General features: G+C 30.1%; 51 protein-coding genes and 1 pseudogene (1 of these 52 running past the window's edge). 19 read left to right on the top strand and 33 right to left on the bottom strand.

Translation table 11 applies throughout. The features are described 5' to 3' along the window. Positions 1 to 247: 247 nt before the first annotated feature. Positions 248 to 2,236 (bottom strand): DHA2 family efflux MFS transporter permease subunit, encoded by a 1,989-nt coding sequence (locus Q4528_RS00005; protein WP_303519977.1) that lies wholly within the window; start codon positions 2,234 to 2,236, stop codon positions 248 to 250. Positions 2,237 to 2,248: 12 nt separating this feature from the next. Continuing rightward, entirely contained in the window at positions 2,249 to 2,896 is a 648-nt protein-coding gene (locus tag Q4528_RS00010) for an HlyD family secretion protein (protein ID WP_046467098.1), read from the bottom strand. A 118-nt stretch (positions 2,897 to 3,014) separates the two neighbouring features. Between Q4528_RS00010 and Q4528_RS00015 the strand changes: the two genes are divergently transcribed. After that, complete coding sequence (locus Q4528_RS00015) at positions 3,015 to 3,566, top strand: TetR/AcrR family transcriptional regulator (RefSeq protein WP_046467097.1); 552 nt, start codon at positions 3,015 to 3,017, stop codon at positions 3,564 to 3,566. 58 nt (positions 3,567 to 3,624) lie between these two features. On the opposite strand, the gene tcaB is transcribed toward Q4528_RS00015, so the two are convergent. From tcaB to tcaR, 3 genes and pseudogenes are all read right to left on the bottom strand, one after another. After that, positions 3,625 to 4,827: a putative multidrug effflux MFS transporter TcaB gene (gene tcaB, locus Q4528_RS00020; RefSeq protein ID WP_046467096.1), complete on the bottom strand. Its 1,203-nt coding sequence runs from the start codon at positions 4,825 to 4,827 to the stop codon at positions 3,625 to 3,627. 155 nt (positions 4,828 to 4,982) lie between these two features. Further along, on the bottom strand, positions 4,983 to 6,395 hold the full coding sequence (tcaA, locus tag Q4528_RS00025; RefSeq protein WP_046467095.1) for a membrane-associated protein TcaA: 1,413 nt from the start codon (positions 6,393 to 6,395) through the stop codon (positions 4,983 to 4,985). A 251-nt stretch (positions 6,396 to 6,646) separates the two neighbouring features. Next, positions 6,647 to 7,105: pseudogene (gene tcaR, locus Q4528_RS00030) on the bottom strand (MarR family transcriptional regulator TcaR). A gap of 182 nt (positions 7,106 to 7,287) precedes the next feature. On the opposite strand from tcaR, the gene Q4528_RS00035 reads away from it, so the two are divergent. Continuing rightward, on the top strand, positions 7,288 to 8,250 hold the full coding sequence (locus tag Q4528_RS00035) for a YdcF family protein (RefSeq protein ID WP_046467094.1): 963 nt from the start codon (positions 7,288 to 7,290) through the stop codon (positions 8,248 to 8,250). Positions 8,251 to 8,301: 51 nt separating this feature from the next. Here Q4528_RS00035 and Q4528_RS00040 read toward each other — a convergent pair whose 3' ends face one another. Together Q4528_RS00040 and Q4528_RS00045 are read right to left on the bottom strand one after the other, a co-directional pair. After that, positions 8,302 to 8,967 carry an ABC transporter ATP-binding protein gene (locus Q4528_RS00040; protein ID WP_046467093.1) on the bottom strand — a complete coding sequence of 222 codons (666 nt, stop codon included), beginning with the start codon at positions 8,965 to 8,967 and terminating at the stop codon, positions 8,302 to 8,304. Further along, on the bottom strand, positions 8,967 to 10,025 hold the full coding sequence (locus Q4528_RS00045) for an ABC transporter permease (protein WP_303519988.1): 1,059 nt from the start codon (positions 10,023 to 10,025) through the stop codon (positions 8,967 to 8,969). Before Q4528_RS00045 ends, Q4528_RS00040 begins: the two co-directional genes overlap by 1 nt. Before the next feature lie 136 nt (positions 10,026 to 10,161). Here Q4528_RS00045 and Q4528_RS00050 point away from each other — a divergent pair, with 136 nt between their 5' ends. Then, positions 10,162 to 10,836: a response regulator transcription factor gene (locus Q4528_RS00050; RefSeq protein WP_046467091.1), complete on the top strand. Its 675-nt coding sequence runs from the start codon at positions 10,162 to 10,164 to the stop codon at positions 10,834 to 10,836. Continuing rightward, positions 10,829 to 12,196, top strand: a complete 1,368-nt coding sequence (locus Q4528_RS00055; RefSeq protein WP_046467090.1) for a sensor histidine kinase — start codon at positions 10,829 to 10,831, stop codon at positions 12,194 to 12,196. Before Q4528_RS00050 ends, Q4528_RS00055 begins: the two co-directional genes overlap by 8 nt. A gap of 432 nt (positions 12,197 to 12,628) precedes the next feature. Here the strand turns inward: Q4528_RS00055 and mqo are convergent, their stop codons facing one another. After that, a complete protein-coding gene (mqo, locus tag Q4528_RS00060; protein ID WP_029055785.1) occupies positions 12,629 to 14,107 on the bottom strand; it encodes a malate dehydrogenase (quinone) in 1,479 nt (492 codons plus the stop codon). 405 nt (positions 14,108 to 14,512) lie between these two features. On the opposite strand from mqo, the gene Q4528_RS00065 reads away from it, so the two are divergent. Continuing rightward, positions 14,513 to 15,658, top strand: a complete 1,146-nt coding sequence (locus tag Q4528_RS00065) for a glycosyltransferase family 4 protein (RefSeq protein WP_046467089.1) — start codon at positions 14,513 to 14,515, stop codon at positions 15,656 to 15,658. A gap of 144 nt (positions 15,659 to 15,802) precedes the next feature. On the opposite strand, the gene Q4528_RS00070 is transcribed toward Q4528_RS00065, so the two are convergent. Beyond that, complete coding sequence (locus Q4528_RS00070) at positions 15,803 to 17,404, bottom strand: L-lactate permease (RefSeq protein ID WP_029055783.1); 1,602 nt, start codon at positions 17,402 to 17,404, stop codon at positions 15,803 to 15,805. A 339-nt stretch (positions 17,405 to 17,743) separates the two neighbouring features. Between Q4528_RS00070 and Q4528_RS00075 the strand changes: the two genes are divergently transcribed. Further along, the gene (locus Q4528_RS00075) at positions 17,744 to 19,426 is read left to right on the top strand and encodes a CDP-glycerol glycerophosphotransferase family protein (RefSeq protein ID WP_046467088.1); all 1,683 of its coding nucleotides are present in this window, start codon (positions 17,744 to 17,746) and stop codon (positions 19,424 to 19,426) included. A gap of 94 nt (positions 19,427 to 19,520) precedes the next feature. Here Q4528_RS00075 and Q4528_RS00080 read toward each other — a convergent pair whose 3' ends face one another. The 3 genes from Q4528_RS00080 to Q4528_RS00090 all read right to left on the bottom strand — a co-directional run bounded on the left by Q4528_RS00080 (position 19,521) and on the right by Q4528_RS00090 (position 23,330). Further along, on the bottom strand, positions 19,521 to 20,282 hold the full coding sequence (locus tag Q4528_RS00080; RefSeq protein ID WP_046467087.1) for a hypothetical protein: 762 nt from the start codon (positions 20,280 to 20,282) through the stop codon (positions 19,521 to 19,523). 220 nt (positions 20,283 to 20,502) lie between these two features. Beyond that, a complete protein-coding gene (locus Q4528_RS00085; protein WP_237450909.1) occupies positions 20,503 to 22,665 on the bottom strand; it encodes a bifunctional glycosyltransferase/CDP-glycerol:glycerophosphate glycerophosphotransferase in 2,163 nt (720 codons plus the stop codon). A gap of 152 nt (positions 22,666 to 22,817) precedes the next feature. Continuing rightward, positions 22,818 to 23,330, bottom strand: coding sequence for a GNAT family N-acetyltransferase (locus tag Q4528_RS00090; RefSeq protein WP_046467086.1), 513 nt, complete (start codon positions 23,328 to 23,330; stop codon positions 22,818 to 22,820). Positions 23,331 to 23,571: 241 nt separating this feature from the next. On the opposite strand from Q4528_RS00090, the gene tatA reads away from it, so the two are divergent. Then, positions 23,572 to 23,790 (top strand): twin-arginine translocase TatA/TatE family subunit, encoded by a 219-nt coding sequence (gene tatA / locus Q4528_RS00095; RefSeq protein WP_017636815.1) that lies wholly within the window; start codon positions 23,572 to 23,574, stop codon positions 23,788 to 23,790. Further along, positions 23,774 to 24,508 carry a twin-arginine translocase subunit TatC gene (gene tatC, locus Q4528_RS00100; RefSeq protein ID WP_046467085.1) on the top strand — a complete coding sequence of 245 codons (735 nt, stop codon included), beginning with the start codon at positions 23,774 to 23,776 and terminating at the stop codon, positions 24,506 to 24,508. The genes tatA and tatC overlap by 17 nt, the downstream gene beginning before the upstream one ends. Positions 24,509 to 24,538: 30 nt before the next feature. Here tatC and Q4528_RS00105 read toward each other — a convergent pair whose 3' ends face one another. The 3 genes from Q4528_RS00105 to efeO are packed head-to-tail and all read right to left on the bottom strand — an operon-like array spanning position 24,539 to position 28,306. Further along, positions 24,539 to 26,248 (bottom strand): FTR1 family protein, encoded by a 1,710-nt coding sequence (locus Q4528_RS00105; RefSeq protein WP_303520014.1) that lies wholly within the window; start codon positions 26,246 to 26,248, stop codon positions 24,539 to 24,541. Beyond that, complete coding sequence (efeB, locus tag Q4528_RS00110) at positions 26,229 to 27,455, bottom strand: iron uptake transporter deferrochelatase/peroxidase subunit (RefSeq protein ID WP_017636818.1); 1,227 nt, start codon at positions 27,453 to 27,455, stop codon at positions 26,229 to 26,231. The genes Q4528_RS00105 and efeB overlap by 20 nt, the downstream gene beginning before the upstream one ends. Further along, a complete protein-coding gene (efeO, locus tag Q4528_RS00115) occupies positions 27,452 to 28,306 on the bottom strand; it encodes an iron uptake system protein EfeO (RefSeq protein WP_046467084.1) in 855 nt (284 codons plus the stop codon). Before efeO ends, efeB begins: the two co-directional genes overlap by 4 nt. A gap of 297 nt (positions 28,307 to 28,603) precedes the next feature. On the opposite strand from efeO, the gene Q4528_RS00120 reads away from it, so the two are divergent. Further along, positions 28,604 to 29,599, top strand: coding sequence for an acrylyl-CoA reductase family protein (locus Q4528_RS00120; RefSeq protein WP_046467083.1), 996 nt, complete (start codon positions 28,604 to 28,606; stop codon positions 29,597 to 29,599). A gap of 115 nt (positions 29,600 to 29,714) precedes the next feature. Here Q4528_RS00120 and Q4528_RS00125 read toward each other — a convergent pair whose 3' ends face one another. The 10 genes from Q4528_RS00125 to Q4528_RS00170 all read right to left on the bottom strand — a co-directional run bounded on the left by Q4528_RS00125 (position 29,715) and on the right by Q4528_RS00170 (position 38,521). Continuing rightward, positions 29,715 to 30,116 (bottom strand): GNAT family N-acetyltransferase, encoded by a 402-nt coding sequence (locus Q4528_RS00125; protein WP_017636821.1) that lies wholly within the window; start codon positions 30,114 to 30,116, stop codon positions 29,715 to 29,717. A gap of 19 nt (positions 30,117 to 30,135) precedes the next feature. Next, positions 30,136 to 31,170, bottom strand: a complete 1,035-nt coding sequence (locus tag Q4528_RS00130; RefSeq protein ID WP_017636822.1) for an NAD(P)/FAD-dependent oxidoreductase — start codon at positions 31,168 to 31,170, stop codon at positions 30,136 to 30,138. A 161-nt stretch (positions 31,171 to 31,331) separates the two neighbouring features. Next, complete coding sequence (locus tag Q4528_RS00135) at positions 31,332 to 31,745, bottom strand: DUF2871 domain-containing protein (RefSeq protein WP_017636823.1); 414 nt, start codon at positions 31,743 to 31,745, stop codon at positions 31,332 to 31,334. A 122-nt stretch (positions 31,746 to 31,867) separates the two neighbouring features. After that, positions 31,868 to 32,455 (bottom strand): YcnI family protein, encoded by a 588-nt coding sequence (locus Q4528_RS00140; RefSeq protein WP_017636824.1) that lies wholly within the window; start codon positions 32,453 to 32,455, stop codon positions 31,868 to 31,870. 11 nt (positions 32,456 to 32,466) lie between these two features. Next, entirely contained in the window at positions 32,467 to 33,720 is a 1,254-nt protein-coding gene (locus Q4528_RS00145; RefSeq protein ID WP_037555564.1) for a copper resistance CopC/CopD family protein, read from the bottom strand. A gap of 159 nt (positions 33,721 to 33,879) precedes the next feature. Beyond that, a complete protein-coding gene (locus Q4528_RS00150; RefSeq protein ID WP_108000387.1) occupies positions 33,880 to 35,235 on the bottom strand; it encodes an MATE family efflux transporter in 1,356 nt (451 codons plus the stop codon). A 95-nt stretch (positions 35,236 to 35,330) separates the two neighbouring features. Continuing rightward, positions 35,331 to 35,750 (bottom strand): MarR family winged helix-turn-helix transcriptional regulator, encoded by a 420-nt coding sequence (locus Q4528_RS00155; protein ID WP_017636827.1) that lies wholly within the window; start codon positions 35,748 to 35,750, stop codon positions 35,331 to 35,333. Positions 35,751 to 35,961: 211 nt separating this feature from the next. Then, entirely contained in the window at positions 35,962 to 36,387 is a 426-nt protein-coding gene (locus Q4528_RS00160) for a lipocalin-like domain-containing protein (RefSeq protein ID WP_017636828.1), read from the bottom strand. A 37-nt stretch (positions 36,388 to 36,424) separates the two neighbouring features. Beyond that, positions 36,425 to 37,180 (bottom strand): SDR family NAD(P)-dependent oxidoreductase, encoded by a 756-nt coding sequence (locus tag Q4528_RS00165; protein WP_017636829.1) that lies wholly within the window; start codon positions 37,178 to 37,180, stop codon positions 36,425 to 36,427. A gap of 21 nt (positions 37,181 to 37,201) precedes the next feature. Then, a complete protein-coding gene (locus tag Q4528_RS00170; RefSeq protein ID WP_017636830.1) occupies positions 37,202 to 38,521 on the bottom strand; it encodes a GntP family permease in 1,320 nt (439 codons plus the stop codon). A gap of 149 nt (positions 38,522 to 38,670) precedes the next feature. On the opposite strand from Q4528_RS00170, the gene Q4528_RS00175 reads away from it, so the two are divergent. Next, positions 38,671 to 39,597 carry a LysR family transcriptional regulator gene (locus Q4528_RS00175; protein WP_017636831.1) on the top strand — a complete coding sequence of 309 codons (927 nt, stop codon included), beginning with the start codon at positions 38,671 to 38,673 and terminating at the stop codon, positions 39,595 to 39,597. A 272-nt stretch (positions 39,598 to 39,869) separates the two neighbouring features. Continuing rightward, positions 39,870 to 40,649 (top strand): SDR family NAD(P)-dependent oxidoreductase, encoded by a 780-nt coding sequence (locus Q4528_RS00180; protein WP_017636832.1) that lies wholly within the window; start codon positions 39,870 to 39,872, stop codon positions 40,647 to 40,649. Positions 40,650 to 40,863: 214 nt separating this feature from the next. Here the strand turns inward: Q4528_RS00180 and Q4528_RS00185 are convergent, their stop codons facing one another. After that, positions 40,864 to 42,141 (bottom strand): YhgE/Pip domain-containing protein, encoded by a 1,278-nt coding sequence (locus Q4528_RS00185; RefSeq protein ID WP_046467079.1) that lies wholly within the window; start codon positions 42,139 to 42,141, stop codon positions 40,864 to 40,866. A gap of 165 nt (positions 42,142 to 42,306) precedes the next feature. Here Q4528_RS00185 and Q4528_RS00190 point away from each other — a divergent pair, with 165 nt between their 5' ends. Both Q4528_RS00190 and Q4528_RS00195 read left to right on the top strand, forming a co-directional pair. Beyond that, positions 42,307 to 42,915: a TetR/AcrR family transcriptional regulator gene (locus Q4528_RS00190; protein ID WP_029055770.1), complete on the top strand. Its 609-nt coding sequence runs from the start codon at positions 42,307 to 42,309 to the stop codon at positions 42,913 to 42,915. A gap of 65 nt (positions 42,916 to 42,980) precedes the next feature. Next, positions 42,981 to 43,928, top strand: coding sequence for a magnesium transporter CorA family protein (locus Q4528_RS00195; protein ID WP_017636835.1), 948 nt, complete (start codon positions 42,981 to 42,983; stop codon positions 43,926 to 43,928). A gap of 398 nt (positions 43,929 to 44,326) precedes the next feature. Here the strand turns inward: Q4528_RS00195 and Q4528_RS00200 are convergent, their stop codons facing one another. Continuing rightward, on the bottom strand, positions 44,327 to 45,766 hold the full coding sequence (locus Q4528_RS00200; RefSeq protein ID WP_046467078.1) for a sucrose-specific PTS transporter subunit IIBC: 1,440 nt from the start codon (positions 45,764 to 45,766) through the stop codon (positions 44,327 to 44,329). A gap of 199 nt (positions 45,767 to 45,965) precedes the next feature. Between Q4528_RS00200 and Q4528_RS00205 the strand changes: the two genes are divergently transcribed. The 4 genes from Q4528_RS00205 (at position 45,966) to Q4528_RS00220 (ending at position 50,418) form a co-directional block, all read left to right on the top strand. Beyond that, positions 45,966 to 46,337 (top strand): YbgA family protein, encoded by a 372-nt coding sequence (locus Q4528_RS00205; RefSeq protein ID WP_303520054.1) that lies wholly within the window; start codon positions 45,966 to 45,968, stop codon positions 46,335 to 46,337. A gap of 944 nt (positions 46,338 to 47,281) precedes the next feature. Beyond that, complete coding sequence (gene rsp, locus Q4528_RS00210; RefSeq protein WP_046467076.1) at positions 47,282 to 49,387, top strand: AraC family transcriptional regulator Rsp; 2,106 nt, start codon at positions 47,282 to 47,284, stop codon at positions 49,385 to 49,387. Positions 49,388 to 49,459: 72 nt separating this feature from the next. Beyond that, positions 49,460 to 49,891, top strand: a complete 432-nt coding sequence (locus Q4528_RS00215; protein WP_390321212.1) for a pyridoxamine 5'-phosphate oxidase family protein — start codon at positions 49,460 to 49,462, stop codon at positions 49,889 to 49,891. 182 nt (positions 49,892 to 50,073) lie between these two features. Beyond that, positions 50,074 to 50,418 carry a DUF4889 domain-containing protein gene (locus Q4528_RS00220; protein ID WP_017637748.1) on the top strand — a complete coding sequence of 115 codons (345 nt, stop codon included), beginning with the start codon at positions 50,074 to 50,076 and terminating at the stop codon, positions 50,416 to 50,418. A gap of 286 nt (positions 50,419 to 50,704) precedes the next feature. Here the strand turns inward: Q4528_RS00220 and Q4528_RS00225 are convergent, their stop codons facing one another. From Q4528_RS00225 to Q4528_RS00235, 3 genes are all read right to left on the bottom strand, one after another. Further along, complete coding sequence (locus Q4528_RS00225; RefSeq protein WP_017637747.1) at positions 50,705 to 51,982, bottom strand: dicarboxylate/amino acid:cation symporter; 1,278 nt, start codon at positions 51,980 to 51,982, stop codon at positions 50,705 to 50,707. 250 nt (positions 51,983 to 52,232) lie between these two features. Beyond that, the gene (locus Q4528_RS00230) at positions 52,233 to 52,598 is read right to left on the bottom strand and encodes a DUF3139 domain-containing protein (protein WP_017637746.1); all 366 of its coding nucleotides are present in this window, start codon (positions 52,596 to 52,598) and stop codon (positions 52,233 to 52,235) included. A 129-nt stretch (positions 52,599 to 52,727) separates the two neighbouring features. Beyond that, positions 52,728 to 53,357, bottom strand: coding sequence for a nitroreductase family protein (locus Q4528_RS00235; protein WP_046467073.1), 630 nt, complete (start codon positions 53,355 to 53,357; stop codon positions 52,728 to 52,730). Positions 53,358 to 53,523: 166 nt separating this feature from the next. On the opposite strand from Q4528_RS00235, the gene Q4528_RS00240 reads away from it, so the two are divergent. Both Q4528_RS00240 and Q4528_RS00245 read left to right on the top strand, forming a co-directional pair. Then, complete coding sequence (locus Q4528_RS00240) at positions 53,524 to 53,970, top strand: MarR family winged helix-turn-helix transcriptional regulator (RefSeq protein WP_017637744.1); 447 nt, start codon at positions 53,524 to 53,526, stop codon at positions 53,968 to 53,970. Positions 53,971 to 54,186: 216 nt separating this feature from the next. Continuing rightward, the gene (locus Q4528_RS00245) at positions 54,187 to 54,603 is read left to right on the top strand and encodes an Hsp20/alpha crystallin family protein (RefSeq protein WP_046467072.1); all 417 of its coding nucleotides are present in this window, start codon (positions 54,187 to 54,189) and stop codon (positions 54,601 to 54,603) included. 50 nt (positions 54,604 to 54,653) lie between these two features. On the opposite strand, the gene Q4528_RS00250 is transcribed toward Q4528_RS00245, so the two are convergent. From Q4528_RS00250 to nreB, 3 genes are all read right to left on the bottom strand, one after another. After that, complete coding sequence (locus Q4528_RS00250; protein ID WP_046467071.1) at positions 54,654 to 55,817, bottom strand: nitrate/nitrite transporter; 1,164 nt, start codon at positions 55,815 to 55,817, stop codon at positions 54,654 to 54,656. 675 nt (positions 55,818 to 56,492) lie between these two features. Then, a complete protein-coding gene (gene nreC / locus Q4528_RS00255) occupies positions 56,493 to 57,146 on the bottom strand; it encodes a nitrate respiration regulation response regulator NreC (RefSeq protein ID WP_029055762.1) in 654 nt (217 codons plus the stop codon). Positions 57,147 to 57,166: 20 nt separating this feature from the next. Next, a protein-coding gene (gene nreB / locus Q4528_RS00260) for a nitrate respiration regulation sensor histidine kinase NreB (protein ID WP_017637740.1) crosses the window boundary here: on the bottom strand, positions 57,167 to 57,671 show its 3' end. The gene runs 527 nt beyond the window's last position; 505 of the gene's 1,032 nt are visible here — the last part of the coding sequence; its start codon lies beyond the right edge, outside the window; the stop codon is at positions 57,167 to 57,169.

Below are 57,671 nucleotides of genomic sequence, written 5' to 3' on the forward strand. Positions count from 1 at the left end.
CTAACTCATTTCATTCGTTCTTTTCGGTTCGCCTTAGCTTCGCTAATGCATAAGTGGCTCTAACTCATTTCATTCGTTCTTTTCGGTTCGCCTTAGCTTCGCTAATGCATAAGTGGCTCTAACTCATTTCATTCGTAAGAGCCACTAAAAAAAGGGATCGATATCAAAATTGATACCGATCCCTTAAAAATCATGCCCCCACAACACAATTTTTTTTAATTAAACTTTATTTAATGTCTATCAACAATTAATCTTCTGCTCTTGATTTTGCAGCTGATGCATCAGCTTTCTTCTTACTTTGTAAGAAGAAACTTAAAATAAGTGCTAGTATACTTAGCATAGTTGCAATAACGAAAGCGTCATTTATGCCTTCAACAGAAGCTAATTTATTTATAAATTGCAATACTACTTTCATTGCACCTTGTTCTCCACCATACTGTTGAGCCAATTCACGCATATGGTCTTGAACAATTGGATTTGTTTTATCTAATTCTGTGCCAAATGCGGCAACATGATTAGTTGTTTGTGTTGTCATTACTGTAACAAGAATCGCAGTACCGATAGAACCTGCTAATTGTCTCATAGTATTTACAAAGGCATTACCATGAGAAATTAATCGACCTGGTAAAGCGTTCAAACCTGCAGTCATGATAGGCATCATAATAAATGCCATACCAAATGAACGCAACACATAAATACCCATGATTGAGAAATATGGTGTATCCATATTTAACTTAGTTAATTCCCAAGTTGCATAAGACATTATAGCAATACCAAAAATAGCTAATGGTTTAATACCAATAGTATCTAGTAATTTACCTGCAACAGGACCAAGTACACCCATTACTAAGGCACCCGGAAGCATTAATAGGCCTGAATCTAACGCGGAGAATCCACGTAAATTTTGTAAGTAGATAGGTAATAAAATCATACCACCATATAAACTCATCATAACAATCATATTAATAACTGTTGTTAAAGTATATGTTGGGTATTTCAATACTGTTAAGTTTAACATTGGTGCTTTCATTCTTAATTCTTTAATAACGAATAAAATAATGAATATAACACCAATCACAAACATTGTAACGATTTCAGTTGAACCCCAACCTTTATTACCAGCTTCAGAGAAACCGTATAATAAAGCACCGAAACCAATAGTACTGTAAATAATTCCTGGTACATCGGCTTTAGGGTTTGTGGTTCTTTGATAAAGTCTAAACCAGAAATAACCTACTATGATAGCTATTAATCCGATAAAGAACATACCATAGAACATTATATTCCAATGATAATTTTGAACAATATAACCTGATAACGTTGGGCCAATAGCTGGAGCTAATATCATAGCCACACCCATAATACCCATTGCCGTACCACGTTTTTCTGGTGGGAAGATTGTAACAATAACATTAGAACCTAAAGGCATTAAAATACCGGCACCAATGGCTTGTAATACACGTCCTACCATCATAATAGGGAAATTCATTGAAATAGCACAAATCAATGATCCGATAGTAAATAATACAAGACCTATAAGGAATAACTTTCTATAAGAATATTTATTAAATAGAAAAGCACTTATCGGTATTAAAATACCATTTACTAACATAAATCCTGTCATTAACCATTGTCCAGTTGATGCAGAGATATTAAATTCAGTATTGATTTTAGGTAGTGCAACGTTTAATAATGTTTGATTTAAAATAGCAATAAACATACCAAATAACATTGCAGCTAAGATTTTACCTCTAGTGATACCTTTACCAAAGATAAAATCACTATGTTGTTTCTTGATTTTTTCATTAACTCTGCCCTCTTCTGAGTCAGGGTTAATTGGGTTATGCACTTCGTCATTAACATTTTCAGTTTCTTCTCTATCAGTATGTTTACGAGAAGAATCTTCTGAACGACGTAGTCTATCTTGCTCATGTACATTTTTGTTGTCATCTTCCGATTCGTTTATTGATTCGAAATGATGTTTTCTTTTATCATCTTCTACATGATTTGAAGTCGAACTATAATCATTAGGAGATGTTGTACGTGACTCAGATTGTTTGTCTAAATCACTTGCTTTAAATTTAGATTGATATGATTGACTCTCAGAACCTTTTGTTGAGCGTTGTTCCACTTTTTGGTTTTTAGACTTTTTCTTACTTTTTGAAATAAAGAAATTAATCAAACCAAGAAGTATGAGCGCGATTATAATATAAACAATAATGAAGGTCGCTGTCATTTAATGACCCCCTTAATTTTTATGAATTTTGACTTCAGCGTTCATACCTGGAACAACATTTTTAGATGGTTCAGAATCTAGAGAAATTTTAACTGGTACAACTTGTGATACTTTAGTGTAATTACCATCACTATTTGATGAAGGCATTAATGAGAAGCTATTTGCTGTAGCATCACCAATTTGTTCTACTTTACCACTTACAGTTGCTTTTTGACCGTCGATATCAATATCTACGTCATTTCCTTTTTCAATATCAGCAACATCTTTTTCATCAACGTTGGCAGTAACATATAAATCATCTAAATTATACGCATAAGCGATTGGGTTCCCAGCTTGAGCCATTGAACCTTCCATACCATCTGTTTTTACGATTGTGCCGTCTTTAGGCATTTTGATGCTCATTGTTTTAGATTGTCCGTCTTGACCTTGTCCAACTACTTCGGCTACTTTATCACCTTTTTTAAGTTTTTCGCCTTGTTTAGCATCAAATGACTTAATTTCACCTGCTGTTGGGCTTGCTATTTTCATTTGATCGCCATCTACTTTGGCGTTATCAGTACTAACATAGCTTGTTGCATTGTTCCAGAAGTAAAAACCTAATACTCCGATAACAATTAATACTATGATAGTAATGATATTAATTAATACCATTTTCTTCATATATACTTCCTCCTATTTGCTTTTAAAATTCACTTTATCTATTATAGTTACATAAACATAAAAAAAACACCGACACTTTAAAAAAATGTGTCGGTTATATGAACAAAGGTGAATACTAATGAAAAGAAAAGCAAAATTTAAAATTATACAAAGCATGATTAATCTATTAGACGAGTACCCCTTTGAAGATATTACTATTAAAATGATTTGCGCTTATAGCGGAGTTAATAGATCAACTTTTTACGATAATTATAAAGATAAATATGATTTACTGGAAAAAATTCAAAACTATCATCTATCTAAATATACAAAATTACTTACAGCTTTATATAATAATTTTGAAAGTGTAAGAGTAGATACAAGTAAATTATATAAATTTTTCTTAATCGTAGCGAAATATATAAAACGTAAAGAAGCGTTTTATCGTGCTGTTTTCATTACTTATCCAAATAAAGGACTAGCACTTGAGTATTTTCAAGCTACAAAAGAAACGTATGAACATGTTATTAATGATTATCCAAATTCAATTCGCAATAAGTCATTATTTATCACTTACTCAATTGGTGGAGAAATTGGTGTCATATTCTATTGGCTACGTAACGGGTGCCAAGAATCACCAGAAGAAATTGCTGAAAATTTACTAGCAAACACAGTTAAACTACAGCGATAATTATATTTTGTAAATGATGAAAAGCAACCAAAGTGATTGTATTAATCACTTTGGTTGCTTAATTGTAACGATGTATTTTTGAATTAAGTAATTGTAATATAATCAAAATAACAGCCGTTGAACTAATAATCGTTACATATGGTATTACATTATGCTCACCCATAACATTAACTAATGAAGACATAACGCCGCCTAATAAAAATTGAACTAATCCTAATAAACTCGATGCACTACCCCTACCTCGTGTACTTTCATCCATAGCAATTGAAAAACCTAAACTTGCCACTGCTGTTACAGGAGAAACTAGTATAATAAATCCAATCACTAAAATCCAAAAACTCATATGATTTAACAAAGTAAAGATAACTAAAACTACACCAAATATTTGGATAAAGGTCACTATTTTTAATAAACGTTGTCTATCCACATAGTCTACAAGAAAGCCTACTAACTGACTTGAAATAATTAATGTAATACCTATACCGGCAAACATAATACTGAATTGTAAAGCTGACATGTGATAGATTTTTTGAACTATAAATGGCGAAGCTGAAATATAGGTAAATAACATAATAAAAGAAAAACCTTGAATTGCCATTGGTAGTACAAACTTAGGTGTAAATAATAAATGCTTAAAGTTTTTAAACATTTCTCTAATACCATTACTATCTTTTTCATCTTCTTGTAAAGACTCTGGCACTTTCGTTAATGTACCGATGACCATTAATACACCAAATACAGTTAAAATAATAAATACCATTCTCCATACCGCAAAGCTTAATATAACGCCACCAATAGCAGGCGCAATAACTGGTGCAACACCATTAACTAACATAAGTAAAGATAAAAATTTAGTTAATTCTTTACCTTTATACATATCACTAGCAATCGCTCTCGAAATAACAGATGCCGCTCCACCAGTTAGTCCTTGTATAAACCGTAAAGCTATCATCACTTGTATATTCGTAACGAAGACAATACCTAAACTTGCAATAGTATAAATAAGCATTGATATCCATAATGGTTTCCTTCTACCAATAGAATCTGATATAGGCCCAGCAAACAAATTACCTAATGCTAATCCAATCATGAATAGAGATAATGTTAATTGAGCATTTGAAGTTGTTGTATGAAAGTCATTTTGTATATCTGGCAACCCAGGTAAAAACATATCTATAGATAATGCGCCTATTGCAGTAAGTGCTCCTAAGATGATTACAAATATAAGAGATTGTGATTTTGCTCGTTCTTTACTATTCATTTTTTGAAACCACCTTATTTTTATTTTTAATAATAAAAGTTCTAATATTATATGATATAGAAATATTTAACATATGAGATTTTGATAATTAAAAAATGAGACGTAGGACAATGTCCATAAATGTAAATGAACTTCATTGTACTACGTCTATTTCTCTAATCTGTTTCTTTAATTAAGTTAAAGTCATTCCCACTAGAAGCTTGCTCTAACTCATACTCTTTATTAACATACTGACCATTTTCATCGATATGTTGTACAGTTGTTAATATTTTATCTCCACTTTTGCTAGCACTCAATACTTGTGGTGATTGTAATGATACAAGTTGTTGATTACTAATACTATTTTTCATTTTGTCATACATTGAAGAATTCTTTTTAAAATAACTTGATATTAAATCAAAGTTACTTTGATTTTTGGCTGAAGTTAAAGCCATAGAATAACCACTAAAGAATTGTGTGAGTTTGTTCTTCAAACTATTTTCTTCTTTTTCTTTTTTAGTCACATATTTACTTATTTCATCACTATCAAAATCTAAAGTAACTGACGTATTATCTTTTAAGTTAGACGCTTTAATTGTCTTAGTTTCAGATTCAAATGTTTTACCTTTCGCCTTACCTTGAGCTGAAATTGTTATATCTTTATTTTTAGGATAAGGACCGAATTCTTTAGAATTTGAATATGACATTGTACGATCATTAATGATTACTTTTTTCGATTTACTTGTCAGTTTCGTTGCACCTTTTAATTTGATATTTAAATGTGCTTCTTCAAAGTTTTCGTTAACATCTACAGTTTCACTATTACTATTCTTGAAATTAAAATCAAGTGTACCTGTAAATACGCCATTTTTTGTTTCTTTAGTTGCGTCTATGTGATAATTACCAGGAATAAAATAACCTAATGGTGTTGTTTTATTTGCATCTGCAATGACTGTTTTACGTTTACCACCTGATTTAAATTCATATTTAGTATCCACTTTAGGTTTAACGATAGGTTGTTTTGTAGGTGCATTAAAACTCATATTATCAAAAATAAAATATCGTCTTCCGTTTTTACTTACACGTAAAATATCTTGCCCATCTTTAGTTTGGATATACGATGCAACACTTGAATCGCTTTTGTTTAATTTATCAACCGTATTTCTAACATCTTTAACAAAATGCTTCATGCCCACTTCTTTTTTAATATATTTGATGTACGCAGCCGCTTCATCAGGATCTACCTTTTTGTCTTTCGTACCTAGTAAAGTTGCTACCTTTTGATTATCATCGTTATCAATTGCATTCACTAAAATTTTAGCTTGAGCATTGGGTGAGTTATAATTTTTTAGAAGGAAAAATAAAATGACTAATAATATGATGATAAAAAATATAATTGCCACTGGCACAATTTTACGAAGTTTAATATTCGATGATTGAGCAGTTGATTTGTTAGTTCTATCTTTTCGTTTAATATTGTTATTTTTACTACTTTTCTGATTTATTTCTTTTTTTAATGACTGGCCGCAATTATGACAAGTGTGCTCATCATTCCCAACAGAGACGCCACACTGAGGGCACTGTTTCATCGTATCACCTCTATTCACTTTCCAAACTTACTACCGTTTATAAATAGTTATATCACTATATTTATATCAAGGGGTTTAATTACTTATGCATTATTTTTAATATTTTAAATAAATAAATCTTTAATTTTACAGATAGATTCATTATATGACTAAATGAATAACAGTAACATACGTATTTAGTCTTATGTCCAATGTATATACAAATTATATTCCTAATTCTTCTATTGTGTATAGTCTTTATTTAATAATTTTTAAGATAGTTTAGAACTATAATTCGTCATTCTATGATTAATAATATCTAAAACATGTCTTACTTGTTCTAAATCTTCAGTAGAAAAATCGTTTGTAAAGTCATGAGCAATACTATTAATCAAAGCTTTACGCTCTTTTATATATGATTTTCCGTTATCGGATAACGTAATAAATTTGAGTCTTTGATCTATATTAGCGTTAGGTTTTTCTAAAATAACTAAACCTGCATCTAGCAATTTACTAATTCTTCTACTCACTGCTGCTTTATTAACGCCTTGCTTCTCCGTAATTTGACTAATAGTCATGGATTCGTTACTAAGCATCGTTAATACATTAGATTGTTCTAAAGAAATGCCATATTCATTTTACAAATCTTTCAATAATTTAGCCGTTAAAGTATTTACATTATTGATAAATGTTTCTAAAAATGCAATATGATCTTCTAATTGTCTAATCATATGTATCTCCTCAAACACGCGTAGATTTATATAAAATATTTATTTTTCATCTTATAAATGATATCAAGAAAAATTATAAAATGAAACCTTAAAAACAGTTTTAACTCAATATCTTTTAAGTTGCTTATTTAACCCTTATCAACTACATTTATATATACATATATGATAGAGGTGGCCCTTTCATGATTTCATTGCTTTTCGCTTTATTAATTTTAATAATATTAATTTCTTTATTTTTTAACCAATTTATAACTTTAAGTATAACTGGATTTATTTCTACTATTATATTAGGTTTTATAACTCTAATTTACCATCTGATTAGTTATTCAATACCTTATGAACTAATAGCAATAATGATAATGATATTTATGTATATCATATTAAAGCATGTCTCTATCTTTCGTAATAAACAAGGGCGTCGTTTTATTAAGCAAATGACTTTAAGTGTAGTTCGTTTAATCCTATTTATAATCGCATGTTTCTACATTAGCACTTGTCCTATTCTAATATTGAATGGCATTACACTATGGCTTAGTTTCATTGGTTTGTCTACTTTATTTGCTTTCTTTTGCTATGTCTTTTGGTCTTCTGCATATGGTTCAACTCATTTTCAAAAACCAATCGATTTAATCATTATTTTAGGGGCAGGTATTTTTACTGAAGAAGTTACACCTATGCTTAAAGAACGTTTAGATCGAGCATATGATATTTACCGACAGTTCGTTAATTCTCCTATGATTTTAGTTTCTGGTGGCCAAGGTCCAGATGAGCCTATTACAGAAGCTTTAGCGATGCAGCGCTATTTAATTCATCGAGGTGTACCAAAAGAACATATATTATTGGAACAACAATCAACAAATACAAACACTAACTTTATATATTCGAAAGAAATAATTAGAAAACATTTCAATATTGAACCCAAAATACTATGTGTAACTAGTCAATTTCATATTTTAAGAGCACTTAAATTAGCTAAAAATCATGATATTCATGCCTATGGTATTGGCAGTCATACACCATACCATTTTTTCCATATTGCGTTAATCAGAGACTTTTTAGGTGTAATGTACCAGTATCGTCTTTTACTAACCGTATACTTTGCACTATCTTTTTGGTTAAGTATTATCATTTTATGGCTTAAATAAAAAGAGGCAGCATACATTCTATGTGAATGCGTTACTGCCTCTATTTTTATATTAATTTTTTATTAGACCATCTTCTAAGTAAATAACTTTATCTGCATATTCAAACAATCGTTGATCATGTGTCACCATAATCCCACACATTTGATTGTTTGAAATTTCATTTTTTATCATTTTTACAACAGATAGCGCTCTTTTAGCATCTAAACTTGCTGTTGGTTCATCAGCTAATAACACTTTAGGATTATTCATTAGTGCTCTCATAATAGCTACTCTTTGTTTTTCTCCACCTGATAACATATGTGGATAAGCATTCATTCTTTCATACAATCCTATATCACTTAATAATTTTTCTGCACGATGATATGCAAATTTTTTAGACATTCCCGCTTCACGTCCTACAATTACCAATTGATCAATGACGCTTAAATAAGGTACTAAATGAGATGATTGAAAGATAAAGCCTATCTCTGATAATCGACGTTCACTATTTTGTTTAGACGTTGAAAATAAAGGTTGTTGTCCATAGTTTATATCCCCATCAGTAGAAGAAAGCAGACCTCCTAATATAGATAACAGTGTTGATTTACCTGAACCTGATGCACCTGAAAGAATTACAAATTCACCAGGTTCTATTGTTAAATCGATACCCTTTAATACTTCTGTCTTGGTACTACCTTCTCCAAAGGTTTTAACTAAATGTTTAACTTGCAATGTCACTATTCTCCACCTCCAATAGCATCTAATGGATCGATTTTAACGACTTTAATAAATGATAGTAATGAGCCTATGCATGCTACAAGAATGAAAATGATAATAACTAAAATATAATTAGCATAGGCTAAATGAAATGGCATTGTAACTGGTATTATGAATGAAACACTTATAATCATAGCGACCGTTATTAAAACTGATAATAATGTAATCATTAAAATTTGTGAGGTTAAGGATTTAAGCAAGTGTCTTGTCTTTATACCAATCGCTTTTAAAATACCTATTTCTGATACTTTTTGGATTGTCATGACATAAAAGAAGGCACTAAGAACAATAGCAGAAATAACGAATAAACTCACTATCATCATGGTTAGTGGTGCTTGTTCAGCTTTATAACTAGCAATATTATCTTTTAATTCATTTTCATCCGTAACTTGGATACCTGTAATACCCTTTAACTGTTGTTGTTCATGCTTCGATAGTTTATTGATAGGATAAAATGTAGCATACTGTCCTTTAATATTACTGAATCCTTGTTGATTCATCATTACGATAGAACTATGTGAATACATTGCATCTTTAAGAAATCCTGTTACTTTATACGCTTTCTCTTGATTTTTAAATTGGACTTTATCTCCAATACTTATCCCTTTTCCTGTTAATTTTTCATTCACAACAATTTGATTATAGTTTTTCGGATAATGGCCCTTTGCCAATTTAAACTTATGTTGTAATGAAGAATCGATTGCTAATACATCTTCATTATTTTCTCCTTTAACATTTAAAGTTTGTTGTTTCATTTTCAAGGGCTTAGTGTTAATGACATTTTCAACCTTAGATTGTTGTTTTTTCGTTAATTGAGATTTTTCAATTTGAGGTGCTTTCATATCTTGGATAATATAATGTTCTGATTTAAGCTGACTAAATAATGAAACATTTTCTCTGCCAAGCCCTTGTGCTAAACCACTAATAAATAACACCATCATACTTAATAAGACAATAATTAGCATAATCAATATATATCTTAGCTTATAAAATTTTATTTCATTCCATGCTAATTTCATTCATATTCACTCCTATTCGATATTTTCACTAGTTGTATATTAATTACTTTTTATGAACTGAATATGAACAATTTCACATATTGTTTTATAAATTTTGCTCATAGTATAATTAAGTAAAAAAGATAGGAGTGTGTATATGAATCACTGTCTTATCGTCGATGATGATTTAAAAATATTAAATTATGTCTCGACACATTTAGAAAAAGAACACTTTCAAACTTATACTCATATGAATGCTAAAGATGCACTTGAATGTTTAAATCATAATCAAATAGATATTGCTATTGTCGATATTATGATGGAAGGTATGGACGGGTTTGAATTATGTCAAATTATCAAAGAAGATTTTGAGTTACCTGTCATTATGTTGACTGCAAGAGATGCACTAAGTGATAAAGAACGAGCATTTCTAAGTGGTACGGATGACTACTTAACGAAGCCATTTGAAGTCAAAGAACTCATATTTCGTATTAAAGCTGTTTTACGTAGATATGATATACATGCAGAAGAACAATTAGTAATAGGTGATTTAACACTCCAACAAGCGTATATGGAAGTTATAGTAAACGATAAAACGATGATGTTACCGAATAAGGAATTTCAACTTCTTTTTCTATTAGCCACTAATAAGAAGCAAATACTTACAAGAGAGCATCTTATTGAAAAAATATGGGGGTTTGATTATGAAGGTGATGAAAGAACAGTTGATGTCCATATTAAGCGTTTACGACAACGTTTAGCTCAATTACATTCTAATGTCACAATTAAAACAGTTCGTGGACAAGGATATAAGGTGGAAGTAAATGTTTAAATCTTTATATATTCGAATTGCTGTATATACAATCGTCGTCATTTTATTTAGTGCGTTTATCAGTTTTATTTTCACAAACATTTATTATCATTTTAATCTAAAACCCTCTAATGATGCGAAAATTATGAAGACATTAAAAGGAGCTAAGGAATTTGAAGATAAACAATCATTTGAACATATTAATACATATTTTAAACACTTGGGAGATATGAATTATCAAATTATGACTGTTGATCAACATGGTAACAAACACTTTTATGGCGCTCCTTTTAGAAAGGATAGCTTACCCAAACATGATATCCAAAAAGTTTTACACGGCGATACTTATCATGGGATAAAAGAGAAGCCTTTTAAACTTTTTGTAACTGGTTTCTTTGATAATGAAACTGATAATACTGTAGGTCTTCAATTTAAAAATAATCATCAAGCTATTGCAGTATTTATGCGTCCTGATATAGGGGAAACATTTAGCGAATTCAGAATATTTTTAGCAGTGCTATTAGCATTATTGTTGATAATTTCAATCTCGTTAGTTATAGCTTCTACCTATTCTATAGTAAGACCTGTAAAACAATTGAAACGTGGTACAGAAAGATTAATGAATGGAGATTTTAACACGCCGATTAAACAAACACGAAAAGACGAAATCGGCACATTACAATATCGTTTTGACACAATGAGACAATCTTTAAAGCAAGTTGATGAAATGCGACAACACTTTGTACAGAATGTTTCTCACGAGATCAAAACGCCCCTAACTCATATTAAACAATTATTAGTGGATTTAGAACAAACCGATAATGAAAATAAACGACAAAATAAAATAGAAGAAATCAATCAAATTACAACTCAACTTAGTGATTTAACAAGAGAATTGTTATTATTATCGGAACTTGATAATGCACAACATCTTACATTTTCAGACAATATACAACTTAATATATTGATCAAAGACATTATTCGACATGAACATTTCGCACTAGATAATAAGTCATTAATGATAATGTCTAACTTGGAATCTATTTATTTCCTTGGAAACGAAAGACTATTACATCAAGCCATAAATAATCTTATTATCAACGCCATTAAGTATGCTTATCACGATTCAGTTATTAACATTGCATTAACGCAAACATCACAACATATTTTAATTCAAGTTACTAATCATGGTGATGTTATAACCGAAACACAACAATCACGAATGTTTGAACGCTTTTATAAACTTAGCCATGATAACAATAGTAATGGCTTAGGTTTGGCAATTACAGAATCAATTATTAAACTTCATCACGGTAAAATTTACGTCTCAAGCACTCAACAAGAAGGAACTACATTTACGATTCAATTACCTCAAAACTAAATATAACCAACAACTTAAAAACTCGCATTCCAAATAAACAAGGATCTGGGACATAAAGTTCTTGGACAAATGAAAAAAGGTAATTTCTATTTTATTTTAATAGAAATTACCTTTTTATTACTTCTTTAATTTTTTAATATGAAATCACATATAAATACGTAGTATTTATGGCAAGACTCCTGAGGGAACAGTACTAGTTGAAGACCTTAGAAATTCTCACAAATTTATCTGTGTAGTATTTCTGGCTGAAACTGTACCATAGGAAGGGACCCAACACAGAGAAACTGATTAAATCAGTTTCTACAAGCAAAGCAAGTTGGGCATAGCGTAGCCATACAATACGAAGTATTGGCATAAAGAAAGTACTAAGATTATTAACATAAATCACCTTAGTGCTATTATTTTGGATTTATGTCCCAGCCTCTTTACTATTTATTTAACTTTCAAATATTTAACTATTTCTTTATTAACAGCATGATAAACATCTTCATGTTCAGTTAATTTTAATCCGAATGAAGGAACCATTTCTTTTATAGCAGATTCCCAACTGTCAAAGTCATCTTTATAACATTTTTGAAGTACATCGAACATAATATCTACAGCAGTAGATGCACCTGGTGATGCACCAAGTAAAGCAGCTAACGTACCGTCTTCTGATGTAATTACTTCAGTACCAAATTGTAAATTACCTTTTGAATCTTTAGTATCTTTAATCACTTGAACACGTTGTCCTGCAGTAATAACTTCCCAATCTTCATCTTTAGCATTTGGTAAGAATACACGTAAGTCATCTATTCTTTCCTCATTAGAAAGCATTAATTGTGATACTAAATATTTTGTTAAGTCAAATTCTTTAACACCTGCAGTTAACATCGTAACGATATTATTAGGTTTCACTGATTTAATTAAATCTAAATATGATCCAGTTTTTAAGAATTTTGGTGAGAAACCTGCAAATGGTCCAAATAGTAATGAACGTTCACCATTTACAAATCGTGTATCTAAATGCGGTACTGACATAGGTGGCGCACCCACCTCAGCTTTACCATAAACTTTTGCATGATGACGTTTAATAACATCCGGATTTTTACATCTTAAGAATAAGCCACTAACTGGGAAGCCACCGATATGTTTAGATTCTTTAATTCCAGTTTTTTGTAGTAATGGTAGGCTTGCACCTCCAGCACCAATAAATACGAAATCAGTTTCATAAGTTGTAACTTGATTATTAGCTAAGTTTTTAACCTCAACTAACCAAGTTCCATCATTTTGTTTAGTTACATCTAAAACTTCATGTTTATAATTAATATCTACATTTTTTTGTTGTAAATTACTAAATAACTTTTTAGTTAGAGCTCCAAAGTTAACATCTGTACCAGTTTCATCATAAGTGATAGCAATTGGTTCTTCGTCTGTTCTACCTTCCATCATGAGAGGTACCCATTCAGCAATTTTATTTTTATCTTCAGAAATTTCCATTTTACTAAATAAAACATTCTTTTGAAGACTTTCAACACGTCTTTTTAAGAAATCAACATTATTCGCACCTTTAACGAAGCTCATATGAGGTACTGTTTTAATAAAGTTTTCTGGATTTTCTAATTGTCCTGTTCTAACTAAATAAGCCCAAAACTGTTTAGAAATTTGAAACTGCTCGTTGATTTTAATCGCTTTAGTAATATCTACAGATCCATCTTTACCTTCTTTAGTATAATTCAACTCACATAATGCTGAATGCCCTGTACCAGCATTATTCCAAACATTTGAACTTTCTTCACCGGGTTGATTCAACTTTTCAAATATTTTAATTTCTTTATCAGGTGATAATTCTTTCAATAATGTTCCTAACGTTGCACTCATGATACCGCCACCGATTAAGATGACATCTGTTTTGCTATGTTGTGTACTCATAACAAATACAGTCCCCCTTTTTTTAGTTGATTAATAAAACTATCAAATGACCTAGATTTATATTAAAGCGCTTTCTAAATAGGTAAAAAAATAAAATCAACGATTTCCATTAATTCTAAACAACTTTTATTTTAGATTTATAATTAATGTAATCTAGTCATAATTACTCAATACATTACCTAAAATATGACACTTAAAACATTTAATATTGTACCATATAATCAATACTTAAATGAAATAAACACCTATTTGAAAATGTCAATTTCTTAGTAACATCACACATAGATCAAAATGATATATCTCATTTATTGTTAATACTTATATTTTAACATATTCATTTAACTCATTTGTGAACTATGTCATGATATAATCAATATAAATTCATAAAAATTAAGAGGTGTTCAAATGAAGTCGTTCACATTTTTCATGCATAACATCTATGCAATGGGCGGAACGGTTAAATCTATTTCACAACTTGCTAATGCATTAGCTGAAAAAGGTCATCCAGTTACTATTATTTCTGTCTTCAGAGGTGCCGACAAACCCTATTTCAAATTGCATAAAGATATCAATATTAAAGTATTAATTGATTACCGTATGAAACCATCTAATATTAATGCTATTATTGCGAATCGTATTAAAAAATATACACCATTCTTAAAACCTAAACAATTATCACAGTATGAACCTGGACTTAATCAATTTTCGAGTTATGTTGAGAAGAAAATGATAAAAGCTATTAAACATGTTTCTACGGATGTTCTCATAGGTACAAGAGCAAGTTTTAATATTTTAATCGCTAAATATCAAAATAAAAAAGTTACAACTATCGCTATGGAACATATGAATTTCAATGCACATGATACAAAGTATCAAAATCAAATCATTAATGCATATCGAGAAATCAATAAAGTCACAACTTTAACTTCAGCAGATCGCGATATTTATCAATCAAAACTAAAAACACCTGTTTATGTTATACCTAATATCATTGATAACAAGAGAATTGCTTCTCAAAAGAAAAATATTATTATTGCTGCAGGAAGATTAGAATATGAAAAAGGATTCGATCTTTTATTAGAAAGCATTAGATTAATTCAAGACGATTTGAGACATTTAAACTATGTATTGCACTTATATGGCGATGGACAAGAAAAAGATTCATTAATTCAATTTATAAATCAATATCATTTACAAGATATTGTCGAACTTTATCCATCAACACCTAAACTTGATCAAAAGCTTGCTCAAAGTAAAATTACTGTCGTCCCATCAAGAAATGAAGGCTTTGGTATGGTCTTACTTGAAGCGATGGCTCAAGACAACATTGTCATTAGCTTTGGTGGTAATACTGGTCCTGATTCTATTATTAAAAATGGTAAAAATGGTTATTTAGTAGAACATGATGATACATCTCAATTGGCTAAACGAATTGATTTAACGATGCATAATGATAGTGAACTCCAATATATCATCAATGAGGGTAGACATACGCTAGAAAATTATACTGCCGAAGCTGTTTATAAAGACTTCATGAAAATGTTCAGCTAAAGTACATTATTAATTAATATTAGCTTTAAAATTTTCAATAGTATATACATCAAGACACCTTAATAAAACATATTAATAATATAAAAAACTGATTTCTCTTATATCGAGAAATCAGTTTTTTAAGTTTAACTACTAAATTTAATTTTATAATAATACTGATAAGATGAATGTCCAAATACAGATGAATATTAGTAAGCCAATACTATATCTCAAAGTCATTTTTAGTAATTCAGATTCTTTACCTACTTCTTTAACAGCTGCAGTTGCAATAGCAATAGATTGTGGTGAAATTAATTTAGCTGCAACCCCACCAACTGTATTAGAAGCAACAAGTAATGAACCACTCGTACCAATTTGTTGTGCTACAGATGCTTGGATAGGCGCAAATAATGAGTTGTTATTAACTACTGATCCAGTCATGAACACGCCAATCCAACCTAATATTGGAGAAAGTAATGGGAATACGTTTCCAGCTTTAGCAATACCTTGACCCATTGCACTACTTAATCCACCATAAGTAGTTATTTTAGAAATAGCTAATATGAAGCAAATTGTTAAAATAGGTAACCATAATTCTTTGAAAGTTACACCGAATAAACGTCCCGCATCACCAAAGCCAACTTTTTTAGACATTAATACTGTAATAATAATAGTGATTAAAATCGCAGTACCAGTTTGACCTATAAGATTTAATGATAATGTAATTGGTTTATGTGCAACTTCACTAAATGTTCCCGGTAAATTAAAGTTAAATACTAATCCAGAAAGTTTACCATTAGGTAAGAATAAATTCTTAAATGATGGTGCGCTCCAAATCATAACGATAACTGTTAAGATAACAAATGGGCTCCATGCATAGAAAATTGATTTTGCGCTATGATGTTTAACTGGTTCAGGTTCAACATCTTTTTGTATTCTAAATGTATGTTTCGGTTGGAATTTTCTTGAGAATAAAGCTAAAGCTAACATTGATGCTAATGGAGGAATAATATCTGCTAATTCTGGTCCATTAAATACAGTTAGTAAAGCTTGTAATACAGTATACGTAATAGAAACGACTAATATTGAAGGTAATGTTTCTTTAATTCCTTTAAAACCATCAATTATAAAGATTAATAAAAATGGTATGAAGAAGTTAATAATAACTAAAGTAAATACTGATGTTTGGGATACTCCCATTGCTGTTACACCACCAGGTAAATGAAGTGTATCAACAATCCCCACTGGAATACCAATGGCACCAAATGCACCTGAAGCTGCGTTAGCTACTAAACACAACATAGCAGCTTGTAAAGGTTTAAAGCCCAATTGCGCTAATAATAAAGCACAAATTGCAATCGGAACACCAAATCCTGCTGCCCCTTCTAAAAAGGCATTAAATGAAAAACCTATCAATAATAACTGGATACGTTGGTCTTGAGAAATACTTGTAATACTATCTTGAATCGTAGAAAATTGTCCAGATTCTAATGTGATTTTATATAGTAATACAGCCATCATTACAATATAACCAATTGGAATAATACCTTGGAAGAAACCTTCCACTACCGCACCTGAAGCAATTCCTACAGGTAATTTAAAGAATGGAATTGCAATCAATAAAGTAACGACTAATGTTGTTATAGCAGCATAAATCCCTTTCATTTTGAAAACAGTTAAACATAATAAAAATAAGATAATTGGTACTGCAGCAATAATACTTGATAACACTAAATTATCAAATGGATTGAATGAATTTACTAACATAGTATGACTCTTCCTTTACTTTAAATTTGTTTGTCTCTAGCTAGAGTTATATCAAAATAAAAATATTTATTATCTTTGATTGTGAGTCTTCTTCAAATTGAATTCATTTATAACTTGTGAACTTTTTCACAATTAAAATATATCATCTTATCGTTAAAATTACAACATTGATTTTATAGTTTTGCCCAATTATTTCCCTTTATTTTTTTATTCTTTATTTTTGTGTCAAAAGCTTGTAATGATAACGCTTACATAAATCATTAAACGTCCTCATTATGAATTAATGTGTTACACATGATAAAATAAGAAGAATAAATTTAGCCTAAAGAGGTCAGCGATATGATAAAGCAAATTAATATAACTAGTTTAGAAAACTTAGATATTCAACTTATGAAAGCTTTAGATGAAGGATATACACATTTTGTTCCATACTCTAATGATATAATGCTTCATCAAAAAATGCTTGATGCTGTTGAATTAAAGAGCACTTCAATTATTGTTGATTATACAATAGATAAAACCTATTTAAATGATTGCAGATATTTTGGGTTAGAAACAGTTGATTTTATAGATTGGGTTAAAAATATTAATCACTTTCCTAATGTGATTTATGAAATTAAATCTGCCCTAGTTCATCTTGAAAAATTTAATATTGAGACTATTTTTGATTTAGCTTTAGTAACCATTTTAAAAGGCCAACTTGCAGTAGATGGACATGTTGTCTTTGATTTTAAAACACCTATTTATACTAGTAGTCAACTTTGGTCATCTATTGATAAAAATAATATTAGTAAAATAAATCAATTTTATTTAAACAAAATCGCATATGAACATCGTCAAAAAATCCCATTCCCTAGATTTACTTATAATGATCATAGTGAATTAAGATACTCAGATTCTGTATTGTTAAGTACAAAATTCAGATTACCTAAGTGGATGTTCAAACCATTTAAAAATCATTCTTTAAAAAAACATAGAGAATTAAGTTATATCTATGATAAAGATAAGTCATTGCTTAAAGAACATGTTGTCTTTATGGGATTTGATTATGGTTATCGTGGTAATTCTAAATACTTATTTAATTATTTTGTTAAGAGAAATCCAACCATCAATACTTATTTTGTGACAAATGATAGACAAGGGCCACATTTTATATCACCTGAGGATTCTGAAACAAAATCTATGATAGAAACTGCTAAAGTAGTTGTCACGGAAAGTTATATTCCAGATGACATCAAACCAAATGGTACTATTATTCAACTTTGGCATGGTACTCCAATTAAAAAATTATTTTTAGATAGTCATGAACCAAACCAAAACTTAAATATATATAATTATAGAGCTCGTAAATATAACAAGTTAGCTAAACAAGATTACTTAGTATGTGATTCAAAATTTGCTATGGATATGTTCCATACAGCTTTCCCTACTCATGATACTGAAGTGTTACCTATTGGTTATCCACGCGTGCAATATTTACTAAACAAACTAAGTGAGTCATCATTTTATGAACAACTCAAACGCGACTTAAATTGCGATCTAAATAAACCAATATTACTTTATGCTCCAACTTGGTTATCAAATAATGAGTTAGACCCAACATTACCAATCACCGACCAATTATTGGATAAATATAACGTTATATTTAAAGGTCATGTCGAAAGTAGTCAAACCGTAAACTTACCTGATGAAGTGATTATTCCTCAAAAAGGAATAGAAACTCAAGATTTACTACTTATTTCTGATATCGTACTTACAGATTATTCATCTATAGTATTTGATGCACTAACAATTGATAAACGTGTATGCTTATATACACCTTATCATGACCAATACAAAGAAGAGCGAGGTATTTATAATCGTGTGATGAAAAGCTTAGCTAATGTTTGGTATACGGATCCTGATTTATTACTAAATGATTTAGTAACAGATATGATTCCTAAAAACGATAATCCGTATATCAATAAAAATAATCAATCCTTACAATATCTTACGAAGCTAATTCAAAAAGAGTTAAAATAACTAGAAACTAATGTTCTTATAAAGGCGTATCACAAAGTATTTACATTTGATGATACGCCTTTTTTATATCTATATATTTTGAAATAACATACTTTTATTTTCCATAAGCTGGGTCAACAACAACTGGTTCGCCTTGGCTATTTACAGTAACTATAGAATAAACACCATTTTGTTGTGGGTCTTTGAAACTAAATACATATCTATAATTGGCATTCTCACCTTCAATTGCATAGTCATTATACGTTTTATTACTACTGCCATATAAATTTGCTTCTTGTCTTGCTAAATCTAAAGCAGTTTGGAAGTTAGGTAATTGTTTTAATGCAGTTGATTGATTAACATTTGATTTTGATAAATTTCTAGCTACTGATGTGGCATTTTCTGATTGATATGGTGCTACGTAACCACTTGTACTTTGTGTTGATTGTGAAGATTGATTTGATGTTTTTTGATTGTTAGTATTACTAGCAGTTTGGTTTGAATTATTATTAGATGTATTCGCGTCATTCATATTATTAGATTGCTGAGTTGAATTGTCAGTACTTTTAGCTTGTTGATTTGAATCATTTCCACTATTATCATCTTGATTCTGACTTGTTGAATCATTACCACTTGTATTGTTTTGGTCATCGTTTTGATCATTATTTTGGTCATCTTTACTTTCCTTAGAATTGCTTTGATCATCTTTATTTGATGTTTTATCTTTTGAATGATCATTCGACTTTTTATCCTTTTGTTCAGTTTTAGATGACTCATCTTTAGAGTTGTCTTTATCTTTGTTGCTATCATCATTCGAACATGCTGTGGCACCTAATAAAAGTGATAATGCCAACAAACTCGTATATAATTTTTTCATCAGTACAACCTCCTAAATAATATTTTTTATTTCCAAAACATCTTCTCACCCTTTTTGTATTTATCTCTCTTTTTAAATATATGAACACACCAATGTCTTGGTCTACAATTAAGCATGTATTTTTCATAAAAAGAAACGAATATAAAAAGGGTATAATATTTAATTACTCATAAATATTATACCCTAAATTTATTAATTTTTCGTGTTATTTTATTAAAGTTTATTCTTCAATATTTTTATGAATTAATTCACCAATATATTGTGATGCTTTACCATCATCTACTGAACAGAATCGATTATAAAAGGCATCAATTTTATCTTGATACTCATGTTGAACTTTATCTAAGTCTTTAAGTTGTTTAGCTAATCCGTATGGTTCAGTAAAAATAGGACCTGGTAAATCTTTTTTATAATCCATATAGAATCCACGTAAGCCTTTATCATACTTGTCTATATCATATGCAAAGAAGAATTGTGGACGTTTTAAAATGCCGTAATCAAACATTACTGATGAGTAATCTGTGATTAGACAATCACTGACTAAGAATATTTCTGAAACATCATTATAATTTGATACATCGATAGCAAAGTTTTCAAATCCAGTTAAATCGATAGCATTTGAAATTAAATAATGCATACGTAATAAAATGACATAGTCTTCTCCTAATTCGTTGTATAGGTTGTCTAAGTCGATTTTTAATTCAAATAGATACTTACCTTTACTTACGAATTCATCATCTCTCCAAGTAGGTGCATACATGATGACTTTTTTATCTTCTGGAATGTTTAAATTCTTTTTGATTTCATTTTTAAATTCTTCGTCGTCTGCTCTATTTACTAAAACATCATTTCTAGGATATCCAATTTCTAAAATTCTTGGTTCATCCATCCAGAACGCACTTTTGAATATTTCTGATGAATATCTATTAGGTGAGATTAAATAATCCCATCTTGACGTTTCACGGTTGAAATTACGTTTATATTTTGGTGTTGTGGTACCTGGCATACGAACTACTTTCATATCATTTGCTAAACGTTTTAATGGTGTACCATGCCATGTTTGGATGTATGTTTGATTTTCTTTTTTATTTAAATATAAAGGCAATCTTGCATTTGAAACCCAGTGACTAGCTTCTGAATAAGCTTGATAAAATGCTTCTGAATTACGCTTAACCACTTCAGCGTCACCTGGGATAACATGGTTATTTGGGTTTTTAAATGACCATACATAACGATAATTTGGATAATATTTTTGCATATATTCATAAATATATTTTGGACTATCACTATAATTTTTACCACCGAATGATTCAAACACAATCGTTTTAGGTTTTACGTTTTCTTGTTTATCTGTTAATTCATAAACTGAACGATTTTTATTTTTATTACGTAAGACAATATTTTTCACATGTCTTAATGTTTTTCTGAACTGGTTAACTTGGAACGCTTTGTCAGTGTCATCATTAATCAGAAGAATCGTCTCAATTTTATTAATAAGATGTTGATGTTTGATTAAATTAACGTTTAAATAACGTGCTAATTCAACTAATGTTTCTTTGTGTGCAGCATATCTTTTCTTAATATCATGATGTGTTGGATCAAAATCTCTTGCAATTTGTTGTTCCAACTTGTCAATAATGAATGTTTTTGTTTCTTTAATTGTGACACGATTCATAGCATCGTAGAACATTTTGACATAATCTTCGAATAAAATATCAAAGTCTTGTTCACTCAATGTTGTACCTTCGAATGGGTCATATACTTCTCCTCGATAATAGAAGGAGAAATTGGTAATTCTCATGAATTTATTTACATATTTAGAGTATTCGATGACGAAAGACCAATCCGTATATACACTCAAATCTTCGTTGAATTCCAATTGATGTGCTTTTACAATTGCTGTTCTAAAAATAATATTACAAGCTGTTTGCTTTCTTAAAAATGAATTTATATTACTTTTACCAACATAATAATTAACTTTTACTCTATCTAAATCAACAAATTGTGGCTTTTTAAGCGTAAACGAATGTATAGGAGCTATTAAACCATCAGTGAAATTAAATTTTTCCAAATAAAAAGTAATGGCATAAGATGCAAGTTCATCATCTGCATCTAAAAACATGAAATAAGGTGTTTCTACTTCTTTCATTGCAACATTACGAGCATGTGCATGTCCTTGATTCTCTTCTAATTTAATGTAATTGATTTTCTTATCATAATCTTTAAGTGACTCGTTCATTAATCTCTCAGTTTGATCGGTAGAACCATCGTTTACAATGATAACCTCAAAGTCCTGAGTACGTTGTTGCTTAATACTTTCTATACAATTTTGGATATATTCCTCTGAATTGTAATAAGTGACAATAATCGTCAATGAATGCATCTAATACGTCCTTTCCAACGATAAATCTTTTATTTATAACAATATATTTTAAACATAATTTAAAAAATTAACGTCATCATTATATCTGAATTTGAACTAAGATGCGAATATTTCAATACTTTTAATTGATTATAAAAGTCAATTATTTGAAATTATAATTCTTTTTCCATAATAATATCTCTATCAACAACATCACCTGTATAGAATTCATGTTGACCAGTCTGAACAAATCCTCTTGATTTATAAAATTGAATTGCATTTGGATTATGTTCCCACACACCAAGCCATATTTTAGATTTTCCAAATGATTTGGCTTTTTCTACAGCTAAACTAATCAATTCTTTACCTCTTCCTCCACCTTGATGAGTTTGATAGAAGTAAATACGTTGTACTTCTAGGTAATCTTCTCCATGAGGTTCAGTTTGTGCGTTATCAATATTAAATTTCGTATATCCAACAATTTCATTATTTTCTTTAAAAAAGTAATGGAAAGATTCGGGATTGTTTAATTCTGTTTTTAACTTTTCAATATTATATGCGTCCTCAAAAAACTTTTGTAAATTTTCTTCAGTATAATATGGTTTAAATGTTTCATAAAATGTATCAATAGCTATTTTTTGAAGTGCTTTTACATCTTCAATATTAATTTCTTCAATTTGTCTCATTATATGATAATCCCCCTTTAGTAATGCAATTTAACAATACTCTATATTATTTTTCAGAATATTTCATTTATTATATATTATAAACTAGAATAATTGAAGACGATTAAACTATTTTGAGTGAAATGCATTTAATATAACTACGACGATTAAATTACTACAAAAACCAAATTATTTATTGATAATCTTTATCAATAAGTATAAAGTTATAATTAATCAAGTACTATTATAAAGGATGATAAAAATGGAAAACATGTTTGTATTAGGAATCGCTGGACCAACAAGCCTTGTCATTATAAGTATTATTGCATTAATTATTTTTGGACCAACTAAATTACCTCAATTTGGTCGTGCTATTGGATCTACGTTAAAAGAATTTAAATCAGCTGCTGAAAATATAGATGAAGATTCTACAGAAACTCCCAGTAAATCTTCAAAATCACAACGTGAACAATCAAAATAGTGCTACTTTACTAGAGCACTTCACTGAATTAAGACAACGCTTAGTACGCGTACTCATATCATTTATTGTCGCAACTATTATCATTTATATATCGTCTCATTGGTGGATTAAACCTTTTTTACATTATATAAAGCGTTCAGATGTAACATTGCATACATTTTCTTTTACTGAAACGATTCAAATTTATATTATGATTATCTTTTCAGTAGCTGTATGTATCATCGCACCCATCATCTTCTACCAACTTTGGGCATTTATTGCACCAGGTTTACACCACTATGAACGCAAATTTATATATAAATATAGTATTTTTTGCGCTGGATTATTTTTAATTGGTGTTGTATTTGCCTTCTTTATTGGGTTTCCGCTTATTATTAATTTTTCAATTAATTTATCGGATGCTCTTAGTATTGAACCTATTATCGGTTTAAAGGCATACTTAGGTGAATTAATACAATGGTTACTTGTCTTTGGATTTTTATTCCAAATACCCGTGTTATTTATGGGATTAGCTCATTTTGGTTTGATAGATCCTCATCAATTAGGAAAATATCGTAAATATATTTACTTTGCTTGTTTTGTTGTAGCAAGTATTATAGCACCACCAGATTTAGTTCTTAATTTACTATTAACGTTACCTTTAATCATCTTATTTGAATTTAGTATGTTAATTGCTAAAATCACTTACAAAAGGCAAAAAATCTCGAATGAAGTCTAGTTATTATAACTTCACTCGAGATTCTTTTTTTTATTTTTTACGTCTTTTTAAGACAAATGCAAGTATAAGTATGATTAAAATCACTTGTGCAATAATTGTTTCTACACTTGGATAAAAACCAATCCAACTAATTGTTGGTAAGCCTTCAATACTATGTTGGGACATATAACCTAGTGATTGTAATTTTTGAATACTTACACCTAACATTTTAAATGTCATAACAAATATTAATATGGATAATACTCTGAAAATAAAGCGTACTGGGATTAATTTAACAATAAATCTAAATGCAAAAGCAAAGATAACTAGTATTACTATTGCTAGTGCTATACCTAGAATAAAATCTTTTGTAGTGATACTACCTATCATACCCATATAGAATATGATAACTTCAACGCCTTCTCTTAATACTGAGATAAGACCAATAGTACCGAGAAGTATTAAGTTTCCATTGCTCATTGCACTGTTATACATATTTTGAATCATTTCATTCCAACGTTGTGCATTAGATCGACGATGCATCCAAATACCTACAATGTACATTAAGACAACAGCAACAATGCCGAGCACCGCTTCCATACCTTCTCTGACAACGCCATTATTACCTATTGTATAAATAAAGGCAATGCCTAGACCAATACTTAAAGCAAGCCCTAATAATCCACCACCAATAACACTTGATGTACCTTTAACTTCATTAACTTTACGTGTCATTGTTGTTAACGTCATGATAATTAATAAGACTTCTAGACCTTCTCTTAAGAAAATAATCATTACATCAACAAAAGAATATTCACCTTGACCAACTGTATCTTTAATTTCTGTATTCATTTCTTGTAGACCTTTTTTCACACGATCTTTATTTGAATCATCTAAAATACTTTGGTAATAAGGAATTTTGTCTTCTATTTTAGTGTATAAGCTACTATTTTTAGTTTGAATTTTACCCTCAACGTAAGGCCATATTTTAACAAATCTTGATAATGACGCATCTGCTTTATCTAAATCATTATCATTGATTCCAGCGATAGCTTTATCTAATTCATCATTAAGTTGAGTTACTTTGTATTTATCTGAATCTGTATCAGATTGCTTTTGATCAACAGTATCAATACTATCTTTAAATGTAGACCATGTAGATTTAACTTTATCCACATCTAAAGGTTCTTTTTGCACTGCAACTCGTAATTGCATTAAGTTCACTTCGATTTGGCCATATTTCCCGTCATCATAATTACGAATAACGGTTTCATTACTTGTCCAAATTGTATTCAGTTGATTGTTAAGCGATTGTAACTCTGTTTGATTTTTATCTTTGATTGCTTTTTTCATTGGTGCATCTTTTGCATCAACTGCTTGCTTTAACTCTTTGATTTTTCCTGAAGCATCTTTTGAAGATTGTTTATCTTCATAAGCAATAAGCGCCTTTGTTAACTCAGAAAGTTTATCAGCTTTAGTTTCATCTGATGAAGCATTTTCAACTTCCTTCAACTTACTGTTAACTTTCTTGCCTTCTTTACTATTTTTTATTTTTAAAGATTTGATTTCTTTTTTTACTTCTTTTAGTGCTTTAGATTTATCTGATGCACTTTTATCTTTATCTTCTATTGTTGATTTTGCATCTGTAATAGCAACATATGTTTCGCTCATTGAAGAAGTTTCGGCATAAGCAGGCGCAAACTTAAAGATAGTTAACCCAAGAATGATAATAGTAACAATCTTAATTAAATAGCGATTCACCTAGGTAGCCTCCCTTTTGTACACCTGGTAATACAATAAATGTTGCAGTTCCTCTATGTGTAATATATTCATTCAATTTGTCTTGATGTCCTAGATGATTTTGAATATCAATGAATTGTTGTGGAGACTTTTGGAAACAAATAAATAGTAGACCTGTTTCTAAGTTTCCTGTTTTCTCATTTGTTCCTGCCGTATAGTTATATGCACGTCTTTTTATTGACGTTTTAGCCTCTTTCGCTAAACGCGCATGTGCATCTTTAGGAATAACATATTCCCCTGTACTATCTTTAGCTTTAAGATCCATTTCATCAAATTCTTTTTTACCTGTTAACGGTGCACCAGAAGCTCTTTTTCTACCAAATGTAGCTTCTTGTTCTTCTAGTGCTGTACGATCCCACGTTTCAATATGAATTTGAATTCTACGTATAATGCAATATGTACCATTTTTAGCCCAACCATCATCAATATATACATAATCCTTATATTCATTTGTTTTGCGTGGATTGACTGTACCATCTTTAAATGCCATTAAGTTTCTAGGTGTTTCTTTTCCTTTGACTGATACAAAACCATTTTGAGACCATTTCACTTTGATTAAATCTCTAAATGGACGAATTAAATTATGCACAGCATGAAACGTTACTTGTTCATCATTTGAACATGCTTGAATCATGATATCGCCATCACTGTAATCATCTGTAATTTGGTCATTAGGGAAATGCGGTAAATCTTTATAATCTTTTCTAATTTTATTAGAAAGACCTAATTTTTTTAAAAATGATTTACTTACTCCAAAAGTGATGGTTAATTTACTGGCACCTAATCCAATAGCTTCACCTGTATCAACAGGTGGTAATAATGGATTTTTACTATCCTTTTCTACTGCATCGCCATCTGTCATATTGGCAGCCATCTTAGTCCATTCTTTAAACATATCTTTGATCGCATTTTTATCTTTAGATTTCAGTTCTAAAGATACGAAATTACAAGTTTTCTGAGTTGGTGTAGTAACACCCGCTTGCACTTTACCATAAAACTCGTAAGCATCTTTTTCTTCATCTTCTGGAGTGTCAAACATTGATTTAAATGAAAATACACTTCCTGCACCACTAGCACCTATAACGACACCGGCGCCACCTATACCCATCATTTTTAAAAATGATCGTCTAGTTACAGATGATGACTTTTGATTGTCTAGTTTACTCATTCAGTAACCACGGCCATTTTACTTAGCGGTTCTCCTAATGAATTCACAGCATCTGAAAGTGCTTTTCTATCTTTCTTAGTTACATCATTATATGATTTATAGCCATCGCCATCTTTATATTTATCTAGTAATTCATTTACTTTATCAAAGTTCTTTTGAATATCTGCACTTAATTTTTTATCTTTTTTCTCTAAAGTTGGTTTGAATAACTCATAGATTTTTTGTGCTCCTTCAATATTAGCTTTGAAGTCATATAAGTCTGTGTGTGAATAAATTTCTTCTTCACCAGTAATTTTAGAAGTAGATACTTCGTTTAATAAATCTACTGAACCTTGTAGCATTAATTTAGGTGTAATATCTAAAGTATCTGCTTTGGCGTGTAATTCTTTGGCATCTTTAAGTAATTGTTTAGCATCTTTTTTAGTTGTATCATCAATTTTGTTGTCTTGGTAAAGTTGCTTTTCAATTTTATGATAACCAGTCCATTCGTCCTCTTTCTTTTCTTCTTTCATATCTGCTAAACGCGCATCAATTTTAGGATCTAAATCACCAAAAGCTTCTGCAACTGGTTCAGAACGTTCATAATACATACGTACTTTAGGATATAATTCTTTAGCTTTATCCATATCATTGTTATCAATAGCATCTACAAATTGTTGTGTTCCTTTTAAGAACTCGTCTAATTGTTTGTCTGTGTATTTTTCATATTTTTTAGTAGCCTCTTTTAATTCGGCTTTATTTCCACTATCATTATTGCTCTTATTAGAACTATCTTTACTACTTTCTCCGTTATTTCCACACGCTGCTAAAAGTAATGACGACGTTAATAAAATTATTGGTAATTTTTTCATTATTACACCCCTACATAAATTTTTATTATTAAAAACAACTAGTCGCAATTGATAATCATTATCAAAATAATTATATGTTTCTCCTTTAATTGTGTCAATAACAATTCTTTTCAAAATTTATGAAACACTTTTTTTAACAATTTTATTTCTAAAACTTTATGACAATTCGTCACAATTTATATTAAAATAGTCGTGGCTAATTTTTGTCATTTTAAATTAAGGAAAGTTTTTATCATTTTAATAAGTAGAAGAAAACTTTATAATGAAGGTCATAAATATTGAAGGAGTGAACTTATAGTGTCAGAAAAATTTAAAGCTTATCTCGTAGATAGAGACGATGAAGGAAACGTCTCTTCAGATTTTAAGCAACTTACAGTAGATGATTTACCTGAAGGTGATGTACTGATTAAAGTACATTATTCAAGTATTAACTATAAAGATGCATTAGCTACTCAAAATAACAATGCAATTGTAAAACAATACCCAATGGTACCGGGTATCGATCTATCTGGTGAAATTGTTGAATCAAATGCACCAGGCCATTATGTAGGTGATAAAGTTATAGTAACTAGTTATGATTTAGGCGTAAGTCATTTTGGAGGATATAGTGAGTATGTTCGAGTTAAAAGCGAGTGGATTATTGATTTACCAGAGGATTTAACTTTAGAAGAAGCAATGATCTATGGAACAGCAGGCTATACTGCAGGATTAGCCATCGAACGTCTAGAAAATGATGGAATGACTATTGAAAAAGATAGTGTACTTGTCAGAGGTGCTTCTGGTGGTGTAGGTATGTTATCTGTTTTAATGTTAAATAAATTAGGTTATGACGTAGTTGCTAGTACTGGACGTAAAGATGTAGATGATAAATTAAAAGCGATTGGTGCTAAAGAAGTTATCGATCGTTTACCTGAATATGATCATAAGCCTCTAGCATCTAGAACATGGCAAGCAGCCATCGATCCTGTAGGTGGTGATAGTTTATCTAATATTGTAAATAGACTCGATAATAATGGTAGTGTCGCAGTAATCGGCATGACTGGTGGTACTAAATTTGAAAGTTCTGTCTTTCCACTTATTTTAAGAGGCATAAGTGTATTAGGTATTGATTCGGTATTCACTCCTATCAAATTGCGTAAATTAGTTTGGCGTCGTCTAGCCAAAGATTTAAAACCAAAACAACTGCATGATATTAAAGATGTCATTTCATTTGAAGATTTACCAAAAGGTATCGAACGTGTGATGAATCATCAACACATGGGTCGTATCATCATTGACTTTGGTGTTAAATAAACCTTAAAAATAAAATAAAGACGTGCTCGTTCAATATAATGTAAACTCAAAAAGTTAGATTAAAAGTTCTAATTTTTGAAGTTCATTACAATGATGAGTACGTCTTTTTATTATCCTAAAATAGGATATACATACCTGTTGAATGGGGTTCAGTAGACTGGAACCCAAATTTTTCATATAGTTTATCAGCTGGATAATCGGCCATTAAGCTTACATATGTACCTGTTACAGCATTTTCTTCCACATATTTCATAATATGTTCCATAATTGTACGGCCATAACCTTGTCCTTGATAATCAGGATGTAGTGCTACATCGACAACTTGAAGTGTAGTACCACCATCACCGGTAACTCTTCCCATCCCTATCAAAGTTTTATCATCATACAATGTGACATTGAAACATCCATTCGGCAATCCTTTTTGTGCCGCTTCTACCGACTTAGCACTCATTCCTGCATCTACTCTTAATTTCAAATAATCATCTACAGATGGTGCTTCATATTTAATGTTTATCATTTTGTTCCCCCGTTTTATATTAATATAGATATTGATTCATAATTTCTTTGTTTGATTCTTTAAATATTTCATTATGACTTGAAACATATCCTTCTGCAGCAGCATCAGGTTGGATATAAGTTTTAGCAAGGTTAGCAGCATTACCTGCGTCACTAAACGCACTTGCAATCAAATGAACCTTAGCTTCATGATGAACAATATCGCCACAAGCGTAGATGCCAGGAATATTAGTCGTTGTATTTCCAAATCCTTTTACTCGATATTCATCATACAACTCAAATTGAGACGTACAATCTTTTAATAATGGATTTTCATGATCGAATCCATGACTTATAATAACATCATCAAATGAATGAGTCGAAGTTAAACCGGTTTGTAAGTTAGTTAATTTAACTTGATGAATATAATTGTCTTCGTCGTTACCAATCAGTTCACTAATTTGTGTATAAGGTATCAACTGAACGCCTAAATCTTCAAGCACCTTAGTCATCGCTTCATAACCAGTTATCTCTGGTTTTCTATAAACTACGGTCACACTTTCAGCTATTTTAGCAATATCTCTCGCCCAATCTAATGCTGTGTTACCCCCTCCAGAAATAAGCACATGTTTGTCTTTAAATCTAGAGAATGATTGTACAACATAATGTAAGTTTGTAAGTTGATAACGCTCAGCACCTTTAATTTTCAGTGGTTTGGGATTAATAATACCTCCACCAATAGCAAAAATTACAGCTTTTGAATGATATACTTGTCCTTCTTCAGTTTCTATTTCAAAATGTCTTTCGTCTATTTTTCTTATATCAATAACACGTTCATTTAAATTCACTTTGGGATTAAAATGTAGGCCTTGCTGAATCATATCTTTAATGACTTCATGACACGGCTTAGGTGCTACGCCACCAATATCCCAAATTATTTTCTCTGGATACACTTGCATCTTACCACCAAGCTTATCTTGAACATCAATAATTCTCACAGACATACCTCTAAGCCCGGAATAAAAGCTAGCAAATAAACCTGCTGGACCGCCACCTATAATTGTAACGTCTTCCATTTAGTTTCCCCCTATTTAAACACTGTAAATAACATTTATATCATTTCTAAATGAAAATAATTATCATTCAATACTTTTACATTATACTATAAGGTATTTTACATATGAAGCAAATCATTTTATAAAAAAACTCGTGAGTCACTACCACTCACGAGCTGAAATTAATCTTTAGGTTCTTTAATGATTGCTTGTCTTAATAAGAAAAATAGTATTAATAATGCTGCTAACATAGCAGTATGACCCATTCCTGCAAATCCAGGGAATGAAGCCGGTACTGTTTTTCCTAATACTTGATAAGTACCTTTAACTGTCATCATACCAACTGTTACTAATACACCGATATGATATATAACAAAGAACCAATTAAATAAATAATAACTACTTAATTTAAATGACTTTTCTAATGATAATAGTAATAAAAACATAAACATACCTAAAATCAATGTATGTGTATGTACTAATGATAATTGTGTATCACCCGTAAAATGATGTGCTTTAGTTAGTTCTCTATAATAAAACCCACTAAATAATCCAATAATCATGTAAAAAAGAAATGAGTATAATAATCTTCGCATGATTCTTCCTCCCTCACGATTATATTATAAAACATATTCATTATTATGAAAGTGACAAAACAACAAATATTTAAGTTATAAAAGAGGACACGACCTATCAAAATCGCATCCTCTATGTTTAATTATTTTTTTGATTTTTTGAAAATAGCTACTAGAGAAAGTAAAATTGCTACAATTGATACAACCCATAACGCGATAGAACTACCACTTGTTGATGATTCATCACTTTGTGAACCAGTTGGGTTAGCCCCTTTTTTCACTGTTGTAATTGGTGCTGGGTGTTCACTATCTTCTTTACCGTCCCATTTAACAACATCGCCATTGTCATACGTTTGAACAGCTTTCCATTTAAAGCTACCTTCTTTATCTGGATTAGCTGCAACAATTGGGAATTCTATAAATTCATTAGGACCGATACCCTTACCAGTCGCTTTCCAAGTTACTTTAGTAATGTTACCTTTTTTATCTTTTTCAAATGAATGCTTAAATCCTTCAACTGGTGCTACATTCTCAAGATTAACGCCTTTTGGTACAGTTAATTCAACTTTTACCGTATTGTCATTTTGTTCAACTGGCACTCTCACATCATATTTATCATAAGATTCTGGTTCGCTTTCATTTGGATTTAAAGTTACATGTGCATCTGCAACCTTAAAAATTCCTAACGTAAAAAATAAAATAAAACTCATTGAAATTAATTTTTTTAACATAATTCGGCTCCTTAACCTGGTATATTGATTTGACTCATCATCACACCTACGAATATAAGTATGATTCCTATAATTAATTCTATTATTAACGTCACTTTATTAACTTGTTGACGTTTACCTAAAGCTTTCGTGGTTTGATATAAACCTAAAGCCATCATTATTAATGTACCAATGACTTTTACAAGTATTAGTATTGTCCATGTTTGCATGTTGGACCAAATTGCTAAAATATTCGTTTCATCAATAGCCATTAACACACCTGAAATAATTATCATTGCAACAGCAATAGTATTCACCTTAAATAGCATTGAACGTATATTTTTTAACCGCTCAGATGAATTGTTATTCACCATATACCAAACAAGATATGCAAGTGCACCTAACCATAATGTCATACCTGCAATATGTATCGTTCTAATTGCGATAGACCAAATTGGAATTGATTGAGACCACGCATGACCAGACATACTTATTGTTAGTATCATTACTATTGAAACTAGCCAATACCAAATTCGATCCATATTTCTAATTATAATCAAAGCATATAATACTATCATTGCAATTGAACTTAAAATAAATGGAAATTGCATTAAAACATCAATTTTAAGTGATAATATAGCATCTACAACATCTGAGGTTAATGTCATCATGTATAACAATAATGCCATTATATACGCCATTATCATCATAAATGAAATACTCATTTGTTTAGGAAATAATTCAAATGAATGTAATTGGCGACGTTTAGCAATACCGTTTAACCAAAACAGACCTACTAAAATAATGGTTGTTCCTTCAGCAATATATCTCATTACTCCAAACCAAAAACTTGGTTCTGCATAAAAAGCGCTAGATGTATCTATATCTTTGGCAGTTACTTTACCTACCGAAAATTCAAATTGATCTCCTACTTCATGCCCGTCAGCTGAGATGGCTTGCCATTTAATAGTATGCGTACCTTTACCAACTTTATCTGGTGAAAACGTTAAAGTTTTTGCCCAGCCAGATGTTGATGGCTTAACTTTACCTAATTCCTTACCTTCATCATTATATAAAGTGATATTGGAATACTTCGAATTTACTGGTTCATTAAATTCTAATTCAATTTCTTCAGGCATTTGTTTTACAACGCCATCTTGCTTAGGATTCGTCTTTTCTAATGTTGCATGAGCTGAAGCTTGATTCATCATGGAAGGCAACAAAGAAAGAAAAAACATCACCATTACGGCAATAATAATCTTAGGGTACTTATTAATATGTACCATCGAACCCCCCTTATCTAAATAACTCGTAAATTATTCCATATTACATCATAACGATTACTACTTTAATTCACAATAATATTGAAAATTGTTCATTATTTAGTCACAAAAGAAAAAGGACAACCATCGTTTTAATAATAATGATTGTCCCTTTATTTACAATTATTCTTCTAATAAAGCTTCTTTATCAACTGTTAATTTATTTCTTAATAAGTAAACGATTAACATCGCTGCTAAAGCACATAATGTTTCTGCGATTAATAGTGACCATACTACCCCTGTTAAACCAAACAAACTATTCATGACAAATAATACTGGAATGATAACTGTACCTTGTAAAATAGCCATAATTGTTGCACCGCGACCTTGTCCAGTCGCTTGTAACATACCAGTGAATAAGAAACCAATACCATTTAATAATAATGATGTCATTGTCACTTGTAACATGAATGTAGCAAGATCAACAATGTGTGGATCTGTACTAAATAATTGAATGATTTGGTGACCAAACACAAATACTATAATCATACTTACTGCAAAAATCGCAAAGATAGAAATGATAACAGCTTTAACCGTATCTTTCATTCTTGATTTATTAGCAACAAAATTATAAGCAATCAAAGGTACAACGCCTTCACTTAATCCCATAATAATTAGTTCTGGAAATTGTACTAATCTAAATTGAATACCATAACTGGCAATAGCATAGTTACCATAATTAGCTAAAAACAAATTCAATACTAATCCAGTTACACCCATAAGTACAACCATTAAGAAAGCTGGAATACCAATTTTGAAAATTTCTGCCATCATTTCTTTATTTGGTTTAGCAAATTTAACATTTACAGAAAGTGATTCAATTTTTTTCATAAAATAAAGAATAAAGAATATTGCAGCTACTAAATTTGAAATTGCAGTACCTAAAGCAGCACCAACTACATTTAAATCAAAACCGAAAATTAAAATCGGATCTAAAATCATATTTAATACAACACTTGCTAACATTCCTACCATAGAAACTATTGGTGCTCCTACTGCACGTGCAAATTGTTCTAAAATAAAGAATAAAATAACAAATGGGGAACTTAAGAACATAATTCTTAAATAATCACTTGTAAATTTGATTGTTTCACCGTGTGCTCCTAAAACTTGTGCAATTTGATCAGTAAACGGTAATGTCACTAATGCAATAATGACGCCAAGTAATAAGCCTCCATACATTGAAAAGCTACTAACGTATTTACTTTTACTGTAATCTTTGGCTCCTAATAATCGTGAAATATAAGTTCCACCACCTACACCAAATAGATTACCGAATCCCATTAATGCAGCAAATATTGGTAATGTTAGTGATATTGCTGAAATCATATGGCTATCATCTAAAAATCCTATGAAATATACATTTAAAATCCCATAAATTACACTTAATAAACTTCCTATCATCATTGGTAATGAGAAATGCATCATTGCTTTAAATATTGGTGCTTTTTCAAAAAAATACAATTGTTCGTCTTTCATTATTCTTACTCCCTTTTAATTAGATGACTAATAGTTAGATTTCTAACTATATATCGAAAAATATAGTGGCTATTACTCTAAATAATAACCACGCATTATTTCAAGTTTTTCATCATTTGTTCTATAATTTCTTTAAATTTCAGTTGATCTTCATCTGAGATATTTAATAGTAATCTTTCTTCAATTTCATCAAATACTTTAGTAAAAGATTCTACTAATTCTAGACCTTCGTCCGTTAGTTTCAAAATTTTACTACGTGTATCTTCTGGATTAACTTTCCTAAAAACTAAATGATTTGCTTCCAGATTTTTTATTATACTGCTGACCGTTGAACCTTTTCTACCAAAGAATTCCATTAATTCTTTTTGTGATATACCTTTTTCTTGATAACGATATATATATCCTAATGTATGACTTTGTTCTTGTGTAATTCCAAAATCATCTAATCGTCGATCTGCATAATTCTTCATCTCATGTGCTAAGCTTCTTAATAGAAATTGATATGTCACTTCCATCGCTTCACCTCATTTAGTTAGATATCTAATGAATATATTAACACGGTTTTAAAAAATTACAACCGATATATTAAAGTTCTAATTTTCTGATTATTTATCGCTTTTTTTTAATATAAAGAAGGTAATCTCTATATCATTTGTAATAGAAATTACCTTCTTTATTAGTCTGATAACATAATGTCTTAGACCTTTTAAAAATTACAATATTTAATTAGTGATTAACACGTTTCCAAACTAATTTTTGGTTTGGCACATTACCATTAACAATGCTTAAAGTGTCACCTTCAAGTTCGAATAAACGTGGTTGTGTATCGCCTAACCAAGTTGGGTTCATACTTACTTCCATAGTGTGATAAACTGTTGAATTTTCTTCATCTAATTCATATTTACCTGAGTAAGCAACATAACCATGTGCAGCTTCTGCCATTTCATCTTTTGTACCAGTGTGTAAGTCACCAGAAGCATAAGCAGATCTACCTTGTTGCATTAATTGAGCTGACATATAACCATCTGGATTATACATAATAAAACCAGTTGCGTCTTTACCTAAAGGATAGAAGATATTACCATTTTCATCTTCATCTTGATAGTTAACTAATGCCCATGTTCCAATTAATTGTTCTTTTAAATTACTCATATTTATTCCTTCTTTCTATAGATTTTGAAATAATGAATTATGCGTTAGATCCACCAGATACACTAATAGTTTCACCAGTAATAGCTGAAGCACCATCAGAAGCTAAGAATAGAACAGTATCAGCAATTTCATGTGGTTCTAATAAACGATTCATTGGCATTTTACCAGTGATATATTTTTCCATAGCTTCTTGTTCTGTTGAATTATCTTGTTCTGCTAAGTTAGCAAGTTGATTTTCAATTAATTTAGTACGAACTGGTCCTGGTAAAACTGCATTTGATGTAATACCAAATTTAACAGTTTCTAGTGCTACAGTTTTAGCAAATCCGATTTGAGCAAATTTTGAAGCTACATATGCAGATTTGAATGGGTCTGCCATTTCACCATGTGCTGAAGAAATAGTGATGATACGTCCTTTTTCTTGTTGTTTCATACTTGGGATTGTATGTTTTGTCATTAAGAATGTACCTGTTTGAATAACACCTAATACTTGGTTCCATTTTTCTAATGGGAAGTCTTCAACTTTAGAAATAAATTGGATACCTGCGTTATTAACTAATACATCAATTTCACCATATTTACTTCTAATGTCAGCGATAGCAGATTTAATAACTTCTTCATCTGTTACGTCAACTTGATAAGCTACACCATTTTCTAATGAGTCTGCTGCTTTTTCAGCTGCATCTTTACTCATATCAAAGATAAATACACGATCGCCTTGTTTATCAAATCCTTGTGCGATTGCGTAGCCAATTCCTTGTCCTGAACCTGTTACAATTACGTTTCTAGTCATATTAAATTCCTCCTAAAATGTTTATATAAATGCGGATGCGATGATTACAACAATAAGCGCTAATAAATTGGCACCCGTATTAGTAATAAATAAATATTTAAAGCCATTTTTGTGATTTAAACCTGTCAATGCGAATAGTGTTAATACAACACCAGTATGTGGCATAACAGTAAATACAGATGAAGACATTACTGCAACTCTGTGAATTGTATCAGGGTCAATACCCATATCAACATACTGTTTACCAAATGCTTGCATGACAATACCTAGTGAACCTGAAGCAGAACCTGTTATAATACCGAATAACGCAGAAGCTACAGATAAACTTATTAATGGATTTCCTGGTATATTTAATATTAAAGATTTAATACTTGAAAATCCTGGTGCTAAAGTAACTACTGTACCAAATGCAATTGCAGAAGCAGTTAAGAACATTGGTGTTACCGAACTACCAGCACCTTCGTTAATAACTTCTCTATGGATATTGATGTGTTTATGGAATAAAATGGCAGATAAAATAATTGAAATAGCTAAACTAATAAGAATAACGTTATCAATTTTTAATATACTACCAATAATATTGATAATAATTAACACAACGATAGGTAAAATACTTAGATAAAAATTAGGTGTAGATTTTTCTTCATTTTCTAAATCTAAATTACTCGTATTAAAATCATCAAAAGTTTCACCTTTTGCAAGACTTTTATTTAATGCATGTTTCATGTACCATAAACCAAATACTATGGCAACGATTGTTCCAATGATTCCTAATAAAGGTGCTGCTGTTAATGTTGTACCCAAATATTTAGTTGGTACAACATTTTGTACTGAAGGTGTACCTGGTAACATTGTCATAGTAAATGTTCCTAAACCTAACATGATAGGAATACAAATCAAATTCCATGCAATATTCAATTGTTTGAATAAAGGTTTTGCTAAAGGCACGATAACGAAGACAACCACGAATAAGCTAATGCCTCCGTATGTTAAAATTGCAGTGATTAAAAATATAGAAACTAATATAGAATATGGATTGCTAGTACCAATTTTACTAATTATTTTAGAGGCGATAGAATGTGCTGCACCACTTTGATCCATGTATTTTGCAAGTAATGAACCAAGTAAGAACACGCCAAAGAAACTAATAATAAATTGAGCCAATCCAGTAATATATGATTCTTTAGTTCCAATTAAGGAATTAAAGAAAGGTAAACCGTTTGTTAAAATAACAATAATTGAAGCAATTGGACCTACTATTAAAATAGAATATCCATTCATTGAGAAATAGATAATGAATAATATCCCGATAATAATACCAATTGTACCGATGATTTCCATATTGGCCCTCCCTTAAAGTAGAATTTCAAGTTTAATTTTTGTCTATTTGATGACAATTAATATTATCAACCCAAAATTAGGTTTTGTAAAAGATTGTTTTAGGTATAAAAACTATAACTAAAAGGTTATATAGAGGAAAGAGTGTCTAAATGATAAACACAAGATCAAGTAAATATTTAGAGGAAATCAATAGATTTGGTAGTATTTCCCAAGCAGCAAAATATTTATACATTTCACAGCCGTATTTAAGTAAGTTTATTAAGGAATTAGAAACTGACTTAGGCACAGAGTTATTAAATAGAGAGAAAAATCCAATTACTTTAACGTACGCTGGGGAACGTTATATAGAATATATGAATCAAATTAAATATACGTATGATGAAATGAAATCGGAATTACAAATGATTTCTGGATTAAAAAAAGGTCGTTTAGTCATAGGAATTAATCCTATACTAGCAGCCCATGCATTATATAAGATATTGCCAGAATTTATAAAAGAATATCCAGGTATCGAATTAAAGTTAATAGAAGAATCAGCTCATCGAATTGAGCAATTACTTATTGATAATAAGATTGATATAGCAATTACGATTTTGCCTTTTTATCAAGGTGTATTCCAGTTTGAAACTCTATCTAAAGAACCCATATATTTGATGATTCCATCCAATCATTCATTAATTACAAATGATAATTACAAAAACAAATCAATTTTTGAAATTCATCAAGAACTAGTAAATGATAATTTTATATTGTTAAAACCGAATATGGCTTTGCGTAAAATCACTAATCAAATATTAGAAGACAATGAGCTTGAACCCAATATTGCGATGGAAACGATCAGCATTGATAATGCTTTAAGATTGGTAAATGAAGGCTTAGGGATTACTTATGTACCAGAAAGCGTTAAAAACAGTAGTAAACATTTTGAAGGGTTAAGTATTAAATTAGAGAACCCTAGCTATTTTAATCAAGTTGTAGTGGCATATAAAAGTGATAAATTTAATCACTTGTCTAAAGCTGCACATATGTTTATAGAATTAGCTAAAGCTACATATAATAAAAATGAAGATGAATGAATTTAAAATTATAGCCTGAGACATTAATTGTCCCAGGTTGTTTTATTTTATATAAATTTCAAGAGTAGTAATTATATGAAGACACTAATCAAATAGTGTTTTTAAGTAGTAGTTGAATACAAATGAGCATTCATTTATGTTTCTATGGTGAACTTATTATTTAAAAAATGTAATATGAAAATAAAAATTTATAAAAGTAAGCGTTTGCACTAGGAATTTCATATATCTTATTTTAAAATGGATACATACATAAACATAAGGAGATGGATTAAATGTCAGTATTAGATAAATTCAAATTAGAAAATAAAGTAGCTATCGTAACAGGAGGAGCTTCTGGTTTAGGTAAATCTATGGGAAAAGCTTTAGCTGAAGCAGGTGCTAATCTTGTAATTGCAGATATGAATTTAGAAGTTGGACAACAAACTGCTAAAGAATTTGAAGAAGAAACAGGAAATAAAGCCATTGCATGCAAAGTAGATGTAACAAATGTTGATCAAGTAAACGACATGGTAAAAGAAACAATGGATACATTTGGTCATATTGATATCTTGTTTAATAATGCAGGTATTAATGAACATGTTGATTTTGAAGATATGCCATATGAACGTTGGAAAAAAACAATGGATGTTAACTTAAACAGTATGGTACTAGTTACAAATGCTGTTGGTGAAGTCTTCCGTGAACAAAAGAGTGGTGTTATTGTTAATACATCTTCAATGTCAGGTGTTATTGTAAACACACCACAACCACAAGCAGCATATAATACTTCTAAAGCAGCTGTAATTATGCTTACTAAAAGTTTAGCAAATGAATGGGCTAAACATAATATTCGTGTAAATACAATTGCACCAGGATATATGAAAACAGAATTAACTAAAGATTATTTCGCTAAAGGCGGAGATATGATTGATACTTGGATGAATATGACTCCTATGAATCGTCCAGGTGTACCAGAAGAATTACAAGGTGCAGCACTATACTTAGCTTCAGATGCATCATCATTCGTTACTGGTTCAGTTATTACTGTTGACGGTGGTTACACAGCACTTTAATCCTATTCAAAATTGAAGTGTCTGAGACATTAAGTTTTGAGACAAAGGATAAAAGGCAATTTCTATTGAAAAATATAGAAATTGCCTTTTTCTTTGACTCAATGTATACATTACTGAGTAACGAATACATGTCTTATTAATATTTATTTACACAAAAAAACTGCCGATAAGAAATACATCTTATCGACAGTTTTTGAAATTTACCGTGCTATAATTATGCTGGAATTTCAGTACGTTTGTTACTATGTTTTCTAAGAGCTGCTGCTAATAAGCTTGATACTACTCCGAAAATCATGAATCCAATAAGCATCCACATTGTTGTATTTAACTCTAGATGATGATTCATATAGATAATTTCTTTTAAGCTTGTTGAGTAATGTGCAAATGGGTTCCAATCATAAATATATTTTTGATAGAACTCAGGTAGCATTTGTTTTGGTAACATTACTAATTGCATACTAAAGAACATTGCAATGAAGAAGATTGGTACTGATTTCATACCTAACCATGTCATTGTTCCAAGAATTAATCCAACGAATCCCATAATAGCTAATGCTACAAATATAGAAACTCTATTTGGATGATCAAAATGGAAATCTAACGCACCTTTCATAAAATATACATATGCGAAACTACCAGCAAATGCTGTAATAGCTGTAAATATCATTTGTGCTACAGACGCAATTAAACGATGTGCAATTTTAACGTTATTACTAGTTCTAAATGCAAAGAATAATAAGATTGATGCAACAATAGAACCCATCCAAACTGGCATGAACATTAAGAATGATGCATTACCGCCACCTTGGTGATCTTTAACTTCATTAATTTTATCGTTATTGATTTTAACTGGATTAGTTACAGCGTTAATATCTTTTGCATCAACTTTAACATTTTGTTTTTCTAATGTTTGAAGACTTTGTTTTGTAATTTGATTATTAATATTGTCACCCATACCTGACAATACGCTACTAGCCATTTGAGAACCTTGTAAACTTGTTCCTTCACTTACTATTGTTTTAAATTGTGCTTTTTTAACGTCAACTTTTTGGTTGTCCATTTTTTTAGCCATTTGTTGTGCTTGTTGAGCTGGAATTTCACCTGATTTTACTTTATCTTGCATTTCAGATTTTTTACTATCCATTACGACTTTTTGAGTTTTACTCATAGCATTTTTTGAAAAGTCTTTTTCAAAAATTGCAGCCCCATAATATTTCTCTTTTTCCATACCTTTTTTAGCGTCTTTTTCACTGTCTACTTTAACCCATTTAACAGCGTCAGAATCGCTATCTAATAGTTTATCTTCTAATTTATCACCAATATTTGTTTTCTTACCTTGAATAGAAGTACCTTCATCGTGATTTACGATAGCAATTGGCATATCTTTTGGTTTAGGATTAAAGGCTGGGTAAAATGCAACCGCGAAAATCATTAATATTAAAATGATTGCTATAGGCGTCAACCATAATAATTTACTTTTAAATATATTCATAACTTTTTTTCCTCCCTTGAAACAATTCAACAATTTGTTGAACATTTATCACTTTTACAATTATAATGAGTTTAAATAAATAAACAACAATCAATTAATAGAAAAACGTCTTTTATTGAACACTTTGGTGTATATTGTCTATTAATTATGGGAGGTTTTACATTTTTGAAGGAAGATCGACGTGTCCGTAAAACAAAATCAGCAATAAAGCATGCCTTTATACAATTATTAAAGGAACAAAATATTGAAAATATTACAGTGCAAGACATTGCAGATAAAGCTGATATAAATCGAGGTACATTCTATTTACATTATGAAGATAAATATTTATTATTAACCGATATGGAAGACGAATGTATTGCTCAAATATCTAAATTCACCACCTTTTCAGAAATTGAAGGTGAAAATGTTGAAATGATTTCGACACTATTTATAGATAAAGTATTGCGAAACATCATTCAACATGTATATGATAATCTAGACTTTTATAATACGATTCTTAATTTGGAACGAAAAAGTCGTTTAGAAGAAAAAATAAGCGACCTGATACAATATAATATGAAGAATCAGATCAGTATTAATAATGAAATTGAAGGCATACCAGAAATGTATTTTCATAGTTATGTGTCAGGTGCCACAATCTCAATTATCAGATATTGGGTATTAGATTCTAATCGTATTTCTGTTGATGACCTTGTCACTCATATTTTCAAAATTATTTATTATGGTCCGTTACGAATTATGGCAGAACAAAAATACAATCAGTCTCGTTAAACACATTGCTCGTAAAATATTGTGATGCGTTTGAAGTTAAAAAGCTTGTGAAAGGACTTTTACAAATGATCACTGCATATAAACATTCAAATCAAATTAATAATGAAATTATCGAAACGACTCTTGATCAACAAGCATTGTGGATTAATGTAGTTGAACCTGATAGAGAAGAAATAGAACATTTAATGGAATATTATAATTTACCAGAAGACTTTATTCGAGATCCACTCGACTCAGAAGAAAGTGCTCGTATTGAGTATGACGAAGATACTGGATACTCACTGATTATTATCGACTTACCTCTAGTTAATTCAACAAATCGCAGTGTCCTATCCTTTATTACAATTCCATTAGGCATAGTCATTGGTAATGGTATCGTAATGACTATTTGTGACGCTGAAAATGAATTTTTAGAGAACTTCTCTAGACAAGACAATATTAATCTGAAGTTTCATAGTCGCTTTGCACTAGAAATCTTAACAACGATTGCGAATCATTATAATAGAAATTTAAGATTATTGAATAAATCACGTATTCGTATCGAAAGAGAATTGAAAAATAATATTACTAATAAGCAACTTTTCAAACTAATGGAAGTTGAGAAAAGTTTGGTATACTTCTTAGCGGCTTTGAAAGGTAACGATACAATAATTAAAAAGTTATTCCGTCTACCTGCTATTAAACGTTTTGAAGATGATGAAGAGTTACTAGAAGATTTAATTATCGAAAATAACCAAGCAATTGAAACAACCGAACTACATCAACGTATCTTAGAAAGTATTACAACTTCTTATGCATCATTATTATCTAATGATATGAATACGATTATGAAAACATTAACTATGTTTACTGTATTATTAACCCTACCTACACTGGTATTTAGTTTCTTTGGAATGAATGTACCATTACCACTAAGTGATCATAGTTACATTTCTTGGATTATCGTTGTCGTTATTTCTCTTATTCTTGTTGCAATCGTCAGTGTTTATTTATGGCGAAAACAAAAGCTATAGCTATAACAAAATTAAAAAAATCACTTGGGACATAAATCCCAAAATAATAGCACTAAGACGATTTATTTTAATCATCTTAGTGCTTTCTTTATACCCAATACTTCGTATTGTATGGCTCTCTTTGCCCAACTTGCTTTGCTTGTAGAAACTGATTTAATCAGTTTCTCTGTGTTGGGTCCCTTCCCATGGTACAGTTTCAGCCAGAAATACGGCACAGATAAATCTGTGAGTATTTCTAGTGTCTTCAACTAGTACTGTTCCCTCGGGAGTCTCGCCATAAATACTACGTATTTTGTGTGTAATTTTACATTATATTACTTTTAAAGAATAAGGCCTTCTGTATAATTTAATAGATATCATCAAAGTAAATTAACGAGTTGTCTTTTTTATAACCTACTTTATTGAACTTCTTTATATTTATTTCTTTTAGATAGAACAAATGTCACAAGAACTGAAACGACAAATGCTATTACCATTCCTATGAGGTAATGTAGCCACCCACCATGGTTTGGATTGATTGATATAAATCCAGGTATACCTGCTGTACCTAAAGCTATTGCTTTAACTTTAAAGAATGAAATATACGCTGCACCAAGACCTGATCCAATAATAGCACCTATGAATGGGTATCTTAATTTAAGATTTACACCGAACATCGCTGGTTCCGTAATACCTAAAACTGCTGAAATACCTGCAGCTGATGCAACACCTTTTAATTTTTTATTATTTTTAATAATAAAGAATGACGCTAACGCTGCACCACCCTGAGCGATATTTGACATGGTAGCAATTGGGAAGATAAATGAACCACCAGTTTTAGCCTGATCAGCAATTAATGTTGTTTCTACTGCAATGAAACTATGATGCATACCAGTGATAACGATTGGTGCATATAATAAACCAAAGATTAATCCGCCTATTGCACCACCAAATTCGTAAAGCCATGTTAAGCCATCTGATAACCAGTATCCTAATTGTCTTGTAATAGGACCAACAAATAAGAATGTAATAAATGCTGTTACAAAGATTGATAATAGTGGTGTTACTAAATTATCTAATACTGTTGGTATGACTTTGCGAAGCCATTTCTCAATAGTAGCTAATATATAAGCTGCCACTAACATAGGTAAAACTTGTCCTTGGTAACCTACTTGATTAATATGTAATCCAAATACATCCCAATATGGAATTGATTTACCCGCTTCTACTGCTTTCGGAAAATCATAGGCACTCATCAAACTTGGATGTACTAATATCATACCAAGTGCTGCGCCTAAGTATGCATTACCGCCAAATCGTTTTGCTGCACTAAATCCAATTAAAATCGGCAATAATGTAAATGGTGCATTGGCAAAAATATTAATCATCTCTGCTAATCCAGCAAATTGATCATGGACTTCAATCAAAGATTTGCCATCATAAAATAAGTCCTTAGCAGTTAATAAATTGTTTAGACCCATCAACAAACCACCGGCAACGATTGCTGGAATAATCGGAACAAAGATATCAGATAACATTTTCACAAAGCGTTGTAATGGATTCATATGTTTAGTTGACTTCTCTTTTACTTCAGAAGTTGTAGATGCTTCTTTACCAGTAATATTCTCCATTTCGTTAAATACTTTATTTACAGTCCCTGACCCAATAATAATTTGGTATTGACCACCAGTTGAGAATGTTCCTTTAACGACATCCATTTTAGATAATGCGTCTTCATCTACTTTACTTTCATCATTTAATATTAATCTAAGTCTCGTCGCGCAATGCGCCATTGAATCTAAATTCTCTTCTCCACCTATTGCAGTTAATATATCTTCTGCTGATTGTTTATAGTTCATTTGTATAAACCCTCCCAATTTTTTTGGAACCAGTTCCAAAATTACTAACTTTATTGTAAACGGTTGCAATAATTAAATCAACCTCATTCAATAAAGTTTTAAATTTAATCGTTGTCATGACAGTTAATTAACTTATATTAATTTACTTTTCAAATGGGTATAAGAATATAAATAATTAAAAATGAAAGGAGTTAGTTTATTGAAAGAACGTGGATATATTGAAAAGTTATGGCGTGAAGAGAAATATCGTGTATTACTCCATAGTCAAAGTCATTACAATGCTATACGTGAAAGACTTAAACATAATCCCTCATATAATGAAATTAATCTAATAGTAAAAGAAGCAATTCAAATACCCCCTAGTCAAGGAAGTGTTATGAATGCCTACGATCATATGTGGGGGTATTTCAAAAAGTTAGCTACAGAAGAGGAAAAGGAAACTGCTACAAAATTAAAACATCAATTTAAACATGAAGATATTCCAATAGAAGATTTATTATCATTTTTAAGATCGTTAGCGTATCAATATGATGTTCAATATTTAAAAGATAGCACAGTATTAAAAGCATAAAAAAGACAAACCACACTTTTATAAGTGGTTTGTCTTTTTTGTAAGTAAAGGTAATAAACCTTTATTGACTCATTAAATGTACATTATTATAAATGTCTGAAGAAAGATTAATTCTAAGTTGTATCACTAAATAATTATAAACAATATAAAGGACTTATTTTTACATCCAGTGAAACGAATTGTCATGCTTCATTTAATTTGTTAGTACTTCGGGGGGAGTATTTCAAATTAATGTTTTTAAAAATCGCTACTTAAATATTGATGTTTCATCATACTTTAATTTTCAGAAGATGGTTATTCATTGGATGTCGTTTAAATATTTCTACCAAATATGAAATATGTTGTTGATTCTTGTTGTCATTGCTTCATATATTCAACATTGTTTCATGATGTCTAATTACTAGTTGCTAATGTGTTAGTAAAAATATTTAAAGTATGAATATAATCCTTGTTGTTTATACTAATGTTAAGTTAATCAATTTTTATTCACTAAATATGGTATATGTGATTCTATGTTGTCTCTCTCTTTTTGTTGTTATATCTAAGTTGTGTATATAACGTACATTTAATACCATAGATTACAACCCTTAATCAATTTAAGTTTTTTAAAATTTCTTTTGGATTGGAATCTATATTTATTATGTACTAAAAAATGAGATTACACGCTATTGAAAATTTCCAAATATACAATACTATATTTCTAAAACTCCTTTTATGTTGCAAACAATACAAAAATGGCTACGTTTTCACAAAATTTTTACTATGAACTTTATTTTTAACTATTACTATTTGAAGGCGAATCTATTATAATATCAATTATTATTTAATCGCGTATTAAATGCCACAGACATTGAATATCATAAAAACTATTCAATGCAAACAATTTATAAGTGATGATTTTTTTAGATTTTCAAAACAAACATAGAGGAGCTTCGTAATATCATATGACATGTAACCTAAACCTTTTTCATCAGTACAGCACCAAGCCATTTCGTAATATTAATAAAGTCATCATCTTATTTTCATTAACTAATGACTTGAACATTAAAATCAACGGAGAAGTTAAAGATTTAGATGCACACATTGCTATAATTAATCATGGTGACATATTTGAAGTTGAAAATGCTCATAATATAGTACAATTAACGATTCCGATCTTTTATTTTTATGTAGAAGATGACGACTTTTTCCAGTGCTATTTCGATAGACATTTATTACAATCTAGTGGTTATATCAAAACGCTTATTCTACAAACTATACAACAATATTCAGAGGACCAAACGGTTGATCATCAACTTTGTTCCAAAGTAATTCAGATCTTGTATAAAGAAGCAGTTATAAAATACGATGTTGATTATATCCCCAATATGTCAATTAGTAATACTTTGTTTTCAGAGTGTTTACTTTTTCTTCAAGATAGAATAACTCAAACTATTTCTTTAAAAGATGTCGCTATAAATAGTAGTATTTCAGAATCTTATTGTTCAAATTTATTTATACGTTATTTAAATATGAATTTTAAAGATTACTATACAAGTTTGAAAATCCGTCATGCTATTAAACTATTAATGACTACTAATTTATCAATTAACACTATATCAGAAGAATCTGGGTTTAGTAGCCATACTAATTTTACAAATCAGTTTAAAAACTATTTGAATTTTAGCCCAAAACAGTATCGCTCTTATATAGTCAAAATGGATACTTTGTCTCATTTAAATATAGAAGATAAGGATTATTCACCTTTTTTACCATTAATTAATCATTTTGATTTTAATAATCAATTAGCTACAGAGATTACTGAAATCAATATAGATAACTTTGATCCTAAAGATTATTCCAAACCCTCAAAAGCATTTATTAGACTTGATAATTTTAATGAATTATTTCATTTTACGTTCAATGAGTATTTTGATATTGATTTTTCATTTTTACCTGAACCAGTCATTCTTATTGAAAATGTTAGCGACGTAACTTCTAATCAAATTAACTATCATTTGTTACATAGATGCCTTGATAAATTATTTGAGAGACATATTGGTTTAGCAATAAAAATTAAATCTACAAATCAATTTAATGTAGTTAATCAATTTATTTTGAAGTTTTTACAAGGACATAATGACTATAAATTAAATAAAAAAGTCGTAAAATTAATGCTTATTTTTGATTCGTCTAAAATGTCTACACAAGATATACATCTTTGTCATTTAAAAATTAAAAATAAAAATAAAGATATCCAATATGGTATGACTGTAGACGGCCTATTACGTCAAAATCAGACTGTAGAAAAAACATACGATACTTTAAAAAGACTTAATTTTGATTACTATTTAATTGATATTGAAAATATTGAAACGAAATTATCTTTAATTAATAAAAGAAGAACATATAATCATTCGACGACACATTTTGAAAATTATAAGCAGTTCATTTTAGATTCAGGCATAGACTCCACTCATTTTGTGTATGATTATTTATCTTTGAAATGTTTCAAATATGCTAGCAATAGTTCTAATCCTTTACAACTAGCTGATTTAGTTTGTCATATCATTGCTTTACTACGCTATGGTGGTGGTATTAGTTACCAACTCATTGCAGACGAAACGAAGTACTTGTCATTATTTAATGAATTCGGTAATGCATTACCTCTAATTCACATTTATAAAATGACTCACCCTTTTGTAAATGAAGAATTACAAATTTGTAATAACTACATTATGAGTCGTAAAGATGGCAATTATCACTTCATATTATTTAACAAAATAAACGATCGCTATTTATCTGATAGTCAACAGAAATTTATTTTCAAAAACACATTGAAATCACATTCATTAACAATAGTTCAAACTTTGAATAGTGAGCATGGGACAATAGATAATTTATTACCGCAAACTAAAGAACAACTGTTTCTTGATAAAGATATTATTAATCAATTGGATCAATGCAATCATCCAAAAACAGAATTATTCATTCAAGAAAATGATAATCAAGACGTTAATGTTGTTCTCAAACATGATGAAGTAAAATATGTATGTTTCAAACCTATTTAATCTTTGTTGGTATGAATGATGGTGTCTTAAGTTTAACAATCTCTGATTAAGGATATATTTAGTATTAAGGAGATGATAGGATTGGATAATCAAAAAGCAACTGAAGCAATTGAAAAAGTATTAGATCATTCAAAAGTGGGTGTTTTATCAACCGCTTATAATAATAAACCTAATAGTAGATATATGGTATTCTATAATGACGAATTGACACTATATACTAAGACAAATATTAATTCTATAAAGGTTGAAGAAATTGAAGACAATCCTTATGCTTATATTTTATTAGGCTATAACGAAACAACTAACAATAGTTTTGTTGAAATCGATGCAACTATTGAAATTGTTAAAGATGAAAAAACAATTGACTGGTTATGGGAAACTCAAGATAAATCATTTTTCGATTCTAGTAAAGACCCCGAATTATGTGTATTAAAAGTAAATCCTAAATCAATTAAATTAATGAACGACAAAGATTTAGACACACCTTTCACAATTGAGTTATAAATGAATGATTAATCTCAACTTAAATAAGTTGGGATTTTTTGATGTGATACAAATTCGTATATTTGATGAAAATATCAAATTATAATATCCACTTATATTTTAAATTTAATTGCAAATCACTCTATTTTTCTGTATAAATGAAATAGTAGATAGATAAACAATATTAAAGGAGATTTTGCTGAATGAAAGGTAAAAAAGGACTCGCTTATAGTCTTATTGCAATCATGGTCATTATATGTATTGTTCTAGTTATTGCTATGATGGCAGGCGGTAAAAAAGAAACTTATTATGGCGTAATGAAGAATGGTACAACAATTGATAAAATGATTAGTGAAAAAGACGAAAAAATCGAAAAGAACGTTAAACTTCCATCAGATGCTGATGTATCTGTTAAAAAAGAGGATTTCGTAAGAATTACTAAAAATGAAAAATCTGGCAAAATTGCTAGTGTTAAAAAGGTAGATCATGATGATGTACCACATGGATTAATGACTCAAATCCATGATATGGGCGATATGCATATGTAATTTTAAAAGAAGCAAGTCGATAATGACTTGCTTCTTTTTTATGTTATACGAACGAATATGTTAAGTTATAATCTATCAACCACTGCCTCTAACCATTAAAATGGAGGTACTTTTAAGGGTCACAGTAGCTTTCGCTACTGCGTAAGAAGTACTAACCATTGAAATGGAAGTACTTCTTTATAATCGCTAAAGCGATTTTCTTCTTGGTTCGCCTTAGCTTTGCTAATGCATAAGAGCCCCTAATCGCTAAAGCGATAAGGGGCTCTAAAATGTCAGATTTATTATTTTATAATGTTTTTAAGTACTCTTGACCTTGTTTTTTATCATAAACGTTTTCCCATTTAGCAATGACAACTGTAGATAAAGCGTTACCCATAACGTTAACTACTGTACGTACCATGTCTAATAAACGGTCAACCCCTATAATTAAAGCAAGTCCTTGAGCTGGTAATCCCATTGCACCTAATGTTGTTAATAACACAACGATTGAAGTACCTGGAACTGCTGCCATACCTTTTGATGTAAGCATTAACGTTAACATTAAAACTAATTGTTCAGTTAATGTTAAATGCATGCCATACATTTGTGCTACGAATAATGCAGCGATAGATTGATATAAAGCTGATCCATCTAAGTTAAATGTATAACCAATTGGTATAACAAACGATGTAATATCTTTCGGCGAACCGAATCTTTCCATCTTTTTCATCATTACTGGTAATACTGCTTCTGAACTTGAAGTTGAGAAAGCCAAAAGTATTTCGCTTTTTAGTATTTTCATAATAGAGAAAATACTAATGCCACACATTCTAGCTACAATTCCTAATACTACAACTATAAAGAATACCATTGCGAAAATTACAACTAATACTAGTTTTAGTAAAGGAAGTAACGCTGATGCTCCGAATGTAATGATTGTTGTACAAATAAATGCAAAGACACCAAGTGGTGCTAATTTTAATATTTTATTAATCATCCAGAAAACTGCTTCTAAAGTTCCACTTAAGAAAGATTTTACTGGTTCTGCTTTTTCGCCAACGGCAGCTAAACCTAAACCGAAGAATACAGCAAAAAAGATAATAGGTAATAATTCACCTTTGTTTAAAGCTTCAAAAAAGTTTGTTGGTACAATGTTTACTATAGTATCAATAAAATGATTACCATATGTAGTTTGTTCTGCAGCATGTGCAGATGTTTGATATTTAGAAATATCGCCCTTTGGTAATTTTGATGGATCTAATCCAGAACCTGGTTTAAATAGGTTTCCGAAAATTAATCCAAGACCAATAGCGATTGTTGTTATAATTTCAAAGTATAATATTGTTTTCCATCCGTAGCGACCTACAGTTTTCGATTCCCCAACGTTCGAAATAGATAGTGCTAAAGAACAGAATACAACTGGAATAACAATCATTTTAATTAAGTTTAAAAAGATGTCTCCAAATGGCTTTATGTAGTTAGCCGCTTCTTCATTTCCATATAATATAAGTCCAACGACAACACCTAGAACCAATGCAATTAATACTTGCACAGGTAGACTGATTTTTCTCTTAAACAGAGCCATATTGCAAACTCCCCTTCATCTGACATCACTTAATTATATCAGATAAGTTAAAAATAGCTATAATTATTTATATAACAAATATAAATAATTGTATTGAAATGTTTTAACTTTTATGAATCAAGAGTAGTTTACTATGTTTATTTTTTATTTCTTTTTAAAGGTTCTTCATTTCTATTCTTTAATTTTAACTGATACCCAAAATAAAAAAGTTACCAAATTTTTTTCAACTTGGTAACTCATCTTATTGCAATTATTTTGAAGGTTTATAGTTTTTATTAAAGTAATTATGCTTAGCACTTTTTATACTTTTCTTAGTTTCAGTATCAAAACCTTCGGCAAAAACACCTTTTCTAGTACTAATAGGTTGAATGACATAAGTTATTTTAGGTTCATCTTTAAAAATAACTTCCTTATAATAAACACCCTTTTTAGCGCTATAAAGAGTTTCTTGTTTTTTAACTTTATCTTTTAAATGGTGTTCTTTTAAATAACTATCAACCATTTCAATATTTTTGTGACCTTGATATGATTTAAGCGCGAAGAAAAACGCAAACGCAATCACTAATGAAATAATTAATATAATAATAATTCTGATTAATTTCTGCTTCTTACTCATTTTATAGACTCCTTTTGCCTTATCTTAATTAGTATGAACGAAATTTATGCATTTTTAAAGTCTTATAAAAATTTTGTAACAAAATATTCTTAACTCATTGATATAATGCAAAGATGATTCATATGTTAATTAAAGATACTGTCTTACATCATCAAGTGGTAAACGTACTGATTCATGGGCTTCTTGTGCACCTTTACCTATAGCAATTGCTACAACTGGTACAAATCGATCGCTATCTATCCCTAACACATTTGCAATATTAGCTTTATCAAATCCGCCTATAGCATTAGTATCGTAGCCATGCGATTTAGCCACAAGCATTAATTGCATTGCCATTAAACTACTATCAATATTAACGATATCTTTCATACCTTCTCTAGATAATCCTTTATAATGAGGCAATACCCAACTTAACATCTTATCTTTAATTTCTTCTGTCATATGATTCTTGCTTACTGCGTCACCGTATATCTGTTCAGCTTTTTCATAATTTTTCAAGTCTCCAAATATGATTATCATAGCTGAAGAAGTATTGACTTGTCTCGAATTCTTACCGAAAGATGGTAATATTTTCTCCTTACCTTCATCAGAATCTACAACTATTAATCTCCATGGTTGCATATTCACTGAAGATGGTGCTTTGGTTGCTTTTTGAATGATACTATCCATTTCTTCATGGCTGATTTTATGTTCTGTATCAAATACTTTTACTGATCTTCTTCCTTTTAATACGTCGTCAAATTGAGTGATTTTCTCCATTATATATACTCCTTATTTTTTATAAGTCATTGGATTTTTCAAATCAATAATCTTTAATTATGATTTTCTAATATTTAAATGAAAAGCAATTTAACTTTACTATCAAAATAGGCACTTGACAAGTCACACACTTCATAATATGGTTACCTTAACAAGTAGTGATTTAATGTATGTCGAAAATAGTTATTTAAGCAAACAATTGTGCTTTTTATTCTATGTTTCATCAAAAGAAATTATCAAAAAGTATTCCAATTATTTAAAGGAATATGAACTCACGTACACTGGTTATATAGTGCTAATGGCGATTGAAGAAGATGAGAAACTTAACATCAAAACTTTAGGTGATAGAGTTTTCTTAGATTCAGGCACTTTAACACCATTACTAAAAAAATTAGAAAAGAAAAATTACGTTGTTCGAACTCGTGAAGAAAAAGATGAACGAAATCTTCAAATTTCACTAACAGAACAAGGTAAAAGTATTAAAAAACCTTTATCAGAAGTTTCGCAAAAGGTATTTGGCGAATTTGATATAGATGTAAATGAAGCTAAGGAATTAGTTAACCACCTTCAACTTTTTGTTTCTAAAAACTTCGATAAATCCTCAGAAAAATAATCTTATATAGAGAAAAAAGGCAAAAGTAAACTTGCCCACTTTCATCCCTTTCTTATGCGTTGATAAAATCAAGTTATGTAAACTTTTGTCTATATTCTCTAGTACGAACTGTTACACTATTAATAATCCATTTTACTTTACCTCATAACAAACACTTCATATAATGAATTTACAATTAAATATAGTTAATTTATAACTGTAAAAGGAGCTAATAGTATGCCAAATAATGACTTCTTTAATAATTCATTTTTAAAAAATGATCCAACTGATTTATTTAGAGACTTAGGTAAACAAGTATTCAATCAATTTTCATCACAAGCTTTCCCTGTTAATTTATATAATGAAAATGATCATTACTTAATTGAAGCTGAACTTGCAGGTGTGAAAAAAGAAGATATTTCATTAACTTTTGAGCAACATACGTTAACTATTAAAGCTAATAAATATATTGAATCACATAATGGACAAACGCAATTAAATGAACGTTCTAATGGTGAATTAGTGCGCAGATTTGAATTCGAGGATATAGACAAGTCTCTTATCAAAGCAACATTTGAAAATGGCATTTTAAGCATACACTTGCCTAAACAACAACAAGAAGCTGAAGATGCAACAACAATTTCAATTTCATAATATAAAATAATAGACCTTGTTATGGATTTACCATAGCAAGGTCTGTTTTATTAATGAATTGTTTTCGCGTCTTTTTTATTAACTAAAAACATTGTAATTACAGCAATAATAGCAAATATTGCTAATAATATAAATGCGAGATGGCTTGTACCAGTGATACTAGATACATAAGTGATTACTATTGGTGGGAAGAATCCTCCTAAGCCACCCATCATTGATACGATACCATTTGCTGTCCCAGCTTCTTTTGAAAAGTATGATGGTACAAGTTTAAATATTAATCCATTACCAATACCTGCACATATACTAATTAATAAGCACCCTATTGTAAATAATACAATATGAGAAGAAATCCCCAGGATTACTGCGCCTATAATCATAGCAATGAAATCTATAATTAATACTTTAACGGCATTTAATTTATCACCAAGCATACCTCCGATTGGTCTAAGGAATGTTGCTAAGGCGATAAAAATACCTGAACGAATTCCTGCATCTACTTTATCAATACCAAAATGATTAACTAAAAAGTTAGGTAAGAATAGACCAAATGCTACAAATGAGCCAAATGTTATAAAATACCATAAACTTGTATAATATAATTTAGGATTTTTAGCTAATATTTTAGTTTGTGCCACTAAAGGTACTTTAACTTTTGTTTCTTTATTATCACCAAAAATAAACATTAATATAGCAAATAAAGCAATAAATATTAAATACATTCTTACTGTTGTTTGCCAACCGATAATGCCTGCAATAGGTGGTGCTAAGAATGATGAAACTGCTGTCCCTATGTTCCCCATGCCGTATATACCATTCGCTAACCCTACTTTTTCTTTTGGGAAGTATTTAGGAATGGAAGTGACACCTACTGAAAATATAGCGCCCCCTACTCCTAAAAAGAACCCTGAAAGCATTAGCATTCCCGGAGATTTAGCCTGAGCTAAAAAGAATATTGGGAATAATAGTATTATGAAACTACAGAAGAAAACCCATTTAGCTCCAATGATATTTGTGAGATATCCAAACGGAACACGTAAAATGGATCCTAAAATTACAGGTATTGCTAAAATAATCGATAGTTGTGATGCTGGAATTTTAATATCTTGTGATATGTAAGGCATTAAAGGAGATATGATACTCCAAGCCATAAATCCAACTACTAAACTTAACGTTTGTAAACCTAGTTGAAAACCACCTTTTCTTTTGTACATGTCTTCACCTTCATAAATTATAATTATTTAGTACTTTAATGAATAAATCATTTAATAATTGTGAGTGTTACTACTTCTATGCAAAGTACTAACTATAACTATATTTTAAGATGTTTGTGAAAAATTGAACATTAGTGTAATCCCTTATTTGTTTACCTTTTTCCCCTATAAAAATAAATGAGTTCGTTAAATTTTAAAGCATTTATTAATAGAACATATGAGGCATGTTCATGCGTTGGAAATACTAGTGGTTATAGTGGAACACATGAGGTGAACTCATGTGTAAGAAATACTAATTTCTAAAGAAAAAGTATTTCTTTATCGTCTTTTCTCCCCGGCAAAGTTGACTAGGTTAATCATGAGTTTTATGAAATGAGTAACCAGTCAACCACTGCCTCTAACCATTAAAATGGAAGTACCTTTAAGGATCACAGTAGCCTTCGCTACTGCTTAAAGGATATATAGTTACTCTCCTGAATTAATTAGTCACTTTTAATCTATGGTGTTTATTAATGGAACACATGAGATGAACTCATGTGTAAGAAATACTAATTTCTAAAGAAAAAGTATTTCTTTAAATGCATAAGAGCCCCTAATCGCTAAAGCGATTTTCTTCGGTTCGCCTTAGCTTCGCTAATGCATAAGAGCCCCTAATCGCTAAAGCGATAAGGGGCTCTAAAATTCTAATAGTTTCTTTTTCATAGCGTATTCAACTAATTCTGGTTTTGTTTTTAATCCTAATTTGTTCATAATATGTGTTTTATGTGCTTCTACTGTTTTTACAGAAACAAATAATTTTTCAGCAATTTCTTTATTACCGTACCCTTTAGCTATCAACGGTAATATTTCTAATTCGCGTTTTGATAAAATTTTAAAGGGATCAGACCCATCTGTAGGTTCTTGGTTGTTGTTATTAACGAATTCATTAACAAGTGATGTTGTTAATTTCATATCGACATAAGTATCTCCTTGATAAACAGTTCTAATCGCAAGAATTAATTGTTCATCAGGCGCATTTTTTAAAATATAGCCCTTTGCACCATTTCTAAGTACGTGAAATAAATATTCTTCGTCATCATACATTGTTAATATTAATATTTTAGTCTCCGGAAAACTTTCATTGATTTTGCTTGTCGCTATTAAACCAGATTCACCTGGTGGCATACTTAAATCCATAAGAAGAACGTCTGGTTTATGTTCTAACACCTTTTGATATGCTTCAACACCGTCAGCAGCTGTAGCCACTACTTCCATATCTTGTTGATAGTTTAATATCATGGAAAAACCTGTTCGAACAACTGCATGATCATCAGCTATCACAATTTTCAATTTAATTCCCCCAAAAATTTTCACAAAGGTACTTCTAATGTAACTATTGTACCTTTATCAATATGTGTTTCTATATCTACATGCCCGTACACTAATTCAGCACGCTCGCGCATACCGTATAAACCTAGTCCAGATCCTTTTGGTTGAGAATTTGGATTAAATCCGTATCCATGGTCAATAATTTCTGCAATTAAATTATCATTATTTTTTTGAATCATTACATCTACTTCACTAACACCTGCATATTTTAACGCATTATAAATCGCTTCTTGAACTACACGATAAACAACTGTTTCAACTTCACTATCAAAACGTTGCTGTGAAATATTAGATGTGTAATTAATTTGCATTCCGAAATTTTCTTCAAACTGTTTAAAATAAGATTTAAATGCGGCTTCTAAACCTAAATCATCTAATGAAGCTGGTCTTAATTCAACAGATAAATTTCTAACATCATCGACTAATTGAGACATGATGCCCTCAATATTTTCAACATCATTCAATATTTTTTCTCTATCCTGTTGG

Origin of the sequence: Staphylococcus pasteuri (assembly GCF_030547725.1) — a bacterium.
GTDB classification, from domain to species: domain Bacteria; phylum Bacillota; class Bacilli; order Staphylococcales; family Staphylococcaceae; genus Staphylococcus; species Staphylococcus pasteuri.

What these genes read in the sequence shown, in the direction of transcription:
- Q4528_RS00005 (WP_303519977.1), bottom strand. Translation starts at nt 2,236, where the DNA reads ATGACAGCGACCTTCATTATTGTTTATATTATAATCGCGCTCATACTT.
- Q4528_RS00010 (WP_046467098.1), bottom strand. Translation starts at nt 2,896, where the DNA reads ATGAAGAAAATGGTATTAATTAATATCATTACTATCATAGTATTAATT.
- Q4528_RS00015 (WP_046467097.1), top strand. Translation starts at nt 3,015, where the DNA reads ATGAAAAGAAAAGCAAAATTTAAAATTATACAAAGCATGATTAATCTA.
- tcaB (WP_046467096.1), bottom strand. Translation starts at nt 4,827, where the DNA reads ATGAATAGTAAAGAACGAGCAAAATCACAATCTCTTATATTTGTAATC.
- tcaA (WP_046467095.1), bottom strand. Translation starts at nt 6,395, where the DNA reads ATGAAACAGTGCCCTCAGTGTGGCGTCTCTGTTGGGAATGATGAGCAC.
- Q4528_RS00035 (WP_046467094.1), top strand. Translation starts at nt 7,288, where the DNA reads ATGATTTCATTGCTTTTCGCTTTATTAATTTTAATAATATTAATTTCT.
- Q4528_RS00045 (WP_303519988.1), bottom strand. Translation starts at nt 10,025, where the DNA reads ATGAAATTAGCATGGAATGAAATAAAATTTTATAAGCTAAGATATATA.
- Q4528_RS00050 (WP_046467091.1), top strand. Translation starts at nt 10,162, where the DNA reads ATGAATCACTGTCTTATCGTCGATGATGATTTAAAAATATTAAATTAT.
- Q4528_RS00055 (WP_046467090.1), top strand. Translation starts at nt 10,829, where the DNA reads ATGTTTAAATCTTTATATATTCGAATTGCTGTATATACAATCGTCGTC.
- mqo (WP_029055785.1), bottom strand. Translation starts at nt 14,107, where the DNA reads ATGAGTACACAACATAGCAAAACAGATGTCATCTTAATCGGTGGCGGT.
- Q4528_RS00065 (WP_046467089.1), top strand. Translation starts at nt 14,513, where the DNA reads ATGAAGTCGTTCACATTTTTCATGCATAACATCTATGCAATGGGCGGA.
- Q4528_RS00070 (WP_029055783.1), bottom strand. Translation starts at nt 17,404, where the DNA reads ATGTTAGTAAATTCATTCAATCCATTTGATAATTTAGTGTTATCAAGT.
- Q4528_RS00075 (WP_046467088.1), top strand. Translation starts at nt 17,744, where the DNA reads ATGATAAAGCAAATTAATATAACTAGTTTAGAAAACTTAGATATTCAA.
- Q4528_RS00080 (WP_046467087.1), bottom strand. Translation starts at nt 20,282, where the DNA reads ATGAAAAAATTATATACGAGTTTGTTGGCATTATCACTTTTATTAGGT.
- Q4528_RS00085 (WP_237450909.1), bottom strand. Translation starts at nt 22,665, where the DNA reads ATGCATTCATTGACGATTATTGTCACTTATTACAATTCAGAGGAATAT.
- Q4528_RS00090 (WP_046467086.1), bottom strand. Translation starts at nt 23,330, where the DNA reads ATGAGACAAATTGAAGAAATTAATATTGAAGATGTAAAAGCACTTCAA.
- tatA (WP_017636815.1), top strand. Translation starts at nt 23,572, where the DNA reads ATGGAAAACATGTTTGTATTAGGAATCGCTGGACCAACAAGCCTTGTC.
- efeB (WP_017636818.1), bottom strand. Translation starts at nt 27,455, where the DNA reads ATGAGTAAACTAGACAATCAAAAGTCATCATCTGTAACTAGACGATCA.
- efeO (WP_046467084.1), bottom strand. Translation starts at nt 28,306, where the DNA reads ATGAAAAAATTACCAATAATTTTATTAACGTCGTCATTACTTTTAGCA.
- Q4528_RS00125 (WP_017636821.1), bottom strand. Translation starts at nt 30,116, where the DNA reads ATGATAAACATTAAATATGAAGCACCATCTGTAGATGATTATTTGAAA.
- Q4528_RS00130 (WP_017636822.1), bottom strand. Translation starts at nt 31,170, where the DNA reads ATGGAAGACGTTACAATTATAGGTGGCGGTCCAGCAGGTTTATTTGCT.
- Q4528_RS00135 (WP_017636823.1), bottom strand. Translation starts at nt 31,745, where the DNA reads ATGCGAAGATTATTATACTCATTTCTTTTTTACATGATTATTGGATTA.
- Q4528_RS00140 (WP_017636824.1), bottom strand. Translation starts at nt 32,455, where the DNA reads ATGTTAAAAAAATTAATTTCAATGAGTTTTATTTTATTTTTTACGTTA.
- Q4528_RS00145 (WP_037555564.1), bottom strand. Translation starts at nt 33,720, where the DNA reads ATGGTACATATTAATAAGTACCCTAAGATTATTATTGCCGTAATGGTG.
- Q4528_RS00150 (WP_108000387.1), bottom strand. Translation starts at nt 35,235, where the DNA reads ATGAAAGACGAACAATTGTATTTTTTTGAAAAAGCACCAATATTTAAA.
- Q4528_RS00155 (WP_017636827.1), bottom strand. Translation starts at nt 35,750, where the DNA reads ATGGAAGTGACATATCAATTTCTATTAAGAAGCTTAGCACATGAGATG.
- Q4528_RS00160 (WP_017636828.1), bottom strand. Translation starts at nt 36,387, where the DNA reads ATGAGTAATTTAAAAGAACAATTAATTGGAACATGGGCATTAGTTAAC.
- Q4528_RS00165 (WP_017636829.1), bottom strand. Translation starts at nt 37,180, where the DNA reads ATGACTAGAAACGTAATTGTAACAGGTTCAGGACAAGGAATTGGCTAC.
- Q4528_RS00170 (WP_017636830.1), bottom strand. Translation starts at nt 38,521, where the DNA reads ATGGAAATCATCGGTACAATTGGTATTATTATCGGGATATTATTCATT.
- Q4528_RS00175 (WP_017636831.1), top strand. Translation starts at nt 38,671, where the DNA reads ATGATAAACACAAGATCAAGTAAATATTTAGAGGAAATCAATAGATTT.
- Q4528_RS00180 (WP_017636832.1), top strand. Translation starts at nt 39,870, where the DNA reads ATGTCAGTATTAGATAAATTCAAATTAGAAAATAAAGTAGCTATCGTA.
- Q4528_RS00185 (WP_046467079.1), bottom strand. Translation starts at nt 42,141, where the DNA reads ATGAATATATTTAAAAGTAAATTATTATGGTTGACGCCTATAGCAATC.
- Q4528_RS00195 (WP_017636835.1), top strand. Translation starts at nt 42,981, where the DNA reads ATGATCACTGCATATAAACATTCAAATCAAATTAATAATGAAATTATC.
- Q4528_RS00200 (WP_046467078.1), bottom strand. Translation starts at nt 45,766, where the DNA reads ATGAACTATAAACAATCAGCAGAAGATATATTAACTGCAATAGGTGGA.
- rsp (WP_046467076.1), top strand. Translation starts at nt 47,282, where the DNA reads ATGACATGTAACCTAAACCTTTTTCATCAGTACAGCACCAAGCCATTT.
- Q4528_RS00215 (WP_390321212.1), top strand. Translation starts at nt 49,460, where the DNA reads ATGATAGGATTGGATAATCAAAAAGCAACTGAAGCAATTGAAAAAGTA.
- Q4528_RS00220 (WP_017637748.1), top strand. Translation starts at nt 50,074, where the DNA reads ATGAAAGGTAAAAAAGGACTCGCTTATAGTCTTATTGCAATCATGGTC.
- Q4528_RS00225 (WP_017637747.1), bottom strand. Translation starts at nt 51,982, where the DNA reads ATGGCTCTGTTTAAGAGAAAAATCAGTCTACCTGTGCAAGTATTAATT.
- Q4528_RS00230 (WP_017637746.1), bottom strand. Translation starts at nt 52,598, where the DNA reads ATGAGTAAGAAGCAGAAATTAATCAGAATTATTATTATATTAATTATT.
- Q4528_RS00235 (WP_046467073.1), bottom strand. Translation starts at nt 53,357, where the DNA reads ATGGAGAAAATCACTCAATTTGACGACGTATTAAAAGGAAGAAGATCA.
- Q4528_RS00240 (WP_017637744.1), top strand. Translation starts at nt 53,524, where the DNA reads ATGTATGTCGAAAATAGTTATTTAAGCAAACAATTGTGCTTTTTATTC.
- Q4528_RS00245 (WP_046467072.1), top strand. Translation starts at nt 54,187, where the DNA reads ATGCCAAATAATGACTTCTTTAATAATTCATTTTTAAAAAATGATCCA.
- Q4528_RS00250 (WP_046467071.1), bottom strand. Translation starts at nt 55,817, where the DNA reads ATGTACAAAAGAAAAGGTGGTTTTCAACTAGGTTTACAAACGTTAAGT.